Source organism: Nocardia sp. MH4 (assembly GCF_019266065.1).
Lineage (GTDB): Bacteria > Actinomycetota > Actinomycetes > Mycobacteriales > Mycobacteriaceae > Nocardia > Nocardia canadensis.
In genome coordinates this window covers 1-42,378 of sequence record NZ_LPNR01000073.1, presented here as the reverse complement: position 1 = coordinate 42,378, position 42,378 = coordinate 1, and the positions used below count along the sequence as shown (strand labels likewise).

The following is a 42,378-nucleotide window of genomic DNA, read 5'->3' as shown; positions in this document are numbered from 1 at the left end:
GGCGGGCGCGGGCTCCGGAGCCGGGGCGGGCGCCTCGGCGGCGGGCGCCGGCGCAGGCTCGGGGGCCGGAGCCGGAGCGGGTTCGGCAGGCGCGGCAGCAGGTGCGGGAGCGGCAGCGGCGGCTTCGCCGGCCTCGCTGATCACACCGAGTTCACCGCCGACCTCGACGATGTCGTCTTCCTGGGCGACGATCTTCGACAGCACACCGGCAGTGGGCGACGGGATCTCGGTATCGACTTTGTCGGTGGAGACTTCGAGCAGCGGTTCGTCGACCTCGACCGTGTCTCCTTCCTGCTTCAGCCACCTGGTCACCGTTCCCTCGGTGACGCTCTCACCAAGAGCCGGCATCTGGACGGAGAAGGCCATGTCCTCTGTCTCCTCTGACTGTTAGACGGGTAATACAACAGTGCTTCGACCCCGGCAGACACCCGTCGCGGGTCGCGGCGTACGTCCACCCCGCCGCTGGAGCGAGGCGTCCGGGAATCGTCGGTTTCTTGTTCCGGCAACCATCCTTGCACTCGCTCGCCGCCGACGTAGCGCAGGGCGGCATTCCGGGCAGAGCTGGCACCATGGAATGTACGGCGGTGAGCAGAATTCCGTCGGAGCGCAGGAGGTTGTTACCGGTGGGTTTGCTGGATCGTTTCCGCGGCGCGCGCGGCCGGAGCAGGACAGTCGCTCGCGACAGCGCGTCGGAGATCGCCGCGCTCGCCGACTGGGCGCGCGCCCGCCGCGGCGTCGAGGCGTTCATCGAACCGAAAACCGCTGTGACCGATGTCACAGCGGTGCTGGTCGCCGCGGATGGTGAATGGACCCGGCGCATCGTCGGCGAACGCGGCGCCCGGCGATTGGCCGGGGCGCTGAAGATTCCGGTCTACGACGTCAACCGGACGGGCTATCCCCAGCGCATGCGCGACTACGATGCCCGCCGCCGGATCGAGCGGCGGCGGGCCCGCGAGCGCGAGCAGTGACTACTCCGCGCCGATCTCCTCGATCACCGTGATCAGCGTGCGCACCGGGACGCCGGTGCCGCCCTTGCCGATGTAGCCGAACGGCCCGCCGGTGTTGTACGCCGGACCTGCGACATCCAGGTGCGCCCACTGCACGCCCTCGGGCACGAACTCCTTGAGGAACAGTGCGGCCGAGAGCATTCCGCCCCACCGGTGCGGTGCGACATTGGCCAGGTCGGCGACCTTGGAGTTGAGGTCGGCGCGCAGCTCGGCGGGCAGCGGCATCGCCCAGCCGTGCTCGCCGACCGAACGCGAGACGGCGGCGACACGGTCGCGGAACTCCTCGGTGCCCATCACGCCGGGCGTGCGGGTGCCCAGGGCGACCATCTGCGCGCCGGTCAGGGTGGCGACGTCGATCAGGTAGTCGGGCTCGTCCTCGGCGGCGCGCACGATCGCGTCGGCCAGGATGAGCCTGCCCTCGGCGTCGGTATTGAGCACCTCGACGGTGGTGCCGCCGTACTGGGTGAGCACATCGCCGGGGCGCTGCGCGGTAGCCGAGGGCATGTTCTCGGCCATCGGCACGGTCGCGGTGACGGTGACCGGCAGGCCGAGCCGGGCGGCGAGCAGGGTGGTCGCGATGACCGCCGCGGCGCCGGCCATGTCGGAGGTCATGTTCTCCATGTTGGCCGCGGGCTTGATGGAGATGCCGCCGGTGTCGAAGGTGATGCCCTTGCCGACGAGCGCGACCTTCTTGGGGCCGCCCGCGTAGGTGATGCGCACCAGGCGCGGCGGGCGCGCGGAACCCTGACCGACGCCGACGATGCCGCCGTAGCCGCCCGCGGCCAGCGCGTCCTCGTCGAGCACCTCGACCTCGAGCCCGGCCGCCTCGGCGAGCAGGCGGGCCCGCTCGGCGAACTCGGCCGGGTACAGCGCGCTCGGCGGAGTGTTGACGAAATCGCGCGCGGTCGCGACGGCCTCGGCGACGAGCTGGGCGCGCAGCAGTTCCAGCACGCCGAATTCGGGTTCGGGAACCAGCAATTCGACGCGCAGCACCGGCTGCTCGTCGGGCTTGGGCGCGCTCTTGGCCGACTTGAAGGTGGTGAAGGTGTACGCGCCGAGGTAGAAGCCCTCCGCCGCGGCGGCCAGGTCGACGCCCGAGAGGGTGGTCGCGACGAGTTCGGTGCCGCTGAGCGCGCGCCCGGCGACACCGGCGCTACGGCGCACCTGCTCGGCATCGACCTTGTCGGCCGCGCCGAGGCCGACCGCGAGCACGCTGGTCACATCGGCCAGCGCCGCGGGCGCGGGCACCCGGGTGAGTTCCTCGGGCTTGCCCTTCGCGCCGACCGCGCCGAGAGCGTCGAGCAGCTCCGCGCGAACCTCGGCGGTGAGCACGTCGCCGAACAGGTCGGCGGGGACGATGGCCGGTCCGTTCTCCGAGGACGTCAAGCCGATCACCAGGACATCGGTGTCCGGGCTGATGGTTTCGGTACGTGCCAATTCCGGTCCGAGTGAACGATCTGCAACAGCGGTCATCGCCCCAGATTATGCGGTCGGCCTCGGCTGCCGCATCGCGACGCCGTCGAGCAGTAGTGCGACACCGGCGGTGAGCAGTTCGTCGAAGGAGAGGTCGGGTCCGTGCGGCTCGGCGGCGAACATCCGGTGCAGCACCGGGCGGGCGCACGGGTCGAGGAGTTCGGCGAGTTCGGCGCGCACCGGGTCGGCGGTCGCGATCGCGGCGGCACCGATGCGGTCGCCGCGATCGGTGCTCCACATCAGCGCCAGGCCCTGGACCATGCCGGAGTAGGCGAGGTAGATCGTGAGCATCTCGCCGCTGGTCAGGTCGAGTTCGTCGAGCGCGGCGAAGGAGCGCTCCAGTGAGTCGAGCAGGGCCGGGCCCAGTGGCGGCCGGGTGCGGGCGAGCACGGTGAGGATCCACGGGTGCCGCCGATAGAGTCGCCATTCCCCGTCGGCCTCGGTCGCCAGGGCGGCGCGCCAGTCCGGGGCCGGCGCGGGTGCGGGGGTGCGCGCGAGCGCCAGTTCCGTCATCGCCGCCAGCAGGGCCTCCCGGTCGGGGAAGTGCCGGTAGAGCGCGGCGGTCGCGACGCCGAGTTCGCCGGCGAGGCGACGCATGGTGAGGCCGTCGAGCCCGTCCCGGTCGGCGACCTCGATCGCCGTGGCGGCGATGTGCACCGGGGTCAGCCTGGTCGGCCGGGCACGGCGTACCGGCGGGCGCCGGTCCCGGCGGGCCCGGTAGGCCCGCCCCTGACAGGACCGTGAGCAATAGCGGCGCACCCGGCCTCGGTCGGCCTGCTCCACCTCGCGTCCACAGTGCACGCACAGCGTCGATTTCCGCACACCAACCAGTGTGACGAAATACTCGTAACCCTGCTGGCGCACTCCTAGATTGGCGACTACGAACACTGTTCACCCAGGAGGAGAGACCGATGAACGTCCACGTCAGGCAGGCCCGTCCCGACGAACTCGCCGCGGTCGCCGACGCTTTCATCGCGGCGAGTCTGGACGAGGTCGTCTCGGCGTGGATCCGCGCCGGCGACCCGGAGATCGAGCAGGCCTATCGCACCACGTTCGGACCGCAGTTCGTGGCCAAGGCCTTGGCCGAGGACGAGGTGTGGGTCGCGGGCGACGGCGAGGACATCTGGGCGGTGTCGCTGTGGCAGACGGTCACCTCCGCCGACCGGCTCGCCGCCGAAGCCGACGAAGCGCGCGCGCTGCTGAAGGCGGCGCCCGATGTCGTGTCGTTCCAGCGGATGGCGGCGGTCTCGAGCCTGGTCGCCGCCGCGCATCCGCGCGAATTCCCGCACCGCTACCTGCATGTCATCGTCACCGTGCCCGAGCATCGCGGCAAAGGCGCGGGCGGCGCGATCCTGACCGATCGGCTCGCGGCCTTCGCCGACGCGGGCGAAACGGCGTATCTGGAAGCCAGTACGACCAGATCGTCGCGGCTCTACGCCCGCCACGGCTTCGCGCACGAGGGCGAGCCGATCGAGTTGCCCGACGACGGACCGACCCTGCTGCCCATGTGGCATCGAGGCTGAGCGGCCCGTTCCGCAGGGCGACACCGTCCGGCGCGCACGGCTGCCGGAGGGAGAACGCCAGGCCGGGCCCGCGCGGCAGCGCGGCGCTCGACGACGGCGGTGGCAAATTCTGGCAACCGCGGCCTACGGGGGCGGATCCTCGATGTGGTCCACGCGGCAATCCGGTGGTGAATACTGGCAAACACTGGACAACACTGGAACTGCTGAATACGCTCACGCTCGTGACGGACACGGCCGAGGAGCTGGAGGCGCGCATCGCCGACCTCCGCGCCGAGGTGCGCCGGGCCGCCGCGTCCGGCGATCGCGCCACCGCCCGGCAGCTGCGCGCGGAACTGCGCAAGACCGAATCCGCCTGGGACGCTGTCGTCCTGGGGTCGATCCCGGAGCCCGCCGCCGCGCCGGAACGGGCCGACGCGCCCGCCGTGCCGGTCCGCGAGCACGTGCACCGCGCGCTGACGCTGCTGTCGGTGCCGTCCTCGCCCAAACTCGTCCTGGCCGTGCACGAGGCGTTCTTCTCCGGCGAACTCCTGCCCGCCCGGTTGACCAGCCTGCGCCGCGACGAGGAACGCTCGTTCCGTTCGGCGCCGTACGCCCGGCCGTACTACCTGTGCGCGGCGCTCACGACGGATCTGCTGTCGCAGGCGCGCGGATTGCTCGCGGTGAGCTCCTGGCCGCTCGAGCGCCGGATGGTGGGTCCGCTGAGTCCGCGTGTCGGCCTGCTGATCTCGGCGATCCGACTGGCCGACCACCTCGCGGCGCAGCCTGCCGCGACGCAGGCGGGACAGCGCGTACTGTGGCGGCTCGCCGTCTCGATTCCCGGAGTGTCGGGCGCGCCCGACACACTGGACCCGGCGGCGGTGATCGAGGCCGCCCGGCGGGAGCTGGCCGTCCACGAGGACGAGGACGCACGGCAGCGCATCGCGGCCGCGCGCCGGGCGTCCGACCAGCTGGCCGATCCGGCCGCCCAACTATTCGGGGTTCGGCTCGGGGTGGCCGACCGGCGACGAATCGAGGTGAAATGAGCACTCTCGCAGCACAGCTGGACCAGTTGCGCGGCGCGGCGCCCGCGACCAGGCACAACGCCCGCACCATCGCCGCGCTCACGGCCAATCCCGGGTGCGCCCGGCGCGCCCTGCTCGACGCGGCCGCGGTCGACAAGACCGTGATCGCCCAATCGCTCGGTTTCCCACCACAGTTCGGTCAGTCCCAGTTCGCCATCACCCGTGGCAACGCCTTCGAATCGATGGTGAAGGCCAACGGCTGCGCCGAACTGCTGGCGCTGCTGCGCGACAAGCTCGGCCTCACCATCCCCGAAGTCGCCTACCACGACCTGAACTCGGTCGGCGAGAACACCGGCAACGCCGTGCGGTATCAGCGCACCCGGCAGTTGCTGAAGTCGACGATCGCCGCGGGCGACGGCACTCTGTTCGACCATCCGATGCTGCGTCTGGACATCGCCGGTGCCACCGCCTACCTGGAGCCCGACGTGGTTGCCGTGCAGCTCGACGGCAAGTTCCACGTCGTCGAGATCAAGGCGTTCCCGGTGATCGACGGGCAGGCCGACCCGGCCCAGGTCGCGGCGGCCGCCCGCCAGTCCGCGGTGTATGTCATCGCGTTGCGCGAGTTGATGACCGAGATCGGCGAGTCACCGGAGCTGGTCTCGCACAACACGATCCTGGTGTGCGCGAAGGACTTCACCAACCGGCCGACCGCCGCCCTGGTCGACCTGCGCAAGCAGCTCGCGGTCGTGTCCCGGCAGCTGACCCGGCTGACCGCCATTCCCGAACTGCTCGAACTGCTGCCGCCCGAGGCCACCTTCGCGCCGGGGGAGGACCTGGAGAAGACGATCGCGGCCATTCCCGCCCGCTACGCCCCGGAGTGCATGTCGAGCTGCGAGCTCGCCTTCGCCTGCCGCGACGAGGCCAGGACCTGCGGTTCGGTCGACGCGCTCGGCCGCGGCGTGTGCGACGAGGTCGGCGGCATCGAGAATCTGCACACCGTCCTGGGTCTGGCCGACGGGACGCTGCAACCGGGACCCGAGCACGCCGACATCACCGCCATGCTGCGCACCGCGCACCGGTTGCGGCTGGAGATCGCCGGATGAGCGTGCGGCAGATGCGCGCGGCCGTGTGCACGGTCAGGGGGCAGGGATGAGCGTGCTGTCGGCCCTCGCCAAGGCCGAGGCCGTCCGCGCGGGCCGAGCCCAGCCGACCGCGGCGGTGCGGCACCTGCACCTGGGCGAGCGGCCGCTGGTCGCGGTGCCGCTGCGGCTGGCCGGTGAGGCGGCGGCGCCGCTGGCGATCATGATCGGCACCGCGCGCGGCGACCAGAACGTGCTGATCGTGCCGCAGCCACGCGACCGGGTCCTGCGGCTGCGGTTCATCGAGCAGCTGGCCGACATCGTGCTGCCCTATCTCGCGTCGTTCCTGGCCGAGAGCGAGGAACTCACCAGCAAGGCGGGCGAGAGCTACACCCGCTGCCTGGACGCACCGCAGATCTGGACGCCGAACGAGGGCGGGGTGAACTTCCTCAAGCTGCTGGGCCGCTCGGTCCGTTTCCACCGCACCGACGGCGACAACCCGGTGCCCGTCTCGATTCCCCTGCTGGGCCGTTGGCTGACCTGGTTCGGCGACCGCGCCGAGCACCCCGGGTCGGCGGTGCTGCCCGCGATGACCTCGGCGCTGTCGGCGCACTGGGCCACCGGCCAATCCGCGCTCGAGGACGGCAATCTCGCCGCGCTGCTGGGCTGGATCGACCCGCCACCGGGCCGCACCGGCGCCGAAGCCGCGGCCATCGCCGAGGACCCGTTGCAGTCCCCGCCCGCGGGTCCGGCCACCGATCCCGGTTTCGACAACGAGGAACTCGCGCCGCTGATCGCCGCCTACAGCGCCGCCGTGGACGAGAACGCCAGGGCCGTCGCCGCCGAACGGCTCGAGCGGTCGCTGCGCGGTCAGCTCGAACCCACCTGGCAGCTGATGTGGCGCGCGCTGGACCTGCTGCGCGCGCTGCCGCCGGGCGCCAGCGTGGAGAACCGGTGGACCGACGATCGCGGCGCGTTCTCCTATTTCGCGGCCGAGGTCGCCGAGGGCACGCCGCAGGCCCGGCGCGATCCCGCCGTGCGCGCGGTGCGCAGGTTGCTCGAACGCGAGCGCGCCCTGGAAGCGCTGCAGGCCCAGTGCGCCTTCGACGATCCGCTGCGCATGCTCGAGCACCGGGTCACCGGGGCGGCGTTTCGCGGCACCGTCGTGCACAGCGAACCGGACCGTGTCGACCGTTCGGGCGCGCGCCCGAAACTGCGCCCGCACATCCACATTCGCACCACCGATCCGTTCCTGGCGGTCGTCGGCGAGGAGCTGACCTGTGTGGAGCGGCCCAAGCAGAGCGGGGTCGTCGTCGAGATCGACGGCGACCGCATGGTGCTGGAACTCTCGGGTGGGATGGGCCGCAAGCTCGTCGCCGAACCGGGCTCGGTGCCGACCGACGGTGAGGCGCTCGGGTTCGCCCGGTTCTCGCCGTCGCCGTTCAACGGTCTGCTGAATCTGCCCGCACGCGAGGACACCCCGTGGACGCACGGCGGCCCGCCGCCGGAATGGGTGCCGCCCACCGACGACGAAGGGGAGGAGCTGCAGTGACCACGCCGGACGAGGCCGTCGCGAACATTCTCACCGACCTGCGCGACGCGAGTCATCGCGCCATCGTCGTCGACTCGCCGCCCGGGGCGGGCAAATCCACGCTGGTCGTGCGCGCCGCCCGCCAGCTCGCCGAGGACGACGACCAGCGGATGATCGTCGCCCAGACCAACGAACAGGTCGACGACCTCATCGACCGCCTCGCCGGCGCCGACCCGGGAATGCGCATCGGGCGCCTGTCCAGCACCGCCTACGTCACCAGCGAGCGGGTCGACCAGCACGCCAACGTCCGCGTCGCGACCAAACCCGGCGATCTGGCCGATCGCACCATCGTCATCGGGACGGCCGCCAAATGGGCCACCATCACCGAGGGCAGCTGGTCGCACGCGATCATCGACGAGGCGTATCAGATGCGCTCGGACATGTTGTTGCGCATCGCGAACCGGTTCGATCGCGGGCTGTTCGTCGGCGATCCGGGGCAGCTCGATCCGTTCGCGACCGTCGAGACCGCGCGCTGGGCCGGGCTCACCTGGGATCCGACGATGAGCGCGGTGAGCGTGATGCTCGCCAACAACGACAACATCCCGATCCACCGGCTGCCGGTGTCGTGGCGATTGCCCGCCACCGCGGCGCCGGTCGTCTCGCAGGCCTTCTACCCGTTCACCGGTTTCGAGTCCGGCACCGGATTCGGTGACCGCAGGATGGCTTTCACCACCCGTGGCCTCGGCGGATCGATCGACGCGGTGCTCGAGGAAGCGGCCGCGACGGGCTGGGGCTGGTACGAACTGCCCGCCCGGCACACCCTGCGCACCGACCGCGAGGCGGTGCACGCGCTCGCCGCGATCGCCGCCCGGCTGATCGAGCGCGGCGCCACCGCGCACTCCGAATCGGGCAGTCACCCGGTCACCACCGACCGGGTCGCCATCGGTACCGCCCACCGCGACCAGGCCGACGCCGTGCGGACCGCCCTGCGCGGCACCGCCGCCGAGCCGGTCACCGTCGATACCGCCAACCGGCTTCAGGGCCGCGAGTACGACGTCACCCTGGTGCTGCACCCGCTCTCGGGCCGCCGCGACGCCAGCGCCTTCCACCTCGAAGCGGGCCGATTGTGCGTGCTCGCCTCCCGGCACCGGCACGCCTGCATCCTGGTCGGCCGCGCCGGCATCCCGGAACTCCTCGACGCGCACCCCTCGGCCGAACCGGTCCATCTCGGGGTGCCGGTGAAGTTCCCCGACGGGTGGGAGGCGAATCAGTCCGTGCTGAGCCATCTGACGCGACACCGGGTGCGCGCGACCGCGCTCTGAGATCACGTGACGGTTCACCGTCGCGGTGCTGTGAGTTTGCTTGACACGAGGGCTTTTTCGCGTCCCACGCAAACCGCGCGCGGGTGCGGCCGGTCGGTTAGTCTCTGGCGCGAAGACAAGCGTGCCGGATCGTCTGTGTCGCGGGCGCAGCACGCAGCGGAGCGCCGGGGCGGCTCCGGGAGCGGAAAGTTTCGGTGTGAAGAACTGGCGTAACTCGTTGCTCGGGACATCGTGGTGGGGCGGGCGCGGTGTTCGCGGCCGGGTGAGCGTGCGGATCCGGCTCCTGTCGATCGTGCTGATCTCCAGTGTGATCCTGCTGGTCACCGGTGGTGGCGCGGCGGTGTATCTGGTGGACTCGGCGCGCGAATCCACCGAATGGGCCGAGCTGGCGAGCAGCACCACCGCGCCGGCGATCCTGATGGTCTCGGCGTTCCAGGAGGAGCGCAGGCTGTCGCTGCTGCGGTTGGCCGGTGACCCACCGTCCACGCCCGCCCTGGTCACCGCCCGCCAGCGCTCCGACGAGGCGCTCGCCGCGGTGATGGCCAAGGGCGACGCCGCGCGCAAGCTCAATCCCGACGGTTCGGCCGAGGACATCGAGGGCTACAACAAGCTCTTCGCCATGGTGCCGACGGTGCGCGGCGGCGTGGACGCGCTCCAGATCCCGCCGGATCAGGTGTTCACGTTCTTCTCCCAGGTGATCGGCACGATCGTCGCCGCGTCGATGCTGGCCGCCCGGGTGGCGCCGCAGGCGAAGATCGGCATCGAACTGAGCTACGGCGTGGAACAGTTGCGCGCCGCCGAGGCGCTGTCGCAGGCCGACACGCTCGGCTCGGTGGCCTTGACCAACGGCCGGATGTCGGCCGCCGAGCTGGCCGACTTCGGGCACCGGGTCGGCGAATTCCGTGGCGAGGTGGCCTATTCGGCCACGGTGCTGAAGGGCGACCGGCTCGCCCAGCTCGGTGCGATCACCGCGAGCGCGGACTGGCAGCAGGTGACCTCGATGCAGGACGCGCTGGTGACGCGCGGTCCGGTCGGCAACGATCGCGGGGACGCGGCGCTGCCACTGAGCCTGGCGGGCTGGCAGGACGCCTCCCGGCACGTGAATCTCGCGTTGCAGAAGCTGTGGGCGGACCAGAGCGGCGACGCCCACGTCATCGCCCGGCAGCAGGGGGAGACCGACACCCGCAACGCCCTGCTCGGCGGCGCGCTCGTCGCGGCGCTGGCGGTGGGCGCCTTCCTGGTGGCGCTGGTACTGGCCAACCGGTTCATCGCCCGCATGCGGCGGTTGCGCCACGACACCCTGGAACTGGCCGACGAGCGGATGCCCGACCTCATGCGCAGACTCGCCGCGGGCGAGCAGGTCGAGGCCCGCGCGGAGACCTCCCGGCTGGACTTCGGCTCCGACGAGCTCGGCCAGGTCGCGGCCGCGTTCAACCGCGCGCATCTGGCCGCGGTGTCGGCGGCGATCGCCGAGGCCCAGACCAGGGCGGGCATCAATACCGTGTTCCTCAATATCGCCCACCGCAGCCAGGTCGTCGTGCACCGCCAGCTCGCCCTGCTCGACCGCGCCGAACGCGACGAGAGCAACGCCGATCAGCTCGAATTGCTGTTCCAGCTCGACCATCTCGCGACCCGCACCCGCCGCAACGCCGAGAACCTCATCATCCTCGGCGGCGAGCAGCCGGGCAGGCGCTGGCGCAATCCCGTCGCGCTGCTGGAACTGGTCCGCGGCGCCATCGCCGAGAGCATGGACTACACCCGGATCCAGACCAAGCAGATGCCCGAGGTGCGCATCGCCGGCCACGCGGTCGCCGACGTGATCCACCTGCTCGCCGAACTGATGGACAACGCGACGGCGTTCTCGCCGCCGGAGGCGCACGTGGTGGTGTCCGGGGTGGTGGTCGGGCGCGGTGTGGCGGTGGAGATCACCGACCAGGGTCTCGGCATGCCGGAGGCCGATCTCGCCGCACGCAACGCGATGCTGGCCGACCCACCCGAGTTCAGCGTGGCGACGCTGTCCGGTAGCTCCCGGCTCGGCCTGTTCGTCGTCGCGAAACTGGCAGGCAGGCACAACATCTCGGTGCGGCTGTCGGAATCGGTCTACGGCGGGGTGCGCGCGGTCGTGCTGATTCCCTCGGCGCTGGCCGAGGCGAGCGATCCGTCCGCGCCGATCTCCGGCCAGTTCCCCGCCGTCTCCCCGCGCGCATGAGCGACGAACGCGAACACTGGTACGAGGAGGACGCCGGGCCGATCGTGCGTCTCTATGCGGTCACCCGCGGGCGCGGCCGGACCGAGCGCGACGAACTCGACCTCACGACCCTGCTGGTCGACGCCGGCGCGGGCACCCGATTGCGGCGGCCCGAACCCGAGTACGCCGCGATCGTCGACCTGTGCCGCACCCCGATGGCGGTGGCCGAGGTGTCGGCGCACCTGGGACTGCCACTGAATCTGGCCAAGGTGCTCATCGCCGACCTGATCGACGAGGGCAGGCTGATCGCCCGCGCCCCGCAGCACCGCGCGGTCGGCAATGCCGACCTCGGGGTGCTGCGGGCCGTCCTCGCCGGCATCCGCCGGGTCGACGGCTAGGTGAGCCCGGCCGCCAGACGCTTGGCGTTCATGTAGCCGATCGCCTCGATGGTGACCATCGGGTTCACCCCCGGTGCGGTGGGGAAGGTGGAGCCGTCGGCCACGACGATGTTGTCGACATCCCAGGTGACGCCGTCCGGGTTGGTCGCCGACAGTTCCGCGCTGCCGCCCATCCGGGCCGAGCCCATGATGTGCAGCGCGCCCAGCGAGCAGCGGCCCGGTCCGTAGCCCGCCTTCTTGCAGGCCGCGTCGAATTCCGCGAGCGAACCGCGCACGCCGGGCTCGAATGAGATGCCCGCCTGGTGGCCCGAGTAGATGCGCTGCGCGCCCGCGGCTTCGAGCACCGAGGCCGCGCCGACGATGCCGGTGTGCAGGTGGTTCGCGTCGTAGTCGGAGAGCCGGTACTTCACCACGGCCTCGCCGCTGCCGTCGATCGAGACGGTGCCCGGATCGCGGTCGCGGGTGATCACGCCGATCGAGTTGGTGCGGGCGAAGTCGAGCATGGTGTCCCGGTGCGCGGCCGCGCCGCGCCAGCTCATGAAACCGGTCGCCAGACCCGGATGGATCGGCCCGGTCTCGTAGATGACGCCGTAGCCGTTGCCGTCGAGATCGGCGTGGTGCCTGCTGATGCGCGCCTGCAACGCGCCCTCCCAGGGCCGGATCTCCTCCTCGAACACCCCGAACACCGCGGCGGCGGGATGCAGGCGCAGGTGCTTGCCGATGTTCTTGTTGCGCAGGCCCGAACGCTGCAGCAGCGCCGGTGTCTGGATGGCGCCCGCGGCGACGACCACCGCGCGCGCCCGCACCGTGATCTCGACACCGTCGGACGTGCGGGCCGAGACCGACTCCGCCCGACCGGCTTTCACCGTGATCGTGCGGACGTCGGCGTCGACCACCAGGCGCGCCCCGTGCCCGGCGGCGTCCTGGAGCCAGGTCTTGGTGACCGACTGCTTCGCGCCGAGCCTGCACCCGTAACCACACCGACCGCATTCCACCGCGGCGTCGCAGGCGTCGCCGACATTGCGCGGCAGGGTGTCGACATCCCAGCCGAGCGCTTTGGCGCCACGCTCGAGGATGCCGTCACGGGCCGAGAGCGGCGACCGGCCGCCGGTCACCCCGATCCGGCGCTGCACCGTGTCGAGCGCGGCACCGAATTCGTCGTCGGCGAACTGCGGGACCCCCGATTCGGCCCATTCCTTGCGGACGTTGTCGGGGGTGGGCAGCGAGGTACTCCAGTTGACGACGGTGCCGCCGCCGAGGCAGGACCCCGCCACCAGCGTGATCTGCCCCTCCGCCGACGCGGGCGGACCCGAGGCGTACAGGCTGGTCAGCGCGTCGAGCTCGCCGTGGCCGAAATCCTTGTCGTCGTAGTAGTTTCCGCGTTCGAGGACCACCACGTCCAGGCCCGCCTCGGCCAGTACCGCGGCCGCCGCGCCCCCACCGGCGCCGGAGCCGACCACGACGACATCGCAGTCGAGGGTGGTCGCTTCGGCGTATCGCTGCGGGGTGAGCGCGGGTGCGGGGGCATCCGCCAGCGGCCCGGTCGGGGCGGGATAGCCGATCTTCTCCCACAGCGGGTTGGTCCCGGTCGGGCCGGGTGTCACGTTGTAGGCCAGCAGCGAGGCCTGCTTGAGCGCTTGGAACACCGCGCGCGCCGGCGCCAGCCCGGAATCGGCCAGCCGTAGCAGCGCGGCCTCGCGACGCTGCTGCGACAGCGACGAGAACCGGCGCGGGCCACTGCCGGTCAGCAGCCCGAAGACGCGGGAATCCCACAGCCCCAACAACATCGCCAGCTGCTTCTGATCTGCTTCCCGCGGATTGCGACCCAGGATCCGGAAGATCGTGTCGACCGTCCCGAGCTCGGTCGCCGGCGGTAGTCCGAACTCGTCGCCCGGCAGGAATGTGTCGCAGATCAAGCCCAGCGCTGCCCGCTGCGCGGCTGTTGGTTCCATACGGAAACCACCCCTTCTCACTCTGGGGTGATTTGTATCACGGGTCGTGCGGGCGTGCTCGGTGTCGCCGGGTTTCGGGCCGGGCAGCGCGCACCCGGCCCGACCGGCGGCTAACGGCGGCCGGTGGCGACCGTGAACTGCAGTGTCTTCAGCGTCGGTGTCGACAGTTCGACATCGGCGGTGGCAGCCGTTTTCGCCGTGGCCTCGCCGGGGTAGGCCCTCACCTGGTAGCGGCCCGGTTGCAGGCCGCGGAAGCTCACCTGTCCGTCGGCGCCGGTGGACAGGTGCCGGTGGATGGTGTCGCCACAGGCGTCGAAACCGGTCAGGACCACCTCGCCGCCGGTGATCGGCTTTCGGGTGGACTCGTCGAGCAGGACCGCGTCGATCTGCCCGGTGGCCGCCGGGTCGGGCGTGCGTAGCGCTAGGTCGTTTTGTCGCGATTGTCTGGCTTCGCAGGTCGAGGTCTGCTCGACGGTGTCGGCGCTGCCGGGAGGGGCTCCCGCGGTGGTCACCGCACCCGCTGTGAGAGCGACTGCGGCCAGTCCGATCATCGAATACCGGGCAACGACGCTACGTGGCATTTCGCCGACTTCCTCCTGTTTCCTGGGTGACGCTGGGGCACACATGGACGTTCCTGAGGTATCGCTCGCGCGGCGAGCCTACTGGCGGGAATTCCGGGGCCGACAGGGGAGTTCCATAGAGGCGGTTGTGGCCGTTCTGTGCGACCGTGGAGCTCTATGAAGGAGGACGCGTGACCGAAACCCGTAAGGCGATTCTGGCCGGTGGATGCTTCTGGGGCATGCAGGATCTGATCCGCCGTCAACCGGGCGTGCTGTCGACGAGGGTCGGCTACACCGGTGGCAGCAACGATCACCCCACCTATCGCAACCACCCCGGCCACGCCGAGGCCGTCGAGATCGAATACGACCCGGCACAGACCGACTACCGGGCCCTGCTCGAGTTCCTGTTCCAGATCCACGACCCCACCACCAAGGATCGTCAGGGCAACGACATCGGCTCGAGCTACCGCTCGGCGATCTTCTACCTCGACGAGGACCAGCGCCGCACGGCGATCGACACCATCGCCGACGTCGACGCCTCGGGCCTGTGGCCGGGCAAGGTCGTCACCGAGGTGACCCCGGCGAGCACCTTCTGGGATGCCGAGCCGGAGCATCAGGACTACCTGATCCGCTACCCCGACGGCTACACCTGCCACTTCCCGCGCCCGGGCTGGAAGCTGCCCAAGCGGGCCGAGGCCGAGAAGTAGCCCTTCGCGACCCGTTCGCCCCGGTCTCGCGCCGGGGTGTTCGGTGCGGCGGTTCTTCCCGCCGAGTTTCCCGCATTCCGCACCGACGATCCGGTCGGTAATCGTGTCGAATTCGTTGCACCGCTGATTCCGTCGAAACACGGTGCCGTTTTCCCGTGGGCCTGGGCGGCCGAATTCCCCGCTGTGCCGGGCTCGGCGCAGGAAAACCGCACGTGGGGCGGGTGGTGTGAAATGATCGGACCCATCGGCGTGACCGTGGCGCCGGATCGGAAGACTCATATCGGCGGCTTCGGTCGTCGCACAAGGTGAGGGGATGCGATTCGGATGACGTATGGACAGCAGCAACCCGGGTATCCACCGGCGGGGCCGAAACTCGGTGTCGGCGACGCCATCGGTTACGGCTGGGACAAATTCAAGAACAACGCGGTGGTGTGGATCGCGATCGTGCTGATCGCGTTCGTCATCCAGGTGGCGATCAACTTCCTGTTCGGCCTGGGGAACACGACCGATACCGACTATGACGGTGGCATCAGCATCGGCTTCGGTATCTGGCAGTTCATCGGCACCGTCGTCAGCGCCGTCATCGGCTATTTGATCTCCGCCGCGTTCGTGCGCGGCGCGCTGCACGAAACCGACGGGCGCAAACCGGGATTCGGTGATTTCTTCCAGTTCACCAATGTCGGCGCGGTGATTCTGGCCGGCATTCTGGTCGGTCTGGCCACCGGCATCGGCTTCGTGCTGTGCATCCTGCCGGGTCTGGTGATCGCCTTCTTCACCTGGTGGACGATGCAATTCGTGATCGACCGGAACCAGGACGCGGTGACGGCGATCAAATCGAGTTTCTCGGCGATCTCGAGCAATGCCGGACCCCTGCTGCTGCTGACGCTGGCGCTGTTCGGCATCAATATCGTCGGCGCGCTGCTGTGCGGTCTCGGCCTGCTGGTGACGGTCCCGCTGACGATCATCGCCTCGACCTACGCGTACCGGGTGGTGACCGGCGGACCGGTCGTCGGCGCCGCGACCGCCGTCGCCGATCCCGGCTACCCGCAGCAGTACGGCGGGCCCGCAGGCGGATTCGGTCAGCCGGGTCAGCCCGGGTACGGGCAGCCGGGGTACCCCGGTCAGCCCGGTTACGGTGGTCCGGCTCAGGGGGGTCAGCCCGGTTATGGCGGCCCCGCTCAGGGCGGTCAGCCCGGCTATGGTGGTCCGGCTCAGGGCGGTCAGCCCGGTTACGGTGGCCCGGCCGAAGGTGGTCAGCCTGGCTACGGCGGCCCTGCGCAGGGTGGGCAGCCCGGGTACGGCGGTCCGGCCGAAGGTGGTCAGCCGGGTTATGGCACCCCCGGCACGAGCCCGGGCTACGGCACGCCGGGCGGACCCGAAGGCAGGCCCGACCTGGGCAAGCCGGGCGAGGGCCCCGGCAGTCCCGATATCGACCGCTGACCCCGCACAGGAAAGGGGGCGTGCGATGCACCGCATCGCACGCCCCCTTTTTCGTGCTACTCGCAGCCGATGCCGTCACCGTCACGGTCGAGGCCGTACTCGTCGGGCCCGATCACCTGGACGCGTCCGGTGTAGACCGGTCCGTTCCCGCTGCCGCCCTCGCAGTCGACATCGCTGACGATCGGTAGGCAGGGGGAGTAGGACTTGTGGCAGTTGCCCGACGGCTGGGCGGTGGCCACGGCCGGTGTCACGATCGCGAAAGCGAAGGCCGCGAGGGCGGCCGATCCCAGGGTGACGGCGAATTTCATGGTGCTCCGTTCAGTTGTACAGCGGCGCACAGCTTTTCACGGGCTGTCGGTTTGCCGGAAATCTGCGGATCGGTACCTGCGGGTAATCTGGGGTCTCGGGCGAGAGGGAGGCCGCGATGCGGGGGATGTGGCGGAAGTGGTCGTGGTGGACGCGGAGCGCGGTGCTCGTGCTCGTGGTGCTCGCCGTGGTGTCGCTGCCGGTCGCGGGGGTGGTGACGGCGTTGCTGGCGCACAACATCGGCGAGCAGTCCGAGCACGCGCGCACCCGGGGCAAGGACGCCTTCTGGCTCGGGCACGCGTGGGTGGACGGCCGCAAGACCGACGCCGATGTCGACCGGCTGGCGACGTTGCTGGCGGGCACCGGTATCCGCGATCTCTACGTGCACACCGGCCCGCTCGAACACGACGGGAGCCTGCGCGACGAGCTGGCGCCACGGGCGCGCTGGTTCGTCGACGCGGTGCACGCGAAGGTGCCGGGCGTGCGGGTGCAGTCGTGGCTCGGTGACATCGTGCGGCCCGAATTCGATGGTCTGGACGTGGAATCGGCGCCGTCGCGCGACCGCGTGGTCGCCTCCGCGCGCCGGGTCCTGGACTACGGCTTCGACGGAATCCACTACGACCTGGAGCCGATCCGGTCCGGCTCCCCGGGCTTCCTCGCGCTGCTCGACGCGACCAGGGCGGTGACCTCGGCGGCGGGGGTCCCGCTGTCGGTCTCGGCCCCGGTCATCGATCCGCTGCCCGGCCTGCACTCGGTGGGCATCGCGCTCGTCGATCACGGGAAATGGTGGAGCCAAGCCTATTTCGCCGAGGTCGCGCGCCGCGTCGAGCAGGTGGCGGTGATGTCCTACGACACCGCGATGCCGACCCAGGCCCTCTACAGCGGATACCTGGCCCAGCAAACCGAACTGGCCGCCGAGGTGACCCCACACGAGGTCGACCTGCTCATGGGCGCACCCGCGTTCTGGGCCGACGACCCCGGCCACGACGGGTCCTCGGAAACGGTGGCCGCCGCCGTCCGCGGCATCCGGCTCGGCCTGACCCGAGCCGACGTGGACCGGGCGAATTTCGGGGTGGCGTTGTACGTGGATTTCGCGGCCAGACCCCAGGACTGGACGGACTACCGGCAGGGTTGGTGCCGCCTGCCCGGCTGAATCGGACCCGGCCGAGGGTCAGGCCGCGGTCCTGCTCAGCCACGGGTGGTCGGGGTGGACCAGTTCCAGCCACGAGGTCAGGCGGGCGCGGCGCTGCTCGGACAGCAGCGGCAGTGCTCGGCGGAGATCGGCGTCGTCCTTGGGGCGGTGGGCTTTTGCCTTGAACAGCAGGACGACCTCCGGGATCAGGTAGGGGATGCCGGAGGGGGTGGTGCGGATCAGATCGGAGTAGGGGAGGGTGATCGTCGGGTCGCGGCGGCAGATCCAGGTGTCGCCGTCGTGGGGTTCGCGGAAGACGTCGAGGTGGAACGCGCCGGTGTAGGGATCGCGGAGCCAGGTCTGGTGCAGGTCGTCGCGGTCGGCGGCGCGGGCGTAGGGCCACAGGTGGCCGTCGCCGACGATGTCCCACTCGTATTCGGGGAAGGCGTCGGCGATCTCGGGGAAAGCCGTTCGGGGGACGGCGATCTCGATGTCGCCGTGCGCGCGGGAGATCCCGCCCGCGAACAGATCGATCGCCCAGCCGCCCGCGACCGCCCACGGCGCGAAGCAAGAGTCGAGACGGGCGGCGACGACGCTCGGGGTCCACGGGTCCCAGCGGCGGGTGGCTTCGGTGTCGGTGATCGGACGGGCGCCGTCCGGTGAGCTCATGAATCCATCATGTCCACAGGTGCGGGGGCCCGCGCAAGGTTGTTGTGGCCGATGGTGATCGAGGTGAGACGGGTTCGTGAGGAAATCAGCGACGGCGGTCGGTGAGCCAGGCCAGCGGACGGCGATGGTGCGGTCGCGCCCGGTTCTCCCAGCGCGGGTTGTCCTCGTTGCGCCGGTAGACCGGGATGCGGCCCGCGATGGTGAAGCGCAGATCGCGTGCGGTACCGACGACTTCGCCGTCGGCGGCCACCGACACGGGGACGTGCACGGCCACCGACAGCTCGTGCATCTGGCGCTCGCCGTAGACCCGGCTGTGCCCGATGGCGGCCAGCATCAGCGCGATGACGGCACGGGTGCGGGAGAACCGGACGTCGGCGCGCAGCCAGCGGACATCGAGCAGGCCTTCGTCCAGCCGGGACCGGAACGCCGGGACCGCGCCGTGCGGATGGTACGGACCGTTGCCGATGAACAGGAACCACAGATCGTGCCAGCGGTCGTCGATCCGGACGCGGGTCGGTTCGGCCCGGCGCAGCATGACGATCAGCGCCGCCGCGAACGCGGGCCACTTACCCCAGCGGTCCTCCCACTTCTCGCGCAGCCGGACCAGTTCGGGGTAGGCGCCGATGCTGGCGGTATTGATCAGGTAGTGGGTGCGCGGCCCCTCGGGGGTGTCGAACTCGACGGCGGCGATGTCGACTTCGACGGCCTCGCCCGCGCCGGTCGCGTCCACGACCTCGCGCAGGTCGTAGACGCCGAGGTCGCGCGCGAAGTGATTGAGGGTGCCCGCCGGGACGACGACCAGCGGCAGATCATTGCGCACCGCGACGGCCGCCGCCGCGGCGATGGTGCCGTCACCCCCGGCCGCGCCGACCGCGACGATCGAGGAGTCGACGGCCTCCTGCAACAGTTCGACGGCGTCGCGTCCGGGCTCGGTGTGCAGCAGGGTGGCCGCGGGCAGCGCCTCGGCGATGTCGGCGGTGGGATCGTAGGCGGAGTCGCCGGAGCGCGGATTGATCAGCAGCAGTAGACCTTTGCCGTCGACCAGGGCGGGCGCGTCGCGCACCACGTGCGCGTCCGCCTCGTCGGATTCGCGGATCGGCCACCAGCGGCGGGTGGCCAGCGCGACACCGGTGCCGACGGCGGCACCGACGAGAACGTCGGACGGCCAGTGCGCGCCGGTGTGGATGCGCGAATAGGCGACAGCGGCGGCCACCGGGGCGACGGCGAGTGCGGTCCGCGGGCTCTCCAGGGCGACGGCGGTGGCGAAGGCCGCGGCGTTGGCGCTGTGCCCCGACGGGAACGACGACGACACCGGCGCGTCGATCAGGCGCCTGCCGTGCGGCATGAGTTCGGCCGGGGGACGTCGGCGCGGGATCAGTGACTTGAGCACCAGATTCACCGTGAAGCTCGACCCCGCCAGCGCGATCACCCCGCGCAGGGCGGCCCGGCGCGGTTGGCCGGGCTTGACCGCCAGCACCGCCGCCGCGGCCAGCCACAGACCACCGGTGTTGGCGGACTTGGTCAGGCGCAGCATGCCCCGGTCCACCGACGACTCCGGGATCCTGGACACGGTCTGGCTCAGCACCCGGTCCATCCGGGAGACGGTGCGGAACCTGCGGCCGGACATCTCACTCACGGCCACGACCTTACCGCCGTTGCCCGGCATCGGCTTTCGCGCGCGGGCGACCCGGACCCCGATGACGGCGGCCGGCACCGACGCCGACGTCGGGGCTCGGACCCCCCTGCTCGGAGGTTCGCGTGGTGCCGGGAGGGACCGATAAGCTCTCGGCCATGACCGACAACGCGCTGCTCGAGGGCCCCATCCACGCTGTTCACGTCGAACTCGGAGCCACCTTCGCGCCGTTCGGCGGGTGGGAGATGCCCGTGCAGTACGGCGGCACCGTCGGCGAGCACACCGCCGTGCGCACCACCGTGGGACTCTTCGACGTGAGTCACCTGGGCAAGGCCACGGTCGCCGGCCCCGGCGCGGCGGCGTTCGTGAACTCGGCGCTGACCAACGATCTGGCCCGGATCCGTCCCGGCAAGGCCCAGTACACGCTGTGCTGTGCCGCCGACGGCGGCGTGATCGACGATCTGATCGCCTACTACGTCAGCGACGACGAGGTGTTCCTGGTGCCCAACGCCGCCAACACCGCGGCCGTCGTCGCCGAGCTGCGCACGGCGGCGCCCGAGGGCGTCACCGTGACCGACGAGCACCGCGACTACGCGGTCTTCGCGGTGCAGGGCCCCCGGTCGACCGAGGTGCTGGCCGCGCTCGGCCTGCCCACCGACATGGAATACATGGCCTACGCCGACGCCGAATGGGACGGCCGCCCGGTGCGGGTGTGCCGGACCGGCTACACCGGCGAACACGGCTACGAGCTGCTGCCCCGCTGGGCCGACGCCGAGGCGGTCTTCCGGGCGCTCACCGCGCAGGTCCTCGCCGCGGGCGGCCAGCCGGCCGGGCTGGGCGCGCGCGACACCCTGCGCACCGAGATGGGCTACCCGCTGCACGGCCACGAGCTGTCCCTCGACATCACCCCGAACCAGGCCCGCACCGGCTGGGCCGTCGGCTGGAAGAAGCCGCAGTTCTGGGGCAAGGCGGCACTCGAGCAGGAGAAGGCCGACGGCCCGCGCCGCACCCTGATGGGTTTGAAGGCGCTCGATCGCGGCGTGCTGCGGCAGGGGCAGACCGTGCTGCGCGACGGCGAACCGGTCGGCGAGACCACCTCGGGGACGTTCTCGCCGTCGTTGAAGGTCGGCATCGCGCTGGCCCTGCTCGACACCACCGCGAAGCTGGAACCGGGCGATGAGGTGGAGGTCGACGTGCGTGGGCGCAGGCTGCGCTGCGAGGTGGTCAAGCCGCCGTTCGTCGACACCAAAACGAAGTAATTCCGCGCAATGGATAGGATCGCATCATGACAGTCGCTGCACAGTTCACTCGTATTCCGCATCCGGCGCCCGTTTCGGCGCAGCAGCGGGAAGAGGTACTGGCGGCCCCCGGTTTCGGGCGGTTCTTCACCGATCACATGGTGTCGATCGACTACGCCGACGGCGCGTGGGGCAACGCGCGGGTCGAGCCGTACGGCCCGCTGTCGATGGACCCGGCGACCATGGTGTTCCACTACGGGCAGGCGATCTTCGAAGGGCTCAAGGCCTACCGGCAGCCCGACGGCAGCATCGCCACCTTCCGGATCGACGCCAACGCCGCGCGCTTCCGCCGCTCGGCCGCCCGGATGGCGATGGCCGAGCTGCCGGAGGAGCTGTTCGTCGAATCCGTGCGTCAGCTGCTCGACGTGGACGCCGACTGGGTGCCCGCCGCAGGCGGCGAGGACTCGCTGTACCTGCGTCCGTTCATGTTCTCCACCGAGGCGGGCCTGGGCGTCAAGCCCGCGGCGGCTTACAAGTACCTGCTGCTGGCCTCGCCGGCCGGCGCGTACTTCCCGCGCGGGGTGAAGCCGGTGCGGGTGTGGCTGTCCACCGAGTATGTGCGCGCGGCCCCCGGCGGCACCGGCGAGGCGAAGGTGGCAGGCAACTACGCCGCCTCGCTGCTGGCCCAGGCCCAAGCCACCGAAAAGGGCTGTGACCAGGTCGTGTGGCTGGATGCCTGCGAGCGCCGCTACGTCGAGGAGATGGGCACCAACAACCTGTTCTTCGTCTACGGCACCGGTTCCGAGGCCCGGCTGGTGACCCCGGAGCTGTCCGGCTCGCTGCTGCCCGGCATCACCCGAGACTCGCTGCTCACCCTGGCCGCCGACTCCGGCTACCCGGTCGAGGAGCGCAAGGTCTCGGTCGAGGAATGGCGCAAGGGTGCCGAATCCGGCGAGATCAGCGAGGTTTTCGCGTGCGGCACCGCCGCGGTGATCACCCCGGTCGGCTGGGTGCGCTCGGCCGACGGCGAGTTCAGCATCGGCGGCGGTGAGCCCGGCGAGGTGACGATGGCGCTGCGCGACACGCTGACCGGCATCCAGCGCGGCACCTTCGCCGACACCCACGGGTGGATGCGCACGGTGTGATCGGAGCGCCGGCGCGCTCGAGTCGCGGCCACTTCTGTCCCGTCGGTCAGGCACCGTTGCTCGCTCCTGTGTCGCCTACGCAACGGCAACCCGACCGACGGGACGGCCGCGACGGCCGACTGCGTCGGCCTGCCCCTCCTCGAGGTCGGGGCGTGATGGCCGAGTTCGTCTGCCTAGCCCGGCATCAGGGCCTGCCACTGCTGCAAGGTCTGCGGGCGAAGGACGTAGTTGTTGTCGCGGATGGCCGACAGTTCGGCGCTGGGCTGTTCGGAGTACCAGTGGCCGGGGTAGACGACCGGGTTGCCGTCGAGGGCGGCCAGGTGGCGCAGGCTGCGGAACATCTCGTCGGAGTCGCCGCCGGGGAAGTCGGTGCGGCCGCAGCCGTCGACGAACAGGGTGTCGCCGGAGATCAGGCGGCCGTCGAACAGGAAACACTGGCTGCCCGGGGTGTGGCCGGGGGTGTGCAGTAACTCGATCTCGAGCGCGCCGACCTTCACCTTGTCGCCGTTGTCGTGGCCGGTCAGTTCGCTCGGCGCGATTCCGGTGGTCTGGGCGACCCAGTCCAGTTCCTGCTTGTTCACGTGCACCGCGACGCTGGTCTTCTCCAGCAGCTCACGCACGCCGCCGAGGGTGAAGCCGAGCATGGTGCCGCCGACGTGGTCGGGATGGTGGTGGGTGGCGAGCACGCCGGTGACGGTCATCCCGTCGGCGGTCGCGACGTCGACCAGGTCCGATGCCTTGTAGGCGGGATCGACGACGACGGTTTCGCCGGTCTCCCGGTCGCCGATCAGATACGCGAAATTGCGCATCTGCGTGGCGATCGGATCGCCGACGGCGTAATCCCGGCCGGACAGTAGCTGGCGGAAGTAGAGGCGCTCGGAAGACATGTCAACACTGTATTGCCACCGGTGTGCTGGGGGAGCACCCGAGTACCGATGAGCGGACTGTCTGTGCGACCACACAACCGCCGCCGTCCCGAGCTTGTGACCAATGCAGGTTTCACATCGCTGGGCGGTGGACTAACCCGCGAGCGAGAACCCAACGGCCGCAAGTGAAACAGTGATCTCGACGACGGCGCCGAGCACGTCGCCGGAGAGCCCGTCGAAGCGGCGGACGCAATGCCGGGTCAGCGTGATCGTCAGCGCGAGCACCGCGACGGTCACCACGGGGCCGAGCCAGAGGTTGGCTGGCACCGCGAATACCGCCGCCACCACGGCCGCCATCGGCCAGATCAGGACGGGGCCGAGCGGCTGGGTGCCCGCCACCAGCGTGCCGAACCCGGAGTCGGGGGCCGCGCGGATGCCGCGACGGCAGGCGAGCACCACGGCGACCCGGCCCAGGGCCACGGCCAGCACGATCGCGACCCACCGCTGCTCGCCGGCCAGCGCGGCGAAGGCGACGGCCTGGATCGCGATGGCGAAGATCAGCGCCGCCACCCCGAACGGTCCCGCGCCGCCGGACTTCATGATCTGCCTGGCCCGCTCGGGCGGACCGTAGCTGCCCAGGCCGTCGACGGTGTCGGCCAGACCGTCCAGGTGCATGCCCCGGGTGAGCAGCGCGAGCAGCCCGACGGTGAGCAGTCCGGCCAGCAGTGTGGTGAGCCCTGCGGCCACCGACAGCCGCATCGCCGCGGCGGCCGCCCCGCCGAGCAGCAGCCCGACCAGCGGCGCGAGCGCGATGGCCTGGCCCGCTGCCCGCCGGTCGACGGTATCGGGGCCGCGCACCGGCAGGACGGTGAGCCAGGAAACGGCCAGCCGCACGCTGTTCACGACGCGCTCCGCGACCGCGGCGAACGGGTGATCGTCATGGGTCCGCGGTGGTGGCGGGCCCGGCCACCTCGCGCGACGCCACGAATCGCGGATCGGCACCGGGCGCGCTGGCACGACCTGGCGTGCACAGGGAACGACCTGCGGCTGACGGTGCCCGTCGCGACCGTGCTCACTTGCTCAGGTCGACGGCGTCCAGTTCGTCGGCGGTGCTGACGCCCGCGTCGGCGAAGGTCGACATCTCCGCGAGGGTGGCGACGGCGGCGCGCAGGATCGGCAGCGCGGTGAGCGCGCCCGAGCCCTCGCCCAGTCGCATGCCCAGGTCGACCAGTGGTTCCCGGCGCAGATGCTTGAGGGCCAGGTCGTGCGCCGGTTCGGTGGAGCGATGGCCCGGCAGCCACCATTCCTTGGCGCCCGCGGCGAGGTCCTCGGCGACCAGGGCGGCGGCGGTGACGACGACACCGTCGAGCACGACCGGGGTCCGGCGGTTCGCGGCCTGGGCCAGGAATCCGGCCATGGCGGCGAAGTCGGCGCCCGCGGCGACCCGCAGCAGGTCGACCGGATCGGTGGCGACGGGCCGGGCCCGTCGCATGGCGTCGCGGATGGCGGCGACCTTGCGGATCCAGCCCGCGTCGTCGACGCCGGTGCCGCGGCCGACGGCGGCGACCGGCTCGGTGCCGGTCAGCGTCGCGATGAGAACGGTGGCGGGGGTGGTGTTGCCGATGCCCATGTCTCCGGCGATCAACAGGTCGGCGCCCGCGTCGATCTCCTCGTCGGCGATCGCGCGGCCCGCGGCCAGTGCGGCGGCGACCTCGTCGGCGGTGAGCGCGTCCTCCCGGTCGATCGCGCCGCTGCCGCGGCGCACCTTGTGCTGGGCGACCGCGGGATCGGTGTCACCGTCGACGGCGATATCGGCCACCCGAACCGTCGCCCCCGCGACCGCGGCGAGCGCGTTGACGGCCGCCCCGCCCGCCAGGAAGTTCGCCACCATCTGCCCGGTGACCTCGCTCGGGTAGGCCGAGACGCCGTGCCGGGCGACCCCGTGATCGCCGGCGAACACCACGACCCTGGCGCGCTCGAACTGCCGGGGCGGGCACACGCCCTGGCAGGCCGCGATCCAGTTGCCGAGGGTCTCGAGCCGTCCCAGCGATCCGGCCGGTTTCGTGAGCTGCGTCTGGCGCTGCTCGGCCGCCGCGCGGACCTGCGCGTCCGGGGCCGCGACCGGTCCGAATCCGTGTGTCACTTGCAAGCCTTTCGACAGGGGTGCCGGGTGTTCGACGCTCATCTTGCCCGGATGACGGTGCGTCGCGCCGACCGACCCGGCTCATTTCAGCCGGACCGGCAGCCCGGCCACGATCAGGAACGCCTCGTCGCACACCCGGGCCAGGTGCTGGTTGAGCGCGCCGATCTCGTCGCGGAACAACCGCCCGGAGCGGGTCGCCGGGATGACACCCAGCCCGACCTCGGGCGAGACGATCACCAGCCGCTGCCGGTAGGACTCGACGGCCGCGACGAGCGCGTCGCAGTCGGGGGCGACGGTGCCGCGCGGGGCGTCCCAGGCGGCGCGGGCGTCGAGGCGGGCGGTGAGCCAGGTGCCGATGTCGTCGAGCAGGGTCGCGGGCGCCGCGGTGGTGAGAACCGTTGCGGGCTCGGTGTTCTCGACGGTCGTCCAGTGCGCGGGCCGCCGGTCGCGGTGCCCGGCGATCCGGGCGGCGAAATCCTCGTCGGCCGGATCCAGCACGGCCGTGGCGAGATAGCGCACGGTGGTCGCCTCGGCCAGCAGGTTCTCGGCGAACGCGGACTTGCCGGAGCGGGCGCCGCCGAGGACGAGGGTGCGGGTCGGGGCGCTGGCTGGCATGCCAGCACGGTAGCAATCAGCCGACGCCGAGTGCGTCGAGGATCATCGGCCGGGCGGTGGTGATCGACTGCTGCCAGTACGGCCAGGTGTGGGTGCCGGTGCCGAAATCGACCCGTGCGGGAATGCCGAGGGCCGCGGTCCGGTCGCGGAAGATACTGGCCGCGATCACCGCGAACGCCTCGATGCCCGCCGCGTTGACGGTGTCGCCGACGCCGTTGGGCAGATCCAGCGGGCCGGGGACGCCGTTGCCGGTGGTGACGTAGATCGGCAGCCCGCGCAGCCGTTCGGCCTGGACGGTCGCGTCGTTGCGGCTCCAGGCGGGATCGCCCGCGGCGCCCCACATGTCGTCGATATTGAACCCGCCCTCGTCGAGCATGGCCGCGCGCATGGCCTGATTCCACGGCGGGTAGGCCGGGTTGAGGAAGCCGGAGAACGATCCGGCGAACCGGAACTGGTCACGATGATGGGCGGCCAGGGTCAGCGCGGCATTGCCACCCATGGAGACGCCGACGATCGCGTTGTCGGTGCGCGAGACGCCGTATCCGGCCAAGAAGTCCGGCAGTTCGCGGGTGAGGAAGGTCTCCCACCGGTAGGTCGTGGCCTGCCGATTGGTGCTGCTCGGGCGGTACCAGTCGGTGTAGAAGCTCGAGTGCCCGCCGACCGGGAACACCAAGGTGACGTCGTCACCGGCGAATCGGCGCAGCACGTCGGTGTCGGTGGTCCACTGGCTGTGATCGGACGGCGCGCGCAGCCCGTCGAGCAGATACAGCGCCGAGCTGCCACCGCGCGCGGCCCACTGCACCTGCACCCGCACCGGCCCCATGCTCGACGGGACCAGCAGCTCCTCGAAACCGCCTGCGGGCGCGCGCGTTACCGGTGCGGCGAGCGGTCCGGCGGTGGCCGTCGACAAGCCGATCGACGACAGGACCACGGCCGTCGTGACGACCGAGAGCGCTCTTGTCAGCGTCCGAAGATTTCCCCACCCAGCATGAAGCACCAGACCAGCCTGTCGATGAGCGCGCGGGACAGTCAAGGCGATGCTGAGGGTCTACAGGCCGACCGGGTGGAGAACTGTGCTGTTCACCAAGGGATCGGCGGCGCGAGACCGGATCGCGCCACACGGCGCGCGCTCGCCCCCTACGAGGAGGCGGGCTCGCGGGTGGGGCCGCCGAAGCGGCGGCGGTATTCGGTGGGGGCGATGCCGACCTGGCGCTGGAAGTGGTGGCGCAGCAGTGCGCCGGAGCCGAAGCCGGACTGGTCGGCGATGCGTTCGAGCGGCATGTCGGTGGCCTCGAGCAGGTGCTTGGCGAACAGGACGCGCTGGGTGGTGAGCCACTTGACCGGGGTGGTGCCGGTCTCGGCGGCGAAGCGGCGGGCGAAGGTGCGGGTGGACATGCTGGATCGGGCGGCCAGCTCGTCGACGGTATGCGGGTGCGCCAGGTTCTCGGTGAGCCAGGTCAGCGTGGTCGACAGGCCCTCGGAGCGGCATTCGGGCACCGGCTGCTCGATGAATTGGCGCTGGCCGCCGTCGCGCTGGGGCGGCACGACCATCCGGCGGGCGATGCCGTTGGCCGCGGCGGTGCCGATCTCGCGGCGCACCAGGTGCAGGCAGGCGTCGATGCCCGCCGCGGTGCCCGCGCTGGTGATCAGGTTGCCCTCGTCGACGAACAGCACGTCCGGGTCGACGGTCGCGTCGGGGAACTGGGCGGCCAGGATGTCGACGTAGCGCCAGTGCGTGGTGCATTTGCGCCCGTCCAGCAGCCCGGCCGCGCCGGCCAGGAAGGCGCCGGAACACACGGTCAGCACGATCGCGCCCGCGTCCGAGGCCGCCCGGACCCCCTCGACGACCCGCTCGTCGTAGCTGTGGCCGACGGTGAAGGGGAAGGCCGGGATGGCGACGAGGTCGGCGTGCACCAGCTCGTCGAGGCCGTATTCGGGCGTCACCGAGACGCCCGGCGTGGTGGAGCGCAGCGGCTTGCCGGGGGTGGCCCCGCAGACCTTGAAGTCGAAGCCGGGCAGACCGTCGGCGGTGCGGTCGAGGCCGAAAACCTCACAGACGACGCCGAATTCGAACATGGCGAGTTTGTCGTTGAGGACGACCGAGACCTTGGACAGCATCACCCCATGCTATCTGGCCGAATTTTTACGCACAATGACAGTACAGCCACTTTCGGCCGAAAACTGACGAGCGCAAAATTTCTGCCATGGTTACTTTTTCGATCGTCTTCGCCACCATCATCGGACTCGCCGTCCTCATCGGGCGCGGGACCGCCGGCTCGACCGGCGTCGTCGACCGCGACGCCCAGCGCATCGACGCCGAACTGGCCGCCATCGCCGGCTATGCCACCGACATCCGCCCCGGGCATCACTGAACGCGCGAATGCCGCCCCACCCGCGGGTGGAACGGCATTCGTGAGGGCGAACTCAGACGGCGTCGCCGGGGCCGACCCGCGGCTTGGGGGCGCGCATCTTGCGGATCTGCGAGGCGCGCACGAAGGCGTACCAGCCCAGCTTGAAGCCGGTGTCGGTGGTGTCGGGGTAGCGCTCGATCACCCGGTTGTTCACGATCTTGCCGAGCACGAAGCCCTCGATGATCATGAACACCATCATGACCAGCATCGCCAGCGTCACGATGGTCTGCAGCCCGGGGGCGACGAACATCGACAGGATCAGCACCAGCGCCATCGGCATGAACAGGCCGACCAGGTTGCGGCGGGCGTCGACCAGATCGCGCACATAGGCGCGTACCGGGCCCTGATCGCGGGGCAGCAGGTACTTGTCCTCGCCGGCCAGCATCCGGGCGCGGCGGTCCTGCACGGCGGCGCGGCGGTCGGCCGCGGCGGCCTTGCGGTCTTCCTTGGAGCCCTTCGCGGCCTTGCGGCGGGCGCGGGCTTCCTTGGCGGTCATCGGGGCGGGCGCCACCGGGCCGCGCCTTTTGCCTTCGGCCTCACGCCTTTTCGGGGTCGGGCGACCCTTGCCCGGGGTGGTGGAGGCGGGTGCGGTGGCGGTCTGTTCGACATCCGGCACCGAGGGGTCGACGGACTCGTCGATGGTGCTGGACTCGTCGCGACGGAACAATTTCACGTTCACCAGGCTATTCGATAGTGCCGAGCATCGGGAAATGCGGTCCGCCGAGCGGTGCGCCCGGTCTCATCGGCGCCCGGAGTGCGAGCTGGGTCACGCCGACGCGACGCGTACTGTGGGGTGAACCACCCAGGTCGAATCCACGCTGCGTGGCGGGGGTGGCAAAATAGGAATAGCAGCCGCCGCGATGGTGTTGAAATCAGTCGTGCGCTGTGCACCTGAGGTCCGTTACGCGGGCCGGCCGACTTAGGAGTGTCCATGACTGTGCAGAACGAGACCGCCACCGAGACCCACGGTGCGACGCTGACCGACGCTGCCGCCGCCAAGGCGAAGGCGCTGCTCGACCAGGAAGGTCGCGACGACCTCGCCCTGCGCATCGCCGTCCAGCCGGGTGGCTGTGCCGGCCTGCGCTACCAGCTCTTCTTCGACGACCGCGTCCTCGACGGTGACATCGTCGTCGAGTTCTCCGGCGTGAAGCTCGCCGTCGACCGCATGAGCGCCCCCTACATCCAGGGCGCCTCGATCGACTTCGTCGACACCATCGAGAAGCAGGGCTTCACGATCGACAACCCGAACGCCACCGGCTCCTGCGCCTGCGGCGACAGTTTCAACTAGCGGCTGGCGCCGCGGGTTTTCGGCAGCGTCGATTGGCGGCTGGCGCCGCGGGTTTTCGGCCTCGTAACCCCGCGACCGAGGGGCGATACTCCGGCTTCGCCGTGACGTATCGCCCCTCGGTCGCGGGGCGGCCGAAAACCGTAGCGCGGAGGTGAACCCCAGGGGGTGTGGCGCTTGCTACCGTTGAAGTCCGGGATCTGGTGATCTCGGGCTTTTCTGTTCCCGCGCCTAATGTCGAAGGGGCCTCGCCTCGTGTCTGTTGCTGTGTCCGCATCCATCGCCACCGACCACCTCATGCGTTTTCCCGGCAAGTTCGCCGACGTGCTGCTCGCCGATCAGCTCGACCATGTGTCCCTGAGTTTCCTCGTCGACGACCTGCAGATCCGCCGGGGCGGCGTGGCGGGCAACATCGCCTACGCGATGGGTCTGCTCAAGCAGCGGCCCGTGCTGGTCGGCGCGGTGGGCGCCGACTTCGCCGAGTACCGCCAGTGGCTCGAGTCCAACGGTGTCGACTGCTCGGCGGTGCACGTGTCGAGCACGGCGCACACCGCGCGGTTCGTCTGCACGACCGACGAGGCGATGGCGCAGATCGCCTCGTTCTACCCGGGCGCGATGAGCGAGGCGCGCGATATCGATGTCGCCGCCATCGCCGACGCGCACGATGTCGACCTGGTGCTGGTCGGCGCGAACGACCCCGAGGCGATGGTCGCGCACACCCGCCAGGCCAAGGCCCAGCGCATCGCCTTCGCCGCCGACCCGTCCCAGCAGCTGGCCCGCCTCGACGGTGAGCAGGCCGCCGAGCTGGTCGACGGCGCGGCCTACCTGTTCACCAACAAGTACGAGTGGGGCCTGCTGCTGCAGAAGACCGGCCTGACCGAGGAGCAGATCGCCGCCAAGGTCGGCATCCGGGTGACCACCCTGGGTTCGGAGGGCGTGCTCGTCGTCGACGCCGACGGCACCGAGGTGCGTGTCGGCGTGGTGCCCGAGGTGTCCAAGGTCGACCCGACCGGTGTCGGCGACGGCTTCCGCGCCGGCTTCCTCACCGCTCACCGCGCCGGCCTGAGCCTGGAGCGCGCCGCCCAGCTCGGCTCCCTGATCGCCGTGCTGGTCCTGGAGACCACCGGCACCCAGGAATGGACCCTCAACCGGGACGAGGCCGTCGAACGCCTTACCAAGGCCTACGGCGCCGACGCCGCCGACGAGCTGTCGGTCCTGCTGTAACCGAAAACCGAACGCCCCCTCGATCTGTCGATCGAGGGGGCGTTCGCGCGTCGCGGGGGACTACAGCGAGACCGGGTAGACCGTTTCCTGGATCTCCGGCTTGATCCGGTCCTCGACGAAGATGCCGTGCCAGACCATGAACACGAGCAGGGTCCACAGGCGGCGGCTGTGGTCGGACACCCCGGCCTTGTGGTCGCGCAGCATCTGCAGCACCGCGGCCTTGTCGATCAGGTGGTCGGTCTGGGACTCGGCGATCTGGGTCTGGGCCCAGTCGTAGAGCTCGGTGCCGCGCAGCCAGTGCCGCAGCGGGACCGGGAAGCCGAGCTTGGCGCGGTGCAGGACGTGGTCGGGCACGATCCCGTCCAAGGCCTGACGCAGCGCGTACTTCGAGGTCTCCTTGGTGATCTTCTGGTCGTAGGGCAGCCCCTGGGCGACGCGCATCACCTCGTTGTCCAGGAACGGCACCCGCAGCTCCAGCGAGTTGGCCATGGTCATCTTGTCGGCCTTGACCAGGATGTCGCCGCGCAGCCAGGTGAACAGGTCCAGGTGCTGCATCCGGGCCACCGGGTCCCAGCCCGCGGACTGGGCGTAGATCGGCGCGGTGACGTCCTGGTGGGTCCACTCGGGCCGGAACTCACGCAGCACCGAGCGCAGCTGCGCGTCGTTGAAGCTGCGGGCGTTGCCGTAGTAGCGGTCCTCGAGGGTGAGCGACCCGCGCTGCAGCAGCGACTTGCCGCGCCTGCCGTCGGGCATCTTGTCGCCGAGCTTGCCGACGAGCTTGCGCAGCCCGGCGGGCAGGTACTCGAACGGCTTGAGCGACAACGGCTCCCGGTAGATGGTGTAGCCGCCGAACAGCTCGTCGGCGCCCTCGCCGGAGAGCACCACCTTGACGTGCTTGCGGGCCTCCTTGGCCACGAAGTACAGCGGCACCAGGGCCGGGTCGGCGACCGGGTCGTCGAGGTACCAGACGATCTCGGGGATCGCGGCGGCGAACTCGGCGGGGGAGACCACCTTGACGATGTGGCGCGCGCCGATCAGCTCGGCGCTCTCGGCGGCCACGTCGACCTCGGAGTAGCCCTCGCGCTCGAAGCCGGTGGTGAAGGTGATCAGCTTCGGGTTGTGCCGCATGGCCAGCGCCGCGATGGCGGTGGAGTCGATGCCGCCGGACAGGAACGACCCGACGGTGACATCGGCGCGCATGTGCTTGGCGACGGAGTCCTCGAGCGCCGCGGCGATCTCGGCGTAGCGGGCCCGCTCGGCGCCCTCGGCGAACGGGCGGACCCGGAAGTCGGGGCGGAAGTAGCGGGTGGTCGTCGGCGCCTGCCCGACCTTCACGGTGGCGTAGGTGCCGGATTCGAGGCGGCGGATGTTGCGGTGCAGCGACTCGGGCTCGGGCACGTACTGCAGCACCGTGTAGTGCTCGAGCGCGCGCGGATCCAGTTCGTCGGAGAGCCCGAGCGGGCCGAGCAGTTCCAGGACGCTCTTCTTCTCGCTGGCGAAGGCGGTGCCGCCGGGGCCGGTCGCGTAGAACAGCGGCTTGATGCCGAACGGGTCGCGCGCCAGGAACAACTCCTGGGTCTCGGTGTCCCAGATCGCGAAGGCGAACATGCCGCGCAGCTTGCGCACGGCCTCGGGGCCCCAGAAGTGGAAGGCGGCCACGATGGACTCGCCGTCACCGTCGGTGGCGAAGATCTTGCCGTCGGGGAACTCGGCGCCGTGCTCGGCGGCCAGCTGCTCGCGCAGTTCCAGGTAGTTGTAGATCTCGCCGTTGAACGTCATCGCGTAGCGCTGCGGGTTGTCCGCGGGGCCCCAGCGCAGCGGCTGGTGCGAGTGCTCGATATCGATGATGGAGAGCCGGTTGAAGCCGAAGATCATGTGATCGTCGAGGGGTCCCCGCTCCGAGGCGACGCCGTGCCAGGTTCCCTTTTCATCGGGGCCGCGGTGCCGCTGGCAGTGCAGCGCGTCGTACACCTGATCGACCACCTCGGTCGTCGCCGGATCAGCTGTCAGGAATCCGAGCAGTCCGCACACGGTGTCGGCAACCTTCTCTCGTTCGATGATGGGGTGGCCGCTCCTCGGGCCGAAACGCTGTGTCCGAGTATGCCGCACACCCGGGCGACGCGCCGCGCCCAACCCGTCGCCGCGGTGCCCGCGACCCGCGGCGGACGGCAAACCGCAGGTCGCCGCCTCCGGTGCGGTCACAGCGGAGTGTCGAACACGACCCCGCGACAAGACAGCGCCCGCTTTGGTCTACGCTGCGTAGTACTCAGGTCCTTCTCAGGTGTGCAGGCGTCACAGCGGCAATACTCGAGGGCGGCCTGAAACGTGCTTGAAAGCGGTGTCGGAACGGGCGGATCGCGGCCCGGACGACGCAATGTGTCGGAATGTGTAGCGACCAGGAAGGCGTGAGCGTGGCGCACAAGGCGAGCGAAGAGATCGGGGCACGACCCGTTCGGGGTCGGCAGGGCCGCATCCTTCGACGGGCCGGGCTGGCGGTGTCCTTGGGGATCACTGCCGTCCTCGTCTCGGGCTGCTCGATCGACAATGTATGGCTGCGGTTCGGCTGGCCCTCGGGCATCACGCCGCAGGCCACCCGGATGCGGGAGCTGTGGACCTGGTCCGTGCTGGCCGCGCTCGCCATGGGCGTGCTGGTCTGGGGTCTGACCTTCTGGACCGTCATCATGCACCGCAAGCGCAAGGACTCCCCGGAGTTCCCGCGCCAGACGGGCTACAACGTGTCGCTGGAGCTGACCTACACGGCGATCCCGTTCGTGATCATCGCGGTGCTGTTCTACTTCACCGTGGTCGTGCAGAACTACGTGCACGAGAAGACGGACAACCCGGATGTCACCGTCGACGTGACCGCCTTCCAGTGGAACTGGAAGTTCGGCTACCGCAACGTCAACAACGTCGGTGGGCTGACCTGGAACGGCATCGACTCCGAGCGTGAGCTGGCGAACGAAGAGCAGCTGGCGCAGTACGAGGAGCGCAAGAACGAAGAGGGGCACCCGCAGCCGGGTCCGTTGCACGGCAAGCCGGCCAACGACATCCTCTCGTACCTGCACTACGACAAGGTCGAGACCATCGGCTCCAGCACCGAGATCCCGGTCCTGGTGCTGCCGACCGGCAAGCGCATCGAGTTCCAGCTCGCCGCCGCCGACGTGATCCACGCCTTCTGGGTGCCGGAGTTCATGTTCAAGCGCGACGTGATGCCGAACCCGAAGGAAAACCAGTCCGACAACGTCTTCCAGATCTCCGAGATCGAGAAGGAAGGCGCGTTCGTCGGCCGCTGCGCCGAGATGTGCGGCACCTACCACTCGATGATGAACTTCGAGGTCCGCGCGGTCTCGCCGGAGAAGTACGCCAAGTACATGCAGGCGCGCATCGACGGCAAGACCAACGGTGAGGCGCTCGAGTCGATCGGCGAGTCGCCGGTGGCCACCTCCACGTACCCCTTCAACACCAAGCGTGACATCAAGAGCGCTTCGGTGAACGAGAGCAAGTGAGGATTCTGATATGAGGATCGAAGCACGGATCTTCGAACTGCTCACGGCGTTCTTCATCCTGGTGGGCATCGTCTACGGCTTCTTCACCGCTCAGTCGCGCACCGGCATCGAATGGGCCGGTACCACCGCGATCGTGCTGACCGCGGGCCTGTCGCTGATCATCGGCACCTACTTCCGGTTCGTCGCGCGCCGCATCGACCTGCGGCCCGAGGACTACGAGGAGGCCGAGATCGTCGACGGCGCCGGTGACCTGGGCTTCTTCTCGCCCGGCAGCTTCTGGCCCATCACCCTGGCCGCCGCCGGTTCGGTGACCGCGCTGGGTCTGGCGTTCTTCCAGATGTGGCTGATCGCCCTGGGCGTGGTGTGCGTGCTGGGTGCCGCCGCCGGCCTGGTGTTCGAGTACTACCTCGGCGCCGAGAAGCACTGAGCGACAGCTACACAGACACAAGGGAAGGGCCCCACCGGATTCCGGTGGGGCCCTTCCCTTGTCTGGGCGGATGGGGCTAGACGCTGTAGCGCAGCGCCTGCTCCGAGCGGCAGATGTCGTCGATGCCGGAGACGATCTCGCGCAGCTGCTCCGACGGCAGCGCGGAGGGGCGCAGGCGGCAGGTGAAGGTGATCAGGCCGTAGTCGGCAGGGGACAGGCCGCGGGCGGCCGCCTCGGCGCGCAGGTACGCCGAGCGCACGCCGTAGGTCATCGCGGAGATGACGGTGAAGCAGCCGGTGCGTTCCCGGTGGTTGGAGAACAGGTCGTGCAGGCCGTAGAACACCGAGCCGTAGTTGGCCAGCGGGGCGAACACGCCGACCCGGTAGGCCGGGCCGCGCTCGGAGGAGCTGATCACGGTATCGGCCAGGTACTCCGCGTCGCGCATGGTGAGCACCTTCGGCGCGAACATCAGCGCGCCCGCCGCCGCGTTGCGGACCGGCATGCCCGCGCGCCCGCCCGCCGCGGAGGCGATGGCGCCCAGTGACTTGCGGGTGCGGGTGCCGACCTCGCGCCGCGCCCGCAGGCCGCGGGTGGGGGCGGTGGGGTACAGGCTCGACCACTGGCCGAAGCGGACGGCGCCGAGGGTCACCTGGCCGGTGCCGACCGGGCGGGCCACCTTCAGCGGGGCGGTGTCGACCCAGCGGCCGACCTGCAGCGCCGCGCTGCCCGGATTGGTGATCTCGGTGGTGGCGTGCTCGACGAAGGAATCGAAGTCGAGGAACCGGTCGGCGTCGGTGGTGAGCCAGGTGTGGTCCTTGTCCACCTCGACGACGTCGAGGGTCAGCGCGGTGATGATGCCCGCCCGGCCGCCCGCGCCGAGGATGCGATGGAACCGCTCGGTGTGGTGGCCGCGCCCGCAGGTGCCGATCCGGCCGTCGGGGTCGACGTACTCCAGGTCGACGATCTGATCGATGAACATGCCGTAGCGGTGCGAGGCGGTACTGACGCCACCGACGGAGGCGAAGCCGCCCGCGGTGATGTCGCGATGGTCGCCGACCACCGGCAGCCCGAGACCGTGCGCGCCGAGGCGGCGGTCGATCTCGGAGAGCTTGGCGCCCGCCTGCACCCGGACCGTCCGCCTGCCCAGGTTGATGTCGAGCACCGAGTTCATCTTGCGCAGCGAGAGCACCGCGCGCTGATCGGCCAGCCCATAGGACTCTTCGGTCTGCTCGCCGCCGCGAACCGTCAACCGTTCCGAACGATCGCGCGAATCACGTACAGTGCGAACGACATCCGCGGTGTCCCGGGGGAGATATTCTTCGGAGATGACGGAGTGCGGCGTGCCCATGACCGCATAGCTAACCACAGCTCGGCGATTCTTGCGCACGGTACCTCGGACCTACTTCCGCGTAGGCGCGAGTTGCTTCGTGAACAGGACTTTCCCGGTCGCGTCGCACAGGTTCACGGTCAGCTCGCCGGAGCGTCCGTCGATGCGGACCTCGCCGAAATGCTGGTACTGCGCGTCCAGCGGCGAGGTGTTCGGCGCGGGCGGCGCGTGCACGAACACCGCCTCCGGTCCGAAGGTGGGATCGAGCTCGTTCGGCCCGAACGCCCCGGCGTTGAGGGGACCGGAGACGAACTCCCAGAACTCGTCGAAATCGGGGAAGGCGGCGCGGGCGGGCGAATAGTGGTGCGCCGCCGTGTAGTGCACGTCGGCGGTGAGCCAGACGACGTCGGCGACCTTGTTCGCCTTGATCGCCGAGAGCACCTGGGCGATCTCGGTCTCGCGGCCGCTCGGCGCGCCGCCGGCGGCGTTGGCCGGGCCCTCGAAGGCGGTCTTGCCGTCGGGGACGATCAGGCCCAGCGGCAGATCGGCGGCGACGATCTTCCAGGTGGCCTTCGAATCGCGCAGGCCGGCGATGAGCCATTCGGTCTGGGCGGCGCCCAAGACGGTGCCGCGCGGTGCGGTGTTGGCGCCGTTGGCGTCCTTGTAGGCGCGCATGTCCAGCACGAAGACCTCCAGCAGCGGACCGTAGGAGATCTTGCGGTACAGGCGGCCGTCGACGGCTTCCGCGGGCTCCAACGGCATCCACTCGTGGAAGGCCTGCCAGGAGCGCGCGGCCAGGGTGTCCATGCTGCGCTCGGTGTAGCCCTTGTCGGCGGCCACGGTGCCGCCGGGGTACCAGTTGTTGGTGGTCTCGTGGTCGTCCCACTGCACCACCTGCGCGACGGCGGCGTTGAAGCGGCGGTAGTTGTCGTCGGTGAGGTTGTAGGCGTAGTTGCCACGGAACTGGTCGAGGGTCTCGGCGGGCGCGTTCTTGGCCTCGGCGGTGATGTTCTTCCAGACCCGGCCGTCGGGCAGCGTCACCGATTCCTTCAGCGCGTTGTCGGCGTAGATGCAGTCGCCGGAATGCAGGAACAGATGCGGGTCGCGGGCGGCCATGGCGGAGAAGACCTGCATGCCGCCCAGGTCGGGATTGATGCCGAAGCCCTGGCCCGCCACGTCACCGGACCACAGCAGGCTGATGTCGGCGGGTGCGGTCGGAGCCGTGCGGAAGACGCCCGTGAGGGTTTCCGAGCTCGCGCCGTCCTCGCCCTCCAGACGCACCCGGTAGTGCACGAGCTTACCGGCGGGCAGGCCGTTGACGCGCACCCGGCCGGTGCCGTCGGTGGCCGGGGTGAGCAGCGGACCGGTGAAACGCTTGACGTCGCCGAACTTCTCGGTCGCCGCGGTCTCCACGACCAGGGTCGCGGGCCGGTCCGAGCGCGCCCAGATGAGCGCGCCGTCGCTGCGCGGGTCGCCGACGGCGATGCCGTGGGTCAGTGTGGGCCTGGCCCGCACCAGGCCGGGGCCGTCACCGTCAGCGCACGCGGCCAGCGCGGGCGTGGTCACCAGACCGAGGGCGGTGGCGCGCAACAGGGTGCGCCGGGACATCGCGAAATCCGATCGAGCCATGGGCCTCACGGTGCATCGCCGGACGGAACACCGGGACGCGCGCGCGGCAACGCCACATGAACGGTGTCGTACGGATGGCTAACGGTCTCCGCCGCGCTAAGCCGCCCGCTGACCTACAAGCCCGCGGCGGCGGCGGTCTCCGGGTACCAGCGGGTGCACTCGGCGCGCAGCGGGACCTCGGTCTGGAGCTGGCACAGGACGGCGACACCGCCGAGGAAGGATCGCAGGATGGGGGTGTGGCCGGGCGGCATCGTCAACTGGCGCAACACGTTCGACAGGCGCAGGTCGGTGGCGAGGCGGACCTGGGTGCGCAACCAGTCGGCGGAGAGCGGGTAGGTGGGGGCCAGCAAGGCCTCGCGCACCGGGCGCAGGCGGGCGGCCACGGTGGCGATGTCGAGGTCACGGCCCGGGGCGACGAAACCGTGGCGGCGGATGGCGGCCTCGAGATCGGCGGGGGAGTCGGCGATCACCGCGGCGCCGACGTCGCCGGCGACATCGAGGAAGGCGGCGGGCCACGGCGTGCACGCGCCGAAGTCGACCACGCCCAAGCGGCCGTCGGGCATCCGCAGGAAATTGCCGGGGTGCGGGTCGCCGTAGACCAGACCGGCGCGGGCGGGCGCGGAGAACAGGAAACGCAGGATCAGCACGCCGAGCCGGTCGAGCTCGGCCGCCTCGCCCCGGACGATCAACCGTGACAGCGGGACACCGTCGAGCCATTCGGTGACCAGGACGTCGCCGCGCTGGGCGATCACCCGGCTCACCACCACATCGGGATCGTCGGCGAAGGCGGCCGCGAACACCCGCTGGTTGGCCGCCTCGCGGGCGTAGTCGAGTTCGGCGTTGATCTCCTCGCACAGCGCCTCGATCACCGGGCGGGTGTCCGCGCCGGGCAGCAGCGCCGTGAACAGCGGTGTGGCGCCGCGCAGGGCCTGCAGATCGGCCAGGACCGCCCGACGCGCACCGGGGTACATGACCTTGACCGCGACCGGGGTGCCGTCGTGCCAGCGGGCGCGATGGACCTGGCCGACCGAGGCCGCCGCGGCGGCGCGGTCGTCGAATTCCAGGAACAGCGAACGCCAGTCGGGGCCGAGCTGCGTCGCGAGTTCGCTGTGCACGGCGGCGGGCAGCATGGCGGGCGCCGAGTCGTGCAGCCGCGCCAGCGCCTGCCGGAACGGCTCGGCCAGATCGGGAGCCAGGCCCAGTTCGAGCAGGCCGAGCAGCTGACCCAGCTTGGCCACGCAGCCCTTGAGCTCGCCGAGCACCTGGAACAGATGCTCGGCGGTGCGGGCTCGGATGTCGCGGTCGACGTCCGCGGGCACCCGCCCGATCGCCTTCTTGCCGAACCCGGCGATGCGGCGGCCGGCGTAGGCGACCGGGACCGCCGCCAGCCGGGCGCCGCGCACGACCTTGCCGGTGGGGGGATGGCCGATCCGCGAATCCGTAGCGGAGCGGGCGAACGGCATCACCCTGCCCTCGGGATCGCGCCCGACCATGTCCACCTCACTGCCCCGCCGGAATGAGTCGACGCCTGCCCGGCGTCGTGTTCTGTGCAGGTTATCAACCGGGGTGGGCGGCGCGTAGCGGGTCGGCGCGGGTAGCTCAGCCGAGCGCGCCGAGCCCGTGCAGGACGCGGTGGATCTCGGCGGTCCAGTCCCGGTGGGCCAGGTGCGCGTAGTCGACCCAGAAGGTGCCGATGCCGTCGCGGTCCTCGCGGAACCAGGCGCCCTCGATGTCGGCTTCCAGGACGACGCTCATGCCGTGCTCGGCGGCGACGAAGGTGAGTTCGAGCTGGTTCACCCGCGGGAAGTGCGGCGAGCGACCGAATTCGATCTCCTGATAGAACGGCAGCAGCTGCGGCGTGCCCGCGATGGCGCCCGCCTCCACATCGGTGCCGCGCAACCCGAAACCCATGCGCCGCACGGCATCCAGCACGACGTGCTGGGCGGGCAGCGCCCCGATGCCGAGCGGGTCGGTATCGGTGGCGTCCACGGCGCCGTGGATGTCGACCACGGTGCGCAGTGCGACGCCGGCGCCCGGCAGGTGGTGACCGTCGAAGAAGGTGATCGGTGTCTCGAAGGGAACCGGTGCGGCGAACCGTAATTCGGCGACCGTGCCCGCGATCAGGGTGAACGGACCGGCCACCCCGGCCCGGCCGAAGCCATGATCGGTGACATGCTCCTCGCCGTCGGCGTACTCACGCTCGACGCGGGTGACGAACTCGACGGCCACGTGCCCGATCGACTGGTCGACGCGGCCGCCGCGCAGCCGGATCACACCCTCGACGAGCCCGCCGGGTTGTGCACCCGGGGTGAACAATTCGGTTTCCACCTCGGCGCCGCCGACACCGGCCGCGGCCAGCAATTGCTTGAACATGCGAGCAGTCTGGCCGACGGCGCTTACGATCCGCTTACCGTCGGCCGGTGCTGTGGGTCAGCTCATCGTGCCGCGGGCACTCAGCCGGCGGCGGTGTCCGGGATGCGGGTGGCCTCGAGCTGACGGTCGGTGGGGGCGACACCCTTCTTGAGGCTGTGCGCGTAGACGTCGACGTATTCCTGGCCGGTCAGGCGCATCAGCTCGTACATCACCTCGTCGGTGACGGCGCGCTCGACGAAGCGGTTGCCGCTCATCCCTTCGTAGCGCGAGAAGTCCAGCGGGGCACCGAACTTGAGGGTGACCCGGTGCCTGCGCCACTTGAACGGTCCGGGCGGGCTCACCTTGTCGGTGCCGATGACGGCGACCGGGATGACCGGGACGCCGGTCTCCAGCGCCAGCCGCGCCATGCCGGTCTTGCCCTTGTACAGGCGACCGTCCGGGGAGCGGGTGCCCTCCGGGTACAGGCCGACGAGCATGCCCTTGTCGAGCAGCTTGCGGGCCGCGTTGAGGGCGTCCTCGGCGGCGGAGGCGCCGCTGCGGTCGATCGGGTACTGGCCGGTGCCGCTGAAGAAGAACTTCTGCAGCCGACCCTTGAGACCGGGGGTGGTGAAGTACTCGGCCTTGGCGAGGTAGCTGATCCGGCGCGGGCTCAGCAGCGGGGCGAACAGCCAGTCCGCGAACGAGAGGTGGTTGCCCGCCATGATCGCCGGTCCGTCGGTGGGCACGTTCTCGACACCCTCGACCACGGGCCGGTTGTATAGATGCATGAACGGTCCCGGGAAGACGAACTTGAGCAGCCAGTAGAACATGGCGTCCTTTCTTCGGACCGGGATCGTGGTGTGCGGCCTCGTCGGAAAACGACTTTACCGCTGGTCGCAGGTCACAACCAACCCAGGACGGTAGCCGCAGTGCATGGTTGTGACCCTCATCTCCCGGTGCGACCCGCCAGCGGCGTGTCGACCGCCGCCCTGGCCAATTCGGCCGCGCCGATCATGCCCGCCGCCTCCCCGAGCTGGGTGGTGCGCAGCCGGGCCAGCGGGCGGTGCCCGGCGCCGGTGACCGCGCTCGCGTAGTGCTCGCGCGCCTCGTCGAGGAACAGCGGCGCCGAACTGCTCACGCCGCCGGCGATCACGACCAGATCGGGATCGAAGAGGTCGCTGACGAAGGCCAGGCCGAGGCCGAGCCAGCGCGCGAAGTCGGCCATCACCCGGACCGCGAGCGGGTCGCCGTCCTGGGCGGCGCCCGCCACCCGGCGGCCGGTCAGCGAGCCGGGATCGCGGATGACATCCTTGGCGAGCACCGAGCGCACCGGATCGGTGGCCAGCAGTTCGATCGCGGTGTCGGCCAGCGCGGTGCCACTGCAGTAGCGCTCCCAGCAGCCGCGTTTGCCGCAGGCGCAGGCGCGCCCCTCCGGCACCACCTGCAGGTGCCCGAGTTCGGGGGCGATGCCGTGGCTGCCGCGATAGAGCTTCCCGTCGATGAGCAGGGCGGCGCCGATGCCGGTGCCGATCGCGACCAGGACCACGGTGTGCCCGCCCGCGGCCGCCCCGAAGCGGTACTCGGCCCAGCCCGCGGCGTTCGCGTCGTGCTCCAGGATCACCGGCAGCCCGAGTCGCGCGGTCAGCCGCTGCGCGACCGGGGCGTCCTGCCAGGGCAGGTGCGGCGCGAACCGGACGGTCGAGCGGTCCTCGGAGATGAAGCCGGCCACGGCCAGGCCGACCGCGGCGATCGGATGCCTGCGCCCCAGCTCGCGGACCGAGCGGTCGATCGCGTCCTCGAGCGCGCGCGCCGCGTGCGGTGTCGGGGACTGCACGGAATCGAGCAGTTCGCCCTCGGCGTCGACGACCGAGGCGCGGATGTTCGTGCCACCGACGTCGACGCCGACGGTGAGCAGGTGCTGACGGTCGATCCCCTGGGTCATCCCCGGATCGTCACCGGAATGTCGACATAACGCGAGCGCGGCGCGCGGGCGGTCCGCGATCGATCGTCGCGGGGACGCTCGGCGGTGTCGGCCCGGGGCGGCGCCGGGGTCGCGAAAACGCCGGTGCCGGAGTCGCTCGGGACCTGGGGTCCTGCGGCGGTGTGAGTCGATGCGCCCTGCTGTCGGGGCGCGGCGTACTCGTCGACCCGGCGCGGCCGGGGAGTGCCGTCGGGGCGGGCCGAACCCCAGCGCAGGCGGGACCGGGCCGCGGTGTCGGAGGGGGCGGTGGCGTGCTGGTCGTCCGGGGACGGGTCCGCGGGCGCGGGGGGCCCCGCGTCGCTGTCCTT

41 protein-coding genes and 1 pseudogene are annotated in these 42,378 nt (G+C 70.6%); 19 read left to right on the top strand and 23 right to left on the bottom strand.

Translation table 11 applies throughout. The features are described from left to right. The coding region (locus ATM97_RS07195; RefSeq protein ID WP_305082649.1) for a biotin/lipoyl-containing protein at nucleotides 1–366 on the bottom strand (366 nt) is incomplete at its 3' end. 257 nt (nucleotides 367–623) lie between these two features. On the opposite strand from ATM97_RS07195, the gene ATM97_RS07190 reads away from it, so the two are divergent. Further along, nucleotides 624–968, top strand: a complete 345-nt coding sequence (locus ATM97_RS07190) for an oxidoreductase (protein WP_218717160.1) — start codon at nucleotides 624–626, stop codon at nucleotides 966–968. Here ATM97_RS07190 and ATM97_RS07185 read toward each other — a convergent pair whose 3' ends face one another. Next, nucleotides 969–2,480 carry a leucyl aminopeptidase gene (locus ATM97_RS07185; protein ID WP_218717155.1) on the bottom strand — a complete coding sequence of 504 codons (1,512 nt, stop codon included), beginning with the start codon at nucleotides 2,478–2,480 and terminating at the stop codon, nucleotides 969–971. Between the two features lie 9 nt (nucleotides 2,481–2,489). Beyond that, on the bottom strand, nucleotides 2,490–3,302 hold the full coding sequence (locus ATM97_RS07180; protein WP_308248398.1) for a helix-turn-helix domain-containing protein: 813 nt from the start codon (nucleotides 3,300–3,302) through the stop codon (nucleotides 2,490–2,492). Between the two features lie 89 nt (nucleotides 3,303–3,391). Between ATM97_RS07180 and ATM97_RS07175 the strand changes: the two genes are divergently transcribed. From ATM97_RS07175 to ATM97_RS07145, 7 genes are all read left to right on the top strand, one after another. Beyond that, a complete protein-coding gene (locus tag ATM97_RS07175; RefSeq protein WP_218717154.1) occupies nucleotides 3,392–4,003 on the top strand; it encodes an N-acetyltransferase in 612 nt (203 codons plus the stop codon). Between the two features lie 221 nt (nucleotides 4,004–4,224). Next, entirely contained in the window at nucleotides 4,225–5,025 is an 801-nt protein-coding gene (locus ATM97_RS07170; protein WP_218717153.1) for a hypothetical protein, read from the top strand. Beyond that, nucleotides 5,022–6,107, top strand: coding sequence for a hypothetical protein (locus ATM97_RS07165; protein ID WP_218717152.1), 1,086 nt, complete (start codon nucleotides 5,022–5,024; stop codon nucleotides 6,105–6,107). The genes ATM97_RS07170 and ATM97_RS07165 overlap by 4 nt, the downstream gene beginning before the upstream one ends. A gap of 46 nt (nucleotides 6,108–6,153) precedes the next feature. Continuing rightward, complete coding sequence (locus ATM97_RS07160) at nucleotides 6,154–7,635, top strand: hypothetical protein (protein ID WP_218717151.1); 1,482 nt, start codon at nucleotides 6,154–6,156, stop codon at nucleotides 7,633–7,635. After that, the gene (locus ATM97_RS07155; protein ID WP_218717150.1) at nucleotides 7,632–8,936 is read left to right on the top strand and encodes an AAA domain-containing protein; all 1,305 of its coding nucleotides are present in this window, start codon (nucleotides 7,632–7,634) and stop codon (nucleotides 8,934–8,936) included. Before ATM97_RS07160 ends, ATM97_RS07155 begins: the two co-directional genes overlap by 4 nt. Before the next feature lie 196 nt (nucleotides 8,937–9,132). Beyond that, nucleotides 9,133–11,145 carry a nitrate- and nitrite sensing domain-containing protein gene (locus ATM97_RS07150; protein ID WP_218717149.1) on the top strand — a complete coding sequence of 671 codons (2,013 nt, stop codon included), beginning with the start codon at nucleotides 9,133–9,135 and terminating at the stop codon, nucleotides 11,143–11,145. Beyond that, nucleotides 11,142–11,522: a DUF742 domain-containing protein gene (locus ATM97_RS07145; RefSeq protein WP_218717148.1), complete on the top strand. Its 381-nt coding sequence runs from the start codon at nucleotides 11,142–11,144 to the stop codon at nucleotides 11,520–11,522. Before ATM97_RS07150 ends, ATM97_RS07145 begins: the two co-directional genes overlap by 4 nt. On the opposite strand, the gene ATM97_RS07140 is transcribed toward ATM97_RS07145, so the two are convergent. Further along, on the bottom strand, nucleotides 11,519–13,474 hold the full coding sequence (locus ATM97_RS07140) for a GMC family oxidoreductase (RefSeq protein WP_218717147.1): 1,956 nt from the start codon (nucleotides 13,472–13,474) through the stop codon (nucleotides 11,519–11,521). The two genes, ATM97_RS07145 and ATM97_RS07140, sit on opposite strands and share 4 nt — an antisense overlap. 110 nt (nucleotides 13,475–13,584) lie before the next feature. Continuing rightward, nucleotides 13,585–13,986 carry a carboxypeptidase regulatory-like domain-containing protein gene (locus ATM97_RS07135; protein ID WP_218717146.1) on the bottom strand — a complete coding sequence of 134 codons (402 nt, stop codon included), beginning with the start codon at nucleotides 13,984–13,986 and terminating at the stop codon, nucleotides 13,585–13,587. Between the two features lie 239 nt (nucleotides 13,987–14,225). Here ATM97_RS07135 and msrA point away from each other — a divergent pair, with 239 nt between their 5' ends. Genes msrA through ATM97_RS34840 form a run of 3 tightly spaced genes read left to right on the top strand, consistent with a single transcriptional unit; the run spans nucleotide 14,226 to nucleotide 16,181 of the window. After that, a complete protein-coding gene (gene msrA, locus ATM97_RS07130; protein ID WP_218717145.1) occupies nucleotides 14,226–14,741 on the top strand; it encodes a peptide-methionine (S)-S-oxide reductase MsrA in 516 nt (171 codons plus the stop codon). A gap of 36 nt (nucleotides 14,742–14,777) precedes the next feature. Continuing rightward, on the top strand, nucleotides 14,778–15,050 hold the full coding sequence (locus ATM97_RS07125; protein WP_218717144.1) for a hypothetical protein: 273 nt from the start codon (nucleotides 14,778–14,780) through the stop codon (nucleotides 15,048–15,050). Between the two features lie 15 nt (nucleotides 15,051–15,065). Then, a complete protein-coding gene (locus tag ATM97_RS34840; RefSeq protein WP_308248397.1) occupies nucleotides 15,066–16,181 on the top strand; it encodes a hypothetical protein in 1,116 nt (371 codons plus the stop codon). 56 nt (nucleotides 16,182–16,237) lie between these two features. On the opposite strand, the gene ATM97_RS07115 is transcribed toward ATM97_RS34840, so the two are convergent. After that, nucleotides 16,238–16,489, bottom strand: a complete 252-nt coding sequence (locus ATM97_RS07115) for an excalibur calcium-binding domain-containing protein (RefSeq protein ID WP_218717143.1) — start codon at nucleotides 16,487–16,489, stop codon at nucleotides 16,238–16,240. A 116-nt stretch (nucleotides 16,490–16,605) separates the two neighbouring features. Here ATM97_RS07115 and ATM97_RS07110 point away from each other — a divergent pair, with 116 nt between their 5' ends. Continuing rightward, nucleotides 16,606–17,640, top strand: a complete 1,035-nt coding sequence (locus ATM97_RS07110) for a hypothetical protein (RefSeq protein ID WP_255587323.1) — start codon at nucleotides 16,606–16,608, stop codon at nucleotides 17,638–17,640. A gap of 18 nt (nucleotides 17,641–17,658) precedes the next feature. Here the strand turns inward: ATM97_RS07110 and ATM97_RS07105 are convergent, their stop codons facing one another. Together ATM97_RS07105 and ATM97_RS07100 are read right to left on the bottom strand one after the other, a co-directional pair. Beyond that, nucleotides 17,659–18,288: a nucleotidyltransferase domain-containing protein gene (locus ATM97_RS07105; protein ID WP_218717142.1), complete on the bottom strand. Its 630-nt coding sequence runs from the start codon at nucleotides 18,286–18,288 to the stop codon at nucleotides 17,659–17,661. An 85-nt stretch (nucleotides 18,289–18,373) separates the two neighbouring features. Then, complete coding sequence (locus ATM97_RS07100) at nucleotides 18,374–19,915, bottom strand: bifunctional phosphatase PAP2/diacylglycerol kinase family protein (protein ID WP_255587327.1); 1,542 nt, start codon at nucleotides 19,913–19,915, stop codon at nucleotides 18,374–18,376. A 164-nt stretch (nucleotides 19,916–20,079) separates the two neighbouring features. On the opposite strand from ATM97_RS07100, the gene gcvT reads away from it, so the two are divergent. Next, nucleotides 20,080–21,180 carry a glycine cleavage system aminomethyltransferase GcvT gene (gcvT, locus tag ATM97_RS07095; RefSeq protein ID WP_218717141.1) on the top strand — a complete coding sequence of 367 codons (1,101 nt, stop codon included), beginning with the start codon at nucleotides 20,080–20,082 and terminating at the stop codon, nucleotides 21,178–21,180. Between the two features lie 26 nt (nucleotides 21,181–21,206). Beyond that, entirely contained in the window at nucleotides 21,207–22,304 is a 1,098-nt protein-coding gene (locus ATM97_RS07090; RefSeq protein ID WP_218717140.1) for a branched-chain amino acid aminotransferase, read from the top strand. 173 nt (nucleotides 22,305–22,477) lie between these two features. On the opposite strand, the gene ATM97_RS07085 is transcribed toward ATM97_RS07090, so the two are convergent. From ATM97_RS07085 to ATM97_RS07060, 6 genes are all read right to left on the bottom strand, one after another. Further along, nucleotides 22,478–23,191: an MBL fold metallo-hydrolase gene (locus ATM97_RS07085; protein ID WP_218717139.1), complete on the bottom strand. Its 714-nt coding sequence runs from the start codon at nucleotides 23,189–23,191 to the stop codon at nucleotides 22,478–22,480. A 132-nt stretch (nucleotides 23,192–23,323) separates the two neighbouring features. Further along, complete coding sequence (locus tag ATM97_RS07080; protein ID WP_218717138.1) at nucleotides 23,324–24,073, bottom strand: adenosylcobinamide-GDP ribazoletransferase; 750 nt, start codon at nucleotides 24,071–24,073, stop codon at nucleotides 23,324–23,326. Nucleotides 24,074–24,242: 169 nt separating this feature from the next. Continuing rightward, complete coding sequence (gene cobT / locus ATM97_RS07075; RefSeq protein ID WP_218717137.1) at nucleotides 24,243–25,355, bottom strand: nicotinate-nucleotide--dimethylbenzimidazole phosphoribosyltransferase; 1,113 nt, start codon at nucleotides 25,353–25,355, stop codon at nucleotides 24,243–24,245. A gap of 39 nt (nucleotides 25,356–25,394) precedes the next feature. Beyond that, complete coding sequence (locus tag ATM97_RS07070) at nucleotides 25,395–25,928, bottom strand: bifunctional adenosylcobinamide kinase/adenosylcobinamide-phosphate guanylyltransferase (RefSeq protein ID WP_218717136.1); 534 nt, start codon at nucleotides 25,926–25,928, stop codon at nucleotides 25,395–25,397. A gap of 16 nt (nucleotides 25,929–25,944) precedes the next feature. After that, entirely contained in the window at nucleotides 25,945–26,925 is a 981-nt protein-coding gene (locus ATM97_RS07065) for an alpha/beta hydrolase family protein (RefSeq protein ID WP_308248396.1), read from the bottom strand. Nucleotides 26,926–27,065: 140 nt separating this feature from the next. Further along, nucleotides 27,066–28,046, bottom strand: coding sequence for a helix-turn-helix domain-containing protein (locus tag ATM97_RS07060; RefSeq protein WP_218717135.1), 981 nt, complete (start codon nucleotides 28,044–28,046; stop codon nucleotides 27,066–27,068). A gap of 86 nt (nucleotides 28,047–28,132) precedes the next feature. Here ATM97_RS07060 and ATM97_RS07055 point away from each other — a divergent pair, with 86 nt between their 5' ends. Continuing rightward, entirely contained in the window at nucleotides 28,133–28,300 is a 168-nt protein-coding gene (locus tag ATM97_RS07055) for a hypothetical protein (RefSeq protein ID WP_218717134.1), read from the top strand. A 52-nt stretch (nucleotides 28,301–28,352) separates the two neighbouring features. On the opposite strand, the gene ATM97_RS07050 is transcribed toward ATM97_RS07055, so the two are convergent. Then, the gene (locus ATM97_RS07050; RefSeq protein WP_218717133.1) at nucleotides 28,353–29,012 is read right to left on the bottom strand and encodes a DUF3043 domain-containing protein; all 660 of its coding nucleotides are present in this window, start codon (nucleotides 29,010–29,012) and stop codon (nucleotides 28,353–28,355) included. A 258-nt stretch (nucleotides 29,013–29,270) separates the two neighbouring features. Here ATM97_RS07050 and erpA point away from each other — a divergent pair, with 258 nt between their 5' ends. Both erpA and ATM97_RS07040 read left to right on the top strand, forming a co-directional pair. Next, nucleotides 29,271–29,627: an iron-sulfur cluster insertion protein ErpA gene (erpA, locus tag ATM97_RS07045; RefSeq protein ID WP_067496006.1), complete on the top strand. Its 357-nt coding sequence runs from the start codon at nucleotides 29,271–29,273 to the stop codon at nucleotides 29,625–29,627. Nucleotides 29,628–29,858: 231 nt separating this feature from the next. After that, a complete protein-coding gene (locus tag ATM97_RS07040) occupies nucleotides 29,859–30,848 on the top strand; it encodes a carbohydrate kinase family protein (RefSeq protein WP_255587322.1) in 990 nt (329 codons plus the stop codon). A 60-nt stretch (nucleotides 30,849–30,908) separates the two neighbouring features. Here the strand turns inward: ATM97_RS07040 and asnB are convergent, their stop codons facing one another. Continuing rightward, the gene (gene asnB / locus ATM97_RS07035) at nucleotides 30,909–32,879 is read right to left on the bottom strand and encodes an asparagine synthase (glutamine-hydrolyzing) (RefSeq protein ID WP_218717131.1); all 1,971 of its coding nucleotides are present in this window, start codon (nucleotides 32,877–32,879) and stop codon (nucleotides 30,909–30,911) included. Between the two features lie 353 nt (nucleotides 32,880–33,232). On the opposite strand from asnB, the gene ATM97_RS07030 reads away from it, so the two are divergent. Both ATM97_RS07030 and ATM97_RS07025 read left to right on the top strand, forming a co-directional pair. Continuing rightward, nucleotides 33,233–34,354, top strand: coding sequence for a cytochrome c oxidase subunit II (locus tag ATM97_RS07030; RefSeq protein ID WP_218717130.1), 1,122 nt, complete (start codon nucleotides 33,233–33,235; stop codon nucleotides 34,352–34,354). 10 nt (nucleotides 34,355–34,364) lie between these two features. Further along, entirely contained in the window at nucleotides 34,365–34,781 is a 417-nt protein-coding gene (locus ATM97_RS07025) for a cytochrome c oxidase subunit 4 (protein ID WP_218717129.1), read from the top strand. Between the two features lie 76 nt (nucleotides 34,782–34,857). On the opposite strand, the gene ATM97_RS07020 is transcribed toward ATM97_RS07025, so the two are convergent. From ATM97_RS07020 to ATM97_RS06990, 7 genes and pseudogenes are all read right to left on the bottom strand, one after another. After that, the gene (locus ATM97_RS07020) at nucleotides 34,858–36,129 is read right to left on the bottom strand and encodes an FAD-binding oxidoreductase (RefSeq protein ID WP_218717128.1); all 1,272 of its coding nucleotides are present in this window, start codon (nucleotides 36,127–36,129) and stop codon (nucleotides 34,858–34,860) included. Nucleotides 36,130–36,180: 51 nt separating this feature from the next. Continuing rightward, a complete protein-coding gene (locus ATM97_RS07015) occupies nucleotides 36,181–37,737 on the bottom strand; it encodes an alkaline phosphatase (protein WP_218717127.1) in 1,557 nt (518 codons plus the stop codon). A gap of 113 nt (nucleotides 37,738–37,850) precedes the next feature. Further along, the gene (locus ATM97_RS07010) at nucleotides 37,851–39,230 is read right to left on the bottom strand and encodes an AarF/ABC1/UbiB kinase family protein (protein ID WP_255587321.1); all 1,380 of its coding nucleotides are present in this window, start codon (nucleotides 39,228–39,230) and stop codon (nucleotides 37,851–37,853) included. A gap of 106 nt (nucleotides 39,231–39,336) precedes the next feature. Next, nucleotides 39,337–40,110 (bottom strand): sporulation protein, encoded by a 774-nt coding sequence (locus ATM97_RS07005; RefSeq protein WP_218717125.1) that lies wholly within the window; start codon nucleotides 40,108–40,110, stop codon nucleotides 39,337–39,339. Nucleotides 40,111–40,190: 80 nt separating this feature from the next. Beyond that, nucleotides 40,191–40,919: a 1-acyl-sn-glycerol-3-phosphate acyltransferase gene (locus ATM97_RS07000; RefSeq protein WP_218717124.1), complete on the bottom strand. Its 729-nt coding sequence runs from the start codon at nucleotides 40,917–40,919 to the stop codon at nucleotides 40,191–40,193. A gap of 116 nt (nucleotides 40,920–41,035) precedes the next feature. Further along, on the bottom strand, nucleotides 41,036–42,031 hold the full coding sequence (locus tag ATM97_RS06995; protein WP_218717123.1) for an ROK family protein: 996 nt from the start codon (nucleotides 42,029–42,031) through the stop codon (nucleotides 41,036–41,038). Then, nucleotides 42,028–42,378: pseudogene (locus tag ATM97_RS06990) on the bottom strand (hypothetical protein); the annotation flags it as partial. The pseudogene ATM97_RS06990 and the gene ATM97_RS06995, both read right to left, overlap by 4 nt.

Excerpts from the sequence above, each read along its gene's own strand:
- ATM97_RS07185 (WP_218717155.1), bottom strand. The coding sequence starts at position 2,480 with ATGACCGCTGTTGCAGATCGTTCACTCGGACCGGAATTGGCACGTACC.
- ATM97_RS07175 (WP_218717154.1), top strand. The coding sequence starts at position 3,392 with ATGAACGTCCACGTCAGGCAGGCCCGTCCCGACGAACTCGCCGCGGTC.
- ATM97_RS07165 (WP_218717152.1), top strand. The coding sequence starts at position 5,022 with ATGAGCACTCTCGCAGCACAGCTGGACCAGTTGCGCGGCGCGGCGCCC.
- ATM97_RS07160 (WP_218717151.1), top strand. The coding sequence starts at position 6,154 with ATGAGCGTGCTGTCGGCCCTCGCCAAGGCCGAGGCCGTCCGCGCGGGC.
- ATM97_RS07145 (WP_218717148.1), top strand. The coding sequence starts at position 11,142 with ATGAGCGACGAACGCGAACACTGGTACGAGGAGGACGCCGGGCCGATC.
- ATM97_RS07140 (WP_218717147.1), bottom strand. The coding sequence starts at position 13,474 with ATGGAACCAACAGCCGCGCAGCGGGCAGCGCTGGGCTTGATCTGCGAC.
- ATM97_RS34840 (WP_308248397.1), top strand. The coding sequence starts at position 15,066 with ATGACGTATGGACAGCAGCAACCCGGGTATCCACCGGCGGGGCCGAAA.
- ATM97_RS07115 (WP_218717143.1), bottom strand. The coding sequence starts at position 16,489 with ATGAAATTCGCCGTCACCCTGGGATCGGCCGCCCTCGCGGCCTTCGCT.
- ATM97_RS07110 (WP_255587323.1), top strand. The coding sequence starts at position 16,606 with ATGCGGGGGATGTGGCGGAAGTGGTCGTGGTGGACGCGGAGCGCGGTG.
- ATM97_RS07105 (WP_218717142.1), bottom strand. The coding sequence starts at position 18,288 with ATGAGCTCACCGGACGGCGCCCGTCCGATCACCGACACCGAAGCCACC.
- ATM97_RS07100 (WP_255587327.1), bottom strand. The coding sequence starts at position 19,915 with ATGTCCGGCCGCAGGTTCCGCACCGTCTCCCGGATGGACCGGGTGCTG.
- gcvT (WP_218717141.1), top strand. The coding sequence starts at position 20,080 with ATGACCGACAACGCGCTGCTCGAGGGCCCCATCCACGCTGTTCACGTC.
- ATM97_RS07090 (WP_218717140.1), top strand. The coding sequence starts at position 21,207 with ATGACAGTCGCTGCACAGTTCACTCGTATTCCGCATCCGGCGCCCGTT.
- ATM97_RS07085 (WP_218717139.1), bottom strand. The coding sequence starts at position 23,191 with ATGTCTTCCGAGCGCCTCTACTTCCGCCAGCTACTGTCCGGCCGGGAT.
- cobT (WP_218717137.1), bottom strand. The coding sequence starts at position 25,355 with ATGAGCGTCGAACACCCGGCACCCCTGTCGAAAGGCTTGCAAGTGACA.
- ATM97_RS07070 (WP_218717136.1), bottom strand. The coding sequence starts at position 25,928 with ATGCCAGCCAGCGCCCCGACCCGCACCCTCGTCCTCGGCGGCGCCCGC.
- ATM97_RS07060 (WP_218717135.1), bottom strand. The coding sequence starts at position 28,046 with ATGCTGTCCAAGGTCTCGGTCGTCCTCAACGACAAACTCGCCATGTTC.
- ATM97_RS07055 (WP_218717134.1), top strand. The coding sequence starts at position 28,133 with ATGGTTACTTTTTCGATCGTCTTCGCCACCATCATCGGACTCGCCGTC.
- erpA (WP_067496006.1), top strand. The coding sequence starts at position 29,271 with ATGACTGTGCAGAACGAGACCGCCACCGAGACCCACGGTGCGACGCTG.
- ATM97_RS07040 (WP_255587322.1), top strand. The coding sequence starts at position 29,859 with ATGTCGAAGGGGCCTCGCCTCGTGTCTGTTGCTGTGTCCGCATCCATC.
- ATM97_RS07030 (WP_218717130.1), top strand. The coding sequence starts at position 33,233 with ATGTGTAGCGACCAGGAAGGCGTGAGCGTGGCGCACAAGGCGAGCGAA.
- ATM97_RS07025 (WP_218717129.1), top strand. The coding sequence starts at position 34,365 with ATGAGGATCGAAGCACGGATCTTCGAACTGCTCACGGCGTTCTTCATC.
- ATM97_RS07020 (WP_218717128.1), bottom strand. The coding sequence starts at position 36,129 with ATGGGCACGCCGCACTCCGTCATCTCCGAAGAATATCTCCCCCGGGAC.
- ATM97_RS07015 (WP_218717127.1), bottom strand. The coding sequence starts at position 37,737 with ATGGCTCGATCGGATTTCGCGATGTCCCGGCGCACCCTGTTGCGCGCC.
- ATM97_RS07010 (WP_255587321.1), bottom strand. The coding sequence starts at position 39,230 with ATGGTCGGGCGCGATCCCGAGGGCAGGGTGATGCCGTTCGCCCGCTCC.
- ATM97_RS07005 (WP_218717125.1), bottom strand. The coding sequence starts at position 40,110 with ATGTTCAAGCAATTGCTGGCCGCGGCCGGTGTCGGCGGCGCCGAGGTG.
- ATM97_RS07000 (WP_218717124.1), bottom strand. The coding sequence starts at position 40,919 with ATGTTCTACTGGCTGCTCAAGTTCGTCTTCCCGGGACCGTTCATGCAT.
- ATM97_RS06995 (WP_218717123.1), bottom strand. The coding sequence starts at position 42,031 with ATGACCCAGGGGATCGACCGTCAGCACCTGCTCACCGTCGGCGTCGAC.